Annotated in this window: 60 protein-coding genes (2 of these 60 cut by a window edge); 34 read left to right on the plus strand and 26 right to left on the minus strand. The window is 72.5% G+C overall.

Annotation, left to right across the window (positions count from 1 at the left end; all coding sequences use genetic code 11):
- Together SD460_RS33435 and SD460_RS33440 are read left to right on the plus strand one after the other, a co-directional pair.
- Positions 1 to 815 carry the 3' portion of a CoA-acylating methylmalonate-semialdehyde dehydrogenase gene (locus SD460_RS33435; protein WP_290059382.1) on the plus strand. 670 nt of this gene lie to the left of the window's left edge, so only the last 815 of its 1,485 coding nucleotides appear in the window; its start codon lies off the left edge, out of view; its stop codon occupies positions 813 to 815.
- Positions 816 to 853: 38 nt separating this feature from the next.
- Entirely contained in the window at positions 854 to 1,213 is a 360-nt protein-coding gene (locus SD460_RS33440) for a nitroreductase/quinone reductase family protein (RefSeq protein ID WP_290059383.1), read from the plus strand.
- 37 nt (positions 1,214 to 1,250) lie between these two features.
- Here SD460_RS33440 and SD460_RS33445 read toward each other — a convergent pair whose 3' ends face one another.
- Positions 1,251 to 1,817 (minus strand): TetR/AcrR family transcriptional regulator, encoded by a 567-nt coding sequence (locus SD460_RS33445; protein ID WP_318307243.1) that lies wholly within the window; start codon positions 1,815 to 1,817, stop codon positions 1,251 to 1,253.
- Between the two features lie 204 nt (positions 1,818 to 2,021).
- Here SD460_RS33445 and SD460_RS33450 point away from each other — a divergent pair, with 204 nt between their 5' ends.
- The 6 genes from SD460_RS33450 to SD460_RS33475 all read left to right on the plus strand — a co-directional run bounded on the left by SD460_RS33450 (position 2,022) and on the right by SD460_RS33475 (position 10,466).
- Positions 2,022 to 2,474 (plus strand): (2Fe-2S)-binding protein, encoded by a 453-nt coding sequence (locus SD460_RS33450; RefSeq protein ID WP_290059388.1) that lies wholly within the window; start codon positions 2,022 to 2,024, stop codon positions 2,472 to 2,474.
- Positions 2,461 to 3,423, plus strand: coding sequence for an FAD binding domain-containing protein (locus SD460_RS33455; protein ID WP_318307244.1), 963 nt, complete (start codon positions 2,461 to 2,463; stop codon positions 3,421 to 3,423). The genes SD460_RS33450 and SD460_RS33455 overlap by 14 nt, the downstream gene beginning before the upstream one ends.
- Positions 3,420 to 5,594, plus strand: a complete 2,175-nt coding sequence (locus SD460_RS33460; protein ID WP_318307245.1) for a xanthine dehydrogenase family protein molybdopterin-binding subunit — start codon at positions 3,420 to 3,422, stop codon at positions 5,592 to 5,594. Before SD460_RS33455 ends, SD460_RS33460 begins: the two co-directional genes overlap by 4 nt.
- A gap of 143 nt (positions 5,595 to 5,737) precedes the next feature.
- Positions 5,738 to 7,162 carry a carboxylesterase/lipase family protein gene (locus tag SD460_RS33465; RefSeq protein ID WP_290059396.1) on the plus strand — a complete coding sequence of 475 codons (1,425 nt, stop codon included), beginning with the start codon at positions 5,738 to 5,740 and terminating at the stop codon, positions 7,160 to 7,162.
- A 505-nt stretch (positions 7,163 to 7,667) separates the two neighbouring features.
- Positions 7,668 to 8,945: a sensor histidine kinase gene (locus tag SD460_RS33470; protein WP_290062358.1), complete on the plus strand. Its 1,278-nt coding sequence runs from the start codon at positions 7,668 to 7,670 to the stop codon at positions 8,943 to 8,945.
- 84 nt (positions 8,946 to 9,029) lie between these two features.
- Positions 9,030 to 10,466, plus strand: a complete 1,437-nt coding sequence (locus tag SD460_RS33475; protein ID WP_290062357.1) for an APC family permease — start codon at positions 9,030 to 9,032, stop codon at positions 10,464 to 10,466.
- Between the two features lie 97 nt (positions 10,467 to 10,563).
- Here the strand turns inward: SD460_RS33475 and SD460_RS33480 are convergent, their stop codons facing one another.
- Together SD460_RS33480 and SD460_RS33485 are read right to left on the minus strand one after the other, a co-directional pair.
- The gene (locus tag SD460_RS33480; protein ID WP_290062356.1) at positions 10,564 to 10,920 is read right to left on the minus strand and encodes a hypothetical protein; all 357 of its coding nucleotides are present in this window, start codon (positions 10,918 to 10,920) and stop codon (positions 10,564 to 10,566) included.
- Between the two features lie 74 nt (positions 10,921 to 10,994).
- The gene (locus tag SD460_RS33485; protein WP_290062355.1) at positions 10,995 to 11,672 is read right to left on the minus strand and encodes a GNAT family N-acetyltransferase; all 678 of its coding nucleotides are present in this window, start codon (positions 11,670 to 11,672) and stop codon (positions 10,995 to 10,997) included.
- Positions 11,673 to 11,747: 75 nt separating this feature from the next.
- Here SD460_RS33485 and SD460_RS33490 point away from each other — a divergent pair, with 75 nt between their 5' ends.
- On the plus strand, positions 11,748 to 12,383 hold the full coding sequence (locus tag SD460_RS33490; RefSeq protein WP_290062354.1) for a hypothetical protein: 636 nt from the start codon (positions 11,748 to 11,750) through the stop codon (positions 12,381 to 12,383).
- Here SD460_RS33490 and SD460_RS33495 read toward each other — a convergent pair.
- The 3 genes from SD460_RS33495 to pspAB all read right to left on the minus strand — a co-directional run bounded on the left by SD460_RS33495 (position 12,302) and on the right by pspAB (position 14,161).
- Positions 12,302 to 12,925 (minus strand): hypothetical protein, encoded by a 624-nt coding sequence (locus SD460_RS33495; protein WP_290062353.1) that lies wholly within the window; start codon positions 12,923 to 12,925, stop codon positions 12,302 to 12,304. The two genes, SD460_RS33490 and SD460_RS33495, sit on opposite strands and share 82 nt — an antisense overlap.
- 78 nt (positions 12,926 to 13,003) lie before the next feature.
- Positions 13,004 to 13,414, minus strand: a complete 411-nt coding sequence (locus SD460_RS33500; protein WP_290062352.1) for a VOC family protein — start codon at positions 13,412 to 13,414, stop codon at positions 13,004 to 13,006.
- Between the two features lie 84 nt (positions 13,415 to 13,498).
- Positions 13,499 to 14,161: a PspA-associated protein PspAB gene (gene pspAB, locus SD460_RS33505; protein ID WP_290062350.1), complete on the minus strand. Its 663-nt coding sequence runs from the start codon at positions 14,159 to 14,161 to the stop codon at positions 13,499 to 13,501.
- A gap of 222 nt (positions 14,162 to 14,383) precedes the next feature.
- Between pspAB and SD460_RS33510 the strand changes: the two genes are divergently transcribed.
- From SD460_RS33510 to SD460_RS33525, 4 genes are read left to right on the plus strand one after another with little or no spacing between them, the layout of a single operon-like run.
- Complete coding sequence (locus SD460_RS33510; protein ID WP_318307246.1) at positions 14,384 to 14,824, plus strand: MarR family winged helix-turn-helix transcriptional regulator; 441 nt, start codon at positions 14,384 to 14,386, stop codon at positions 14,822 to 14,824.
- The gene (locus SD460_RS33515; protein WP_290062392.1) at positions 14,821 to 15,624 is read left to right on the plus strand and encodes an ABC transporter ATP-binding protein; all 804 of its coding nucleotides are present in this window, start codon (positions 14,821 to 14,823) and stop codon (positions 15,622 to 15,624) included. The genes SD460_RS33510 and SD460_RS33515 overlap by 4 nt, the downstream gene beginning before the upstream one ends.
- Positions 15,584 to 16,405 carry an ABC transporter permease gene (locus tag SD460_RS33520; protein WP_290062390.1) on the plus strand — a complete coding sequence of 274 codons (822 nt, stop codon included), beginning with the start codon at positions 15,584 to 15,586 and terminating at the stop codon, positions 16,403 to 16,405. The genes SD460_RS33515 and SD460_RS33520 overlap by 41 nt, the downstream gene beginning before the upstream one ends.
- A 36-nt stretch (positions 16,406 to 16,441) precedes the next feature.
- Entirely contained in the window at positions 16,442 to 18,556 is a 2,115-nt protein-coding gene (locus SD460_RS33525; protein WP_318307247.1) for a transglycosylase domain-containing protein, read from the plus strand.
- On the opposite strand, the gene SD460_RS33530 is transcribed toward SD460_RS33525, so the two are convergent.
- Positions 18,553 to 18,978 (minus strand): nitroreductase/quinone reductase family protein, encoded by a 426-nt coding sequence (locus SD460_RS33530; protein ID WP_290062386.1) that lies wholly within the window; start codon positions 18,976 to 18,978, stop codon positions 18,553 to 18,555. The two genes, SD460_RS33525 and SD460_RS33530, sit on opposite strands and share 4 nt — an antisense overlap.
- Positions 18,979 to 19,131: 153 nt before the next feature.
- Here SD460_RS33530 and SD460_RS33535 point away from each other — a divergent pair, with 153 nt between their 5' ends.
- Positions 19,132 to 19,602, plus strand: a complete 471-nt coding sequence (locus tag SD460_RS33535; protein ID WP_290062385.1) for a zinc ribbon domain-containing protein — start codon at positions 19,132 to 19,134, stop codon at positions 19,600 to 19,602.
- A gap of 134 nt (positions 19,603 to 19,736) precedes the next feature.
- Here the strand turns inward: SD460_RS33535 and SD460_RS33540 are convergent, their stop codons facing one another.
- Entirely contained in the window at positions 19,737 to 20,348 is a 612-nt protein-coding gene (locus tag SD460_RS33540; protein WP_290062384.1) for a PhoU domain-containing protein, read from the minus strand.
- 125 nt (positions 20,349 to 20,473) lie between these two features.
- On the opposite strand from SD460_RS33540, the gene SD460_RS33545 reads away from it, so the two are divergent.
- From SD460_RS33545 to SD460_RS33555, 3 genes are all read left to right on the plus strand, one after another.
- Positions 20,474 to 20,908: a single-stranded DNA-binding protein gene (locus SD460_RS33545; RefSeq protein ID WP_290062383.1), complete on the plus strand. Its 435-nt coding sequence runs from the start codon at positions 20,474 to 20,476 to the stop codon at positions 20,906 to 20,908.
- Between the two features lie 183 nt (positions 20,909 to 21,091).
- Positions 21,092 to 21,382 (plus strand): hypothetical protein, encoded by a 291-nt coding sequence (locus SD460_RS33550; RefSeq protein WP_290062382.1) that lies wholly within the window; start codon positions 21,092 to 21,094, stop codon positions 21,380 to 21,382.
- 250 nt (positions 21,383 to 21,632) lie between these two features.
- A complete protein-coding gene (locus SD460_RS33555) occupies positions 21,633 to 22,628 on the plus strand; it encodes a pirin family protein (RefSeq protein ID WP_290054229.1) in 996 nt (331 codons plus the stop codon).
- On the opposite strand, the gene SD460_RS33560 is transcribed toward SD460_RS33555, so the two are convergent.
- Together SD460_RS33560 and SD460_RS33565 are read right to left on the minus strand one after the other, a co-directional pair.
- Positions 22,602 to 23,453, minus strand: a complete 852-nt coding sequence (locus SD460_RS33560; RefSeq protein WP_290054231.1) for an alpha/beta fold hydrolase — start codon at positions 23,451 to 23,453, stop codon at positions 22,602 to 22,604. The genes SD460_RS33555 and SD460_RS33560 overlap by 27 nt on opposite strands.
- A complete protein-coding gene (locus SD460_RS33565) occupies positions 23,453 to 24,115 on the minus strand; it encodes a GntR family transcriptional regulator (protein WP_318307248.1) in 663 nt (220 codons plus the stop codon). The genes SD460_RS33560 and SD460_RS33565 overlap by 1 nt, the downstream gene beginning before the upstream one ends.
- Positions 24,116 to 24,129: 14 nt before the next feature.
- On the opposite strand from SD460_RS33565, the gene SD460_RS33570 reads away from it, so the two are divergent.
- Positions 24,130 to 25,764 (plus strand): thiamine pyrophosphate-dependent enzyme, encoded by a 1,635-nt coding sequence (locus tag SD460_RS33570; RefSeq protein WP_290054235.1) that lies wholly within the window; start codon positions 24,130 to 24,132, stop codon positions 25,762 to 25,764.
- On the opposite strand, the gene SD460_RS33575 is transcribed toward SD460_RS33570, so the two are convergent.
- Positions 25,761 to 27,146, minus strand: coding sequence for a pyridoxal phosphate-dependent decarboxylase family protein (locus SD460_RS33575; RefSeq protein ID WP_290054236.1), 1,386 nt, complete (start codon positions 27,144 to 27,146; stop codon positions 25,761 to 25,763). The genes SD460_RS33570 and SD460_RS33575 overlap by 4 nt on opposite strands.
- Before the next feature lie 89 nt (positions 27,147 to 27,235).
- Positions 27,236 to 28,150 (minus strand): phosphatase PAP2 family protein, encoded by a 915-nt coding sequence (locus SD460_RS33580; protein WP_318307249.1) that lies wholly within the window; start codon positions 28,148 to 28,150, stop codon positions 27,236 to 27,238.
- A 110-nt stretch (positions 28,151 to 28,260) separates the two neighbouring features.
- Between SD460_RS33580 and SD460_RS33585 the strand changes: the two genes are divergently transcribed.
- The 3 genes from SD460_RS33585 to SD460_RS33595 all read left to right on the plus strand — a co-directional run bounded on the left by SD460_RS33585 (position 28,261) and on the right by SD460_RS33595 (position 30,841).
- The gene (locus SD460_RS33585; RefSeq protein ID WP_290054240.1) at positions 28,261 to 28,950 is read left to right on the plus strand and encodes a response regulator; all 690 of its coding nucleotides are present in this window, start codon (positions 28,261 to 28,263) and stop codon (positions 28,948 to 28,950) included.
- Positions 28,951 to 29,012: 62 nt separating this feature from the next.
- Positions 29,013 to 30,356: an ATP-binding protein gene (locus SD460_RS33590; protein ID WP_290054310.1), complete on the plus strand. Its 1,344-nt coding sequence runs from the start codon at positions 29,013 to 29,015 to the stop codon at positions 30,354 to 30,356.
- Entirely contained in the window at positions 30,353 to 30,841 is a 489-nt protein-coding gene (locus tag SD460_RS33595; protein ID WP_318307250.1) for a hypothetical protein, read from the plus strand. Before SD460_RS33590 ends, SD460_RS33595 begins: the two co-directional genes overlap by 4 nt.
- Before the next feature lie 11 nt (positions 30,842 to 30,852).
- Here SD460_RS33595 and SD460_RS33600 read toward each other — a convergent pair whose 3' ends face one another.
- Complete coding sequence (locus tag SD460_RS33600) at positions 30,853 to 31,443, minus strand: NADPH-dependent FMN reductase (protein ID WP_290054243.1); 591 nt, start codon at positions 31,441 to 31,443, stop codon at positions 30,853 to 30,855.
- A gap of 90 nt (positions 31,444 to 31,533) precedes the next feature.
- Between SD460_RS33600 and soxR the strand changes: the two genes are divergently transcribed.
- Entirely contained in the window at positions 31,534 to 32,013 is a 480-nt protein-coding gene (gene soxR / locus SD460_RS33605; protein ID WP_290054245.1) for a redox-sensitive transcriptional activator SoxR, read from the plus strand.
- 7 nt (positions 32,014 to 32,020) lie between these two features.
- Here the strand turns inward: soxR and SD460_RS33610 are convergent, their stop codons facing one another.
- From SD460_RS33610 to SD460_RS33620, 3 genes are all read right to left on the minus strand, one after another.
- Positions 32,021 to 32,530: a mycothiol transferase gene (locus tag SD460_RS33610; RefSeq protein WP_290054247.1), complete on the minus strand. Its 510-nt coding sequence runs from the start codon at positions 32,528 to 32,530 to the stop codon at positions 32,021 to 32,023.
- A 73-nt stretch (positions 32,531 to 32,603) separates the two neighbouring features.
- Positions 32,604 to 33,143, minus strand: coding sequence for a hypothetical protein (locus SD460_RS33615; protein WP_290054249.1), 540 nt, complete (start codon positions 33,141 to 33,143; stop codon positions 32,604 to 32,606).
- A 2-nt stretch (positions 33,144 to 33,145) separates the two neighbouring features.
- Positions 33,146 to 33,805, minus strand: coding sequence for a hypothetical protein (locus SD460_RS33620; protein ID WP_290054250.1), 660 nt, complete (start codon positions 33,803 to 33,805; stop codon positions 33,146 to 33,148).
- A gap of 224 nt (positions 33,806 to 34,029) precedes the next feature.
- Here SD460_RS33620 and SD460_RS33625 point away from each other — a divergent pair, with 224 nt between their 5' ends.
- A complete protein-coding gene (locus tag SD460_RS33625; RefSeq protein WP_290054252.1) occupies positions 34,030 to 34,773 on the plus strand; it encodes an SDR family oxidoreductase in 744 nt (247 codons plus the stop codon).
- A gap of 14 nt (positions 34,774 to 34,787) precedes the next feature.
- Entirely contained in the window at positions 34,788 to 35,675 is an 888-nt protein-coding gene (locus SD460_RS33630) for an SDR family oxidoreductase (RefSeq protein ID WP_290054254.1), read from the plus strand.
- On the opposite strand, the gene SD460_RS33635 is transcribed toward SD460_RS33630, so the two are convergent.
- Positions 35,656 to 36,093 carry a DUF6314 family protein gene (locus SD460_RS33635; protein WP_318307251.1) on the minus strand — a complete coding sequence of 146 codons (438 nt, stop codon included), beginning with the start codon at positions 36,091 to 36,093 and terminating at the stop codon, positions 35,656 to 35,658. The genes SD460_RS33630 and SD460_RS33635 overlap by 20 nt on opposite strands.
- 68 nt (positions 36,094 to 36,161) lie before the next feature.
- On the opposite strand from SD460_RS33635, the gene recQ reads away from it, so the two are divergent.
- Entirely contained in the window at positions 36,162 to 37,997 is a 1,836-nt protein-coding gene (gene recQ, locus SD460_RS33640) for a DNA helicase RecQ (RefSeq protein WP_318307252.1), read from the plus strand.
- 1 nt (position 37,998) lies between these two features.
- Here recQ and SD460_RS33645 read toward each other — a convergent pair whose 3' ends face one another.
- The gene (locus SD460_RS33645) at positions 37,999 to 38,220 is read right to left on the minus strand and encodes an antitoxin (RefSeq protein ID WP_086672874.1); all 222 of its coding nucleotides are present in this window, start codon (positions 38,218 to 38,220) and stop codon (positions 37,999 to 38,001) included.
- Positions 38,221 to 38,348: 128 nt separating this feature from the next.
- On the opposite strand from SD460_RS33645, the gene add reads away from it, so the two are divergent.
- Positions 38,349 to 39,314: an adenosine deaminase gene (gene add / locus SD460_RS33650; protein ID WP_290054262.1), complete on the plus strand. Its 966-nt coding sequence runs from the start codon at positions 38,349 to 38,351 to the stop codon at positions 39,312 to 39,314.
- On the opposite strand, the gene SD460_RS33655 is transcribed toward add, so the two are convergent.
- Together SD460_RS33655 and SD460_RS33660 are read right to left on the minus strand one after the other, a co-directional pair.
- Positions 39,292 to 40,656 (minus strand): vWA domain-containing protein, encoded by a 1,365-nt coding sequence (locus tag SD460_RS33655; RefSeq protein WP_290054263.1) that lies wholly within the window; start codon positions 40,654 to 40,656, stop codon positions 39,292 to 39,294. The genes add and SD460_RS33655 overlap by 23 nt on opposite strands.
- A complete protein-coding gene (locus SD460_RS33660) occupies positions 40,653 to 41,534 on the minus strand; it encodes an AAA family ATPase (protein WP_290054265.1) in 882 nt (293 codons plus the stop codon). Before SD460_RS33660 ends, SD460_RS33655 begins: the two co-directional genes overlap by 4 nt.
- Positions 41,535 to 41,597: 63 nt before the next feature.
- Between SD460_RS33660 and mgrA the strand changes: the two genes are divergently transcribed.
- Genes mgrA through SD460_RS33675 form a run of 3 tightly spaced genes read left to right on the plus strand, consistent with a single transcriptional unit; the run spans position 41,598 to position 44,213 of the window.
- The gene (mgrA, locus tag SD460_RS33665; protein ID WP_290054267.1) at positions 41,598 to 42,626 is read left to right on the plus strand and encodes an L-glyceraldehyde 3-phosphate reductase; all 1,029 of its coding nucleotides are present in this window, start codon (positions 41,598 to 41,600) and stop codon (positions 42,624 to 42,626) included.
- Positions 42,627 to 42,667: 41 nt separating this feature from the next.
- Positions 42,668 to 43,327: a TetR/AcrR family transcriptional regulator gene (locus SD460_RS33670; protein WP_290054269.1), complete on the plus strand. Its 660-nt coding sequence runs from the start codon at positions 42,668 to 42,670 to the stop codon at positions 43,325 to 43,327.
- A gap of 16 nt (positions 43,328 to 43,343) precedes the next feature.
- Positions 43,344 to 44,213 carry a TIGR03564 family F420-dependent LLM class oxidoreductase gene (locus SD460_RS33675; RefSeq protein WP_290054270.1) on the plus strand — a complete coding sequence of 290 codons (870 nt, stop codon included), beginning with the start codon at positions 43,344 to 43,346 and terminating at the stop codon, positions 44,211 to 44,213.
- Positions 44,214 to 44,219: 6 nt separating this feature from the next.
- Here SD460_RS33675 and SD460_RS33680 read toward each other — a convergent pair whose 3' ends face one another.
- The 4 genes from SD460_RS33680 to sigC form a co-directional block, all read right to left on the minus strand.
- Positions 44,220 to 45,443, minus strand: coding sequence for a PucR family transcriptional regulator (locus SD460_RS33680; RefSeq protein ID WP_318307679.1), 1,224 nt, complete (start codon positions 45,441 to 45,443; stop codon positions 44,220 to 44,222).
- Between the two features lie 136 nt (positions 45,444 to 45,579).
- The gene (locus SD460_RS33685; RefSeq protein WP_290054274.1) at positions 45,580 to 46,038 is read right to left on the minus strand and encodes a (2Fe-2S)-binding protein; all 459 of its coding nucleotides are present in this window, start codon (positions 46,036 to 46,038) and stop codon (positions 45,580 to 45,582) included.
- 8 nt (positions 46,039 to 46,046) lie between these two features.
- The gene (locus SD460_RS33690; RefSeq protein ID WP_290054276.1) at positions 46,047 to 48,293 is read right to left on the minus strand and encodes a xanthine dehydrogenase family protein molybdopterin-binding subunit; all 2,247 of its coding nucleotides are present in this window, start codon (positions 48,291 to 48,293) and stop codon (positions 46,047 to 46,049) included.
- A 164-nt stretch (positions 48,294 to 48,457) separates the two neighbouring features.
- Positions 48,458 to 49,003: an RNA polymerase sigma factor SigC gene (gene sigC, locus SD460_RS33695; protein ID WP_318307253.1), complete on the minus strand. Its 546-nt coding sequence runs from the start codon at positions 49,001 to 49,003 to the stop codon at positions 48,458 to 48,460.
- A gap of 58 nt (positions 49,004 to 49,061) precedes the next feature.
- Between sigC and SD460_RS33700 the strand changes: the two genes are divergently transcribed.
- Positions 49,062 to 49,751: a zf-HC2 domain-containing protein gene (locus SD460_RS33700; protein WP_290054280.1), complete on the plus strand. Its 690-nt coding sequence runs from the start codon at positions 49,062 to 49,064 to the stop codon at positions 49,749 to 49,751.
- Between the two features lie 30 nt (positions 49,752 to 49,781).
- Here the strand turns inward: SD460_RS33700 and SD460_RS33705 are convergent, their stop codons facing one another.
- Positions 49,782 to 50,522: a DUF427 domain-containing protein gene (locus SD460_RS33705; protein WP_290054282.1), complete on the minus strand. Its 741-nt coding sequence runs from the start codon at positions 50,520 to 50,522 to the stop codon at positions 49,782 to 49,784.
- A gap of 139 nt (positions 50,523 to 50,661) precedes the next feature.
- On the opposite strand from SD460_RS33705, the gene SD460_RS33710 reads away from it, so the two are divergent.
- Both SD460_RS33710 and SD460_RS33715 read left to right on the plus strand, forming a co-directional pair.
- The gene (locus SD460_RS33710) at positions 50,662 to 51,816 is read left to right on the plus strand and encodes an ROK family protein (RefSeq protein WP_438860589.1); all 1,155 of its coding nucleotides are present in this window, start codon (positions 50,662 to 50,664) and stop codon (positions 51,814 to 51,816) included.
- 54 nt (positions 51,817 to 51,870) lie between these two features.
- Positions 51,871 to 52,188 (plus strand): nuclear transport factor 2 family protein, encoded by a 318-nt coding sequence (locus tag SD460_RS33715; RefSeq protein ID WP_290054285.1) that lies wholly within the window; start codon positions 51,871 to 51,873, stop codon positions 52,186 to 52,188.
- Here SD460_RS33715 and SD460_RS33720 read toward each other — a convergent pair.
- Positions 52,185 to 52,691: a PaaI family thioesterase gene (locus SD460_RS33720; protein ID WP_290054287.1), complete on the minus strand. Its 507-nt coding sequence runs from the start codon at positions 52,689 to 52,691 to the stop codon at positions 52,185 to 52,187. The genes SD460_RS33715 and SD460_RS33720 overlap by 4 nt on opposite strands.
- 124 nt (positions 52,692 to 52,815) lie before the next feature.
- Between SD460_RS33720 and SD460_RS33725 the strand changes: the two genes are divergently transcribed.
- Complete coding sequence (locus SD460_RS33725; protein ID WP_318307254.1) at positions 52,816 to 53,175, plus strand: ArsR/SmtB family transcription factor; 360 nt, start codon at positions 52,816 to 52,818, stop codon at positions 53,173 to 53,175.
- Between the two features lie 9 nt (positions 53,176 to 53,184).
- Positions 53,185 to 53,747, plus strand: the 5' portion of a protein-coding gene (locus SD460_RS33730; RefSeq protein WP_290054291.1) for an HAD family hydrolase. It continues 169 nt past the right edge of the window; only the first 563 of its 732 coding nucleotides appear in the window; it begins with the start codon at positions 53,185 to 53,187; its stop codon lies beyond the right edge, outside the window.

Raw genomic sequence — 53,747 nt, forward strand, 5'->3', positions numbered from 1 at the left:
TCGGCTCCACCCCGATTGCGAAGTACGTGCACGAGCGGGGCACCGCGTCCGGCAAGCGCGTCCAGGCCCTCGGCGGCGCGAAGAACCACGCGGTGGTCCTGCCCGACGCCGATCTGGAGTACGCGGCCAACCACCTCACCGCGGCGGCGTTCGGCTCGGCCGGCCAGCGCTGCATGGCGATCTCGGTCGGGGTGGCGGTCGGCGAGGCCGGCGACAAGCTCGTCGGGATCCTCGAACGCAAGGCGAACGAGGTCAAGGTCGGCCCGGGCAGCGACCCGGCGAGCGACATGGGCCCGGTCGTCACCGAAGCCGCGCGCGAGCGGGTGGTGAACTCCGTCGCCCGCGGCGCCGAGCAGGGCGCCACGGTGGTGGTCGACGGCCGCGGCCTGCGGGTCGAAGGCCACGACGAGGGCTTCTTCGTCGGGCCGTCCCTGCTGGACCACGTGACCACGGAGATGGACGCCTACCGCGAGGAGATCTTCGGCCCGGTGCTGGCGATCGTCCGCACCGGGACGATCGACGAGGCGATCGCGGTCATCAACGCCAACCCGTACGGCAACGGCACCGCGATCTTCACCTCCGGCGGCGAGGCCGCCCGCAAGTTCCAGCGCGAGGTGAAGGTCGGCATGATCGGCGTCAACGTCCCGATCCCGGTGCCGATGTCGTACTACTCCTTCGGCGGCTGGAAGGACTCCCTCATCGGCGACAGCCCCGTCCACGGCCCGGCCGGCGTCCGCTTCTACACCCGCGCCAAGGTCGTCACCACCCGCTGGCCCCGCACGGAGGCACGCTTCGATTTCCCCACCTCGACGTAACCGGAACACCTATCTCCGGTTTCCGGTACGGTGGCTCCATGGGATACCGAGGCCCGCTCCCGAAGAACGCCGTGGCTCGCGTCAACACCTGCGTGGGCTCACTGCGGACGTCCCCGCGCTGGGGACGCCTGGTCCGCCGCCACCTGACCCAGGTCACCTACACCGGCCGCCGGTCAGGCCGCACCTTCACGACCCCGGTCGGCTACCGCCGCAAAGGCGATGTCGTGACGATCGGCGTCCGGCTGCCGGACGCGAAGTCGTGGTGGCGCAACTTCACCGGCGACGGCGCCCCGCTGTCCCTGGAACTGGACGACACCGACCGCACCGGGCACGCCACCGCCCACCGCGACGAGAAAGGCCGCGTCACCGTGACTGTCCACCTGGACAACCCCGCCTAGCGGGCACGCCGTGCCCCAGCAACCCGGCCGAAGGCGCTTAGCTGGCCATCCCGTGCCAGAGCAGCTCGGCGAGGCTCGCCGCCTCGCCGCGCCAGTCGCCACCCGGATCGAGGAGCAGCAAGCCGGCCAGGCCGCGCAGCACCACCACCGGGTTCAGGCCGGGCCGCACGGTCCCCGCCGCCGCGTTCGCTTCGAGCAGCGCCGCCATCGCGCCGATCATGGCCTCGTAGGCGCTGGCCGGCAGCTCGCCGCGCGACGCCGTCGCGCGGCGCAGGGCGTCGGCCAGGCCCTTCTTCGTCATCATGTAGTGCGCCAGGTGGTCGGTGACCCACACCTGGAAGGCCTCGTCCGGCGCGTGCTTCTCCAGCAGCACCGGCACGATGTCCACGATGTGCCGCACTTCGCGCTGGTAGACGGCCAGGATCAGCGCCTCCGGCGTCGGGAAGTGCCGGTACACCGTGCCGACGCCGACCTCGGCCTGCTTCGCGATCGCGTTGAACGAGACCTCGCCCGTCCGGGCCAGCGACTCCCCCGCGGCGACGAGGATGCGCTCGTGGTTGCGCCGGGTGTCCGCGCGCCGGGGGCTGACCGAGCCCGTCGTCATCGTCCCTCCCGTTCCTCGTTGCCATCCGATGTCCGCCCGAATCTAACCCAGACCTGGAGCAACTCCAGCGTGATCCGTTCGTTGCGAAGCGGATTGTAATCCGCTAGCCTCGCGAACGGGTGAAGCGGATGACTATCCGCTCCCCTTGATCGCCGCCACCACCACCGCCTGGAACCGCTCCGGGCGAGCTGCGGAAAGAGACCAGTGGACATCTCACTCGAAGTCAACGGCAGTACCGAACACGTGAACGTCGAACCCGGCGTGACGCTCCTGGACGCGCTGCGCGAGCGCCTCGCCGTCACCGGCCCCAAGAAGGGCTGCGACCGCGGCCAGTGCGGCGCCTGCACGGTGCACGTCGGCGGGCGGCCCGTGCTGTCCTGCCTGACCCTCGCCGCCACCGTCCGGGAGCCGGTCACCACCGTCGAAGGACTGTCCACAGAGGACGAGCTGCACCCGGTGCAGCAGGCGTTCGTGGACCAGGACGCGCTGCAGTGCGGGTTCTGCACCGCCGGGCAGATCATGTCGGCGGTCGCCGCCGTCGACCAGGGCGTCGAGGACGTGCGCGAGTTCATGTCCGGCAACCTCTGCCGGTGCGCCGCCTACCCGAACATCGTCAAGGCCGTCGAGCAGGCGAGGAGCGCCGATGCGTCCCTTTGAGCTGACCGCGCCCACCACCGTCGAAGCGGCGCTCGCGACCCCCGGCACCTTCCTCGCCGGCGGGACGACGCTGGTCGACCTCATGAAGCTCGACGTCCTCACGCCCGAGCACGTCCTCGACATCAACCAGGTCCCGCTGCACGGCATCGACACCAGCGACGGCCTGCGGTTCGGCGCGCTGGAGCGGATGAGCGCCATCGCCGCGCACCCGCAGGTGTACCCGGCGATCTCGCGGGCCCTGCTGCTCAGCGCGTCGCAGCAGCTGCGGAACATGGCCAGCATCGGCGGGAACCTGCTGCAGCGCACGCGCTGCTCGTACTTCCGCGACGTCGCTTCGCCGTGCAACAAGCGCGTGCCCGGCAGCGGCTGCCCCGCGCTCACGGGCGCGAACCGGATGCACGCGATCCTCGGCGCCAGCGACTCCTGCGCGGCGACGCACGCCAGCGACGTCGCGGTCGCCCTGGTCGCACTCGACGCCCGCGTCAAGCTGGCCGACGCCGACGGCACCCGCGAAGTCGCCCTGCGCGACTTCTACCAGCTGCCCGGCGACACCCCGGCGCTGGAGAACGACCTGCGGCCGGGCGAACTGATCACCGAGGTCGTCGTGCCGCGGCTGGACTGGGCGGCGAACTCCACCTACGTCAAGGTGCGCGACAGGCAGTCCTACGAGTTCGCGCTGTGCTCGGCTGCCGTCGCGCTGGACGTCCGGGACGGCGTCGTCGCCGACGCGCGCGTCGCGGTCGGCGGCGTGGGGACCGTGCCGTGGCACCTGCCGTCGGTCGAAGCGGCCCTGCGCGGCGGCCCGGCGACCGAGGCCGCCTTCGAAGCGGCCGCCGCCGTGGCGGCCGAGGGCGCCGAACCGTTGTCCCACAACGGGTACAAGGTGCCGCTGCTCAAGCGGACCATCGTCCGCGCGCTGCTCGAACTGACCGAGGGGAGCTCCCGATGATCACCCGGCTGGACGCGCCGCTGAAGGTCACCGGCCGGGCCAAGTACGGCGCCGACCACCACTTCCCCGGCATGGCCTACGGCTACGTCGTGCTCAGCACGATCGCCCACGGCGAGATCGAAGCCATGGACTTCTCCGCGGCGCGGGAAGCACCCGGCGTCGTCGGCGTGTACTCGCCGTTCGACCCGCTGGAGATGCGCACGGCCACTTCGCCGCTGTTCGGCGAAACGTGGGTTCCGCTGCAGGACAAGGAAGTCACCTACTACGGCCAGCCGATCGGCTTCGTCGTCGCGGAGACGTTCGAGCAGGCCCGCGACGCGGCTTCGCTGGTGAACGTCGCCTACCGCCCGTTGCCGGCCAAGACGTCGCTGGCCGAAGGCCTGGCCACGGCCGAAGACGCGCCGCCGGCCCGTGACGGCGCGCCGCCGTCGCTGGAGGTCCTCGCCGACGGCGTCGAATCCATCGAAGACGCCTTCGCCGCGAGCCCGGTGGTCGTCGAAGCCACCTACACCACCGCGACGCAGAACCACGCCGCGATGGAGCCGCACTCCGCGGTCGCGGTGTGGGACGGCGGCGAGCTGACCGTCTACAGCGGGAACCAGGCCTCGAACCTGCAGGCGATGGAGCTGGCGAGCGCCCTGGAACTCGAGCTGACCGCCGTCCACTGCGTGAACCCCTTCGTGGGCGGCGCGTTCGGCGGCAAGGGCCGGACGTCCGCGCCGGCGTTCCTGGCCGCCGCGGCCTCGCGGGCGCTGAACCGCCCGGTCAAGGCCGCGCTCACCCGTGAGCAGGTCTTCACCGCGACCGCGGGCCGGGCCGCGACGGTCCAGACGATGAAGCTCGGCGCGGAACGCGACGGCACCCTCGTCGCGCTGAGCCACGACTCGTGGTGCAGCACCGACACCGCCCGCTCGTTCGTCGAGCCGACGTCGCACGGCACCTCGCGCGAGTGGTACGCCACGCAGAACCTGGCCATCAGCCAGAAGATCGTGCCGCTCAACATCCCGCCGACGACGTTCATGCGCGCCCCCGGCGAGGCACCCGGCTCGTTCGCGCTGGAAAGCGCGATCGACGAACTCGCCGTCGCGCTGGACATGGACCCGATCGAGCTGCGCATCCGCAACAACTCGACCGCCCCGCCGGGCAACGACCTGCAGTGGTCGAGCAAGCACCTCGACGAGTGCTTCCGCATCGGCGCGCAGCGCTTCGGCTGGGCGCACCGCCCGCCCGGCACGCGCACCGAAGGCGACTGGCTCGTCGGGATGGGCGTCGCCACCGCGATGTTCCCGGCGCTGCGCTTCCCGGCCACGGTCGGCATCACGCTGCGGGCCGACGACACCGCCGACGTCGCCACCAGCGGCGCGGACCCGGGCACCGGCCTGCTGACCGTGCTTTCCCTGGTGGGCGCGGAATCGCTGGACATCCCGGCCGACCGGATCACCCCGCGGCTCGGCGACTCGGCGCTCCCGCCGGGCGGCCTGTCCGGCGGCTCGACGGCGACGGCGAGCGCGGGCACCGCGATCATGATCGCGGCGGGCAAGGCCATCGACGAGCTGGTGGCACTCGCCGCCGACCCCGGCGCGCCGTTCGAAGGCCACGAGGTCACCTACGCCGACGGCCGCGTGTTCGCGGACGGCCGCAGCATGACCTTCGGCGAGCTGCTGCGCGCCGTGGGCCGCGAGTCGCTCGACGTGACCGGTTCGTCGGCACCGGGCGAGGAACTGACAAAGCATTCGTTCAGCTCGTGGGGCGCCCAGTTCTGCGAGGTCCGGGTGCACAAGTGGACGCGCGAAGCGCGCGTCTCGCGACTGCTCGGCGTGTTCGACTCGGGCCGGATCATCAACGACAAGGCGGCCCGCAGCCAGATCATGGGCGGCATGATCTGGGGCGTCTCGGCCGCGCTGCACGAGGGTCTCGAGATCGAGGCGAACGGCCGGCTCGCCAACGGCGACTTCGCGAGCTACCTGCTCCCGGTCAACGCCGACATCCCGGAGGTCGACGTCCACTTCGTCGAGTACCCGGACACGCTGCACAACGCCGTCGGCGCCCGCGGCCTCGGCGAAATCGGCACGGTCGGCATGGCGGCGGCGGTGGCGAACGCCGTCTACAACGCCACCGGCACCCGGGTCCGGCACATCCCCATCACCATCGAGGACCTCCTCGAAGGCTGACCGCGGAGCGGGGCGCCCACCGGCGCCCCGCTCCGCCGTTACCCATCCGCGACACCAGTGGGGACGATCGCCGATGACGGCGACCGGTCCACGGTCCTAGGCTGGCGGGCACTTCTCCGGTGTGCCACGAAGGGATCCCCCGCATGACCGACCCGGTCGTCCCCACCACTTCCGGCGCGGTTCGCGGTCAGGTCACCGCCGACGGCGTCGCGCTCTTCCGAGGCGTGCCGTACGCCGCCGCGCCCGAAGGCGACCTGCGCTTCGCCGAGCCCGTCCCCGCGCCGCCGTGGGAAGAGGTCCGTGACGCGAGAAGACCGGGGCCGACCGCGCCGCAGCGCAGACACGACGTCCCGGGCCTGGACCTGACGCCGCTCGCCGGCACCGGCTGGCGGCCGGGCCCGGAGTACCTGACGGTCGACGTGTGGACGCCGCAGCCGGGTGCCGCCGCGCTGCCGGTGCTGGTGTTCCTCCACGGGGGCACGTTCCTCGGCGGCACCGGCTCGGCCGCGGTCTACGACGGCACGGCGTTCGCCCGCGCGGGCGCGGTGCTGGTGACCGTGCAGTACCGGCTCGGCGTGGACGGTTTCCTGCCGCTGGACGGCGGAGCCACCAACCTCGGCCTGCGCGACCAGCTCGCCGCGCTGCGCTGGGTCCGGGAGAACATCGCCGGGTTCGGCGGCGACCCCGCCAACATCACCCTCTTCGGCGCGGCATCGGGCGCGGTGAGCGTCGCCTGCCTGCTCGGCTCGCCGCTCTCGCCGGGCCTCTTCCGGCGCGCGATCGTCCAAAGCGGACACCCCGACATGGTGCGCGACGGCGTCCAGGCGCGGCGGCTGGCCCGGGTGGTCGCCGACGAGCTGAAGGTCGAGCCGACCGCGGAAGCCTTCCGGAAGGTGTCGACCGAGCAGCTGCTCGACGCCCAGGACGCCGTCCTGCGCCCCGGCGGCGCACCCGACCTGCGCGACGCACTGGGCTTCGACCGCGGCTACGGCCTGAGCCCCTTCCTCCCGGTGATCGGCGACGACGTCCTCCCCCACCACCCGGCCAAGGCGATCAAGGCGGGCGCGGGCCGCGACGTCGACCTGATCGCCGGCAGCTGCAGCGAGGAGATGCGCCTCTACCTGGTCCCGACCGGCGCACTGGAAGCGGTCACCGACGACCAGGCGATCGCATCACTGGCGGTGTCCCACCCGGACCCGGCGGGCGTCCTGCACGCGTACGGCCTCGGCGCCGACGCCCCAGCCGGCGAGGTCCTCGTCGCGGCCCTAACGGACCTGGTCTTCCGCGACGGCGTCCGCAACCTGGCCGACAACCACACGGGCCGCACGTTCCGCTACGAGTTCGAGTGGGGCTCGCCCTTGCTCGGCGGCGCCCTGGGCGCCTGCCACGGCCTCGAGCTGCCCTTCGTGTTCAACGCCCTCGCCGCAGCCCCCGGCGGCCTCCTCGGCGAGAACCCACCCCAGGAGCTGGCCACCGAACTGAACGCCGCCTGGCACCGCTTCGCGACGACGGGTTCGCCCGGCTGGCCGGAGTACGCGGGCGAGGACACGGTGTTCCACACGTACTGAGGTCCCGACCGCCCGGCGCACCACGCGCGCCGGGCAACCGCGGCACCCCGGCTGCCGCCCCTCGCTCCACCACCGGCCCGCTCCCCTGCACCGGCCACTCGCCGGCCGCAACCGCCCCGCTGGCCGCCATCGGCCCGCTCGCCGCCACCCGCTCGCCGGCCAGCCGTCCGCGACCCCGCTCTCCGGGCCCAAGCCGCCCAACCCCGCGCCCCGCCACCGGCCCGCTCCCCCGCGCCGACCGACCACCGCACACCACTCGCCGGCCGCAAACCGCCCGGCCCCCGCGCCCCACCACCCGCCCGCCCCACTCGCGCGCGGCGAAGCCCGGCGCCGCCAAGCCGCCAACCACAAGCGCGGCTCCACTGGCGATCACACCCCCAAGGTCACGAACCCGTCGCGCCCCTTGCTCCACCGGGCTGGACTCCTGGCCGTTTCGGTTGACGGCTCCCCCGCCGCGCTGCCAGGCTCAGGCCCGCCCGGACGGCCGGATGAATGGGGACCACCGATGCCCGAGGCGGGCTCTGCCGCACCGCCGCGCGCGTTCGTCCGCACGTTGCTCCGCAGCGGCACACCCGCGGAGCCTGCCGAGCCCGCGGACGACAACGGCGACCTCACCGCGGTCGGGGACGCGACGCTCGCGCGTGCCTCGCGCTACTGGGTCCTCGTGCCGCTGGCCTACCGGATCGCGGCGTTCGTCAAGGTGTTCATCGGGTTCGCCGCCGCCAACGGCGGCCTCGGCCTCGGCCCGGTGCTGGGCGCGACCGTGTTCGCCGTGCTGGCCAACACCGCCGCCGCGGTCTGGGTGCTGCGGTCCGGTGGGCTGCGGGCCCGCATCACCACCCGCGCGCTCGGGCTGGACCTGGCCGTCGGCGTCCTGCTCAACTTCGTCGTGGCCATGACGGCGCCGCCCGCGGTGCAGCCGTTCGCGGTCGACGTGTCGTGGACCTGGCTGGTCGGCGCGGTCGCCATGTGGGCGGGCACGTCCGGGCTGCCCGCCGCGCTGTGGCTGTTCGCCGCGGCCGTGCCGTTGCGCGCGGCGCTCACTGTGGCCGGCGGCCTCCCGCTGGACCACCAGCTCGCCCTGACGCGGTCGATCGGCTGCCTGGTCGCGCTGGCGGTGGCGATCGTGCTCGCCGTCGCGATCCTCATCCTGCTCGGCGTCGGCACCCGGTTCGCGGTGGACATCGGGCTGCGGCGCGGGCGCGAAGCCGAACGCCGCCGGACCCGGCGCATCATGCACGACAGCGTGCTGCAGACGCTCGAAGCGCTGGCCATTTCGGCGCCCGGCGACCAAGCGCACGCCGTCACGCGGCTGGCGGAACTCCGCTCGGTCGCCAAGGCGGAGGCGGCCGAGCTGCGCCGCAAGATCACCGAGCCGCTGCCGACCGGCCCGACGCGCAGCTTCGCCGTCGAACTCGCCGACGTCGCCACCGAGCTGACCCGTGACGGCCTGCGCACGCAGCTCGTCGCCGCGGACTTCGCCGACGACCACAAGGTTTCCTCCGATCGCCGCACCGCGCTGGTCGAGGCGGTCCGGGAGGCGTTGCGCAACACCGTGAAGCACTCCGGGACCAAGCAGGTCGTTCTCCGCGTGGAGGAACGCGACGGCGGGATCGCGGTGGTCGCCCGCGACCAGGGCCGGGGCTTCGACGTCCACGACCGGCCGCCGGGCTTCGGCATCAGCCAGTCCATCGTGGCCCGGCTGGCCGAGGTCGGCGGGCACGGCACGGTGGACTCGCAGCCGGGCCGCGGCACCCGCGTCACGATGTGGGTGCCGGGCTAGGCAACGGTTCTGCGCTGCGGCACAAGACTCCCGCGACGGCCGGGGCGCACCATGCCCGGACAGTCCCTGCGGGAGGAGAAACCCATGGCCGAGTCGGGCTCCCTGCGCCGCGACGCGCTGGGCACACCGGGCGTCGTCTTCCTCGTCCTCGCCGCCGTCGCGCCGCTCACCGGCATCGTCGTCATCGCCTCGCTGGGCATCGCGCTCGGCAACGGCGGCGGCATGCCCGGCGCGTTCCTGCTCGCCGCGCTGATCCTGGTGCTCTTCGGCGTCGGCTACGCGCAGATGAGCAAAGTGGTCACCGGCGCCGGCGGCTTCTACGTCTACGTCACCAAAGGCCTCGGCCGCCCGCTGGGCCTGGTCGCCGCGCTCATCGCCCTGCTGGGCTACAACTGCTTCGTCGCCGGCGCGGTCGGGACGAGCGGCTTCTTCACGGCGAACGTCGTCGAGCAGGTTTTCGGCTGGCACACGCCGTGGCCGCTCTGGAGCCTCGCCTCCGCCCTCGCGGTGTTCGCGCTCGGCCGCCGCGGCGTCGACGTCAGCGCGAAGGTGCTCGGGGTTTCGCTCGTGCTCGAGGTGTCGATCCTGCTCGTCCTGGACGTCGCGGTGGCCGTCCGGACCGGACTGGACGTCCACGCGTTCTCCCCCGGCGTGGTGTTCTCGGGCTCGATCGGGATCGCGTTCCTCTTCGCCTTCAACGCTTTCGTCGGCTTCGAGGCCACCGGGCTGTTCAGCGAGGAGGCACGCGACCCGCACCGGACGATCTCCCGCGCGACCTACACGGCGATCGTCCTGATCGGCGTGTTCGCCGCGGTCACGACGTGGGCGATCGTCAGCGCGACGAGCGTCGCGCAAGCCGGGCAGACGGCGCAGGACCACCTCGCCACCGGCGACCTCGTCTTCTCGATCAGCCGGACCTACCTGGGTTCGTTCCTCACCGACGTGATGATGCTGCTGCTGGTGGTCAGCCTGTTCGCGGCACTGCTGGCGCTGCACAACTCCGCGACGCGCTACCTGTTCGCGCTCGGCCGCGCCCGCGTGCTGCCCGCCGTCCTCGGCCGCACGAACGCGGCGAACGGGGCACCGTACGTCGCCAGCGGGACGCAGATCGGGCTGGCGACGCTGATCGCCGCGGCGTACGCGCTGGCCGGCCTCGATCCCCTCGCCGACCTCACCGCCAGCATGACCGGCATCGGCACCCTCGGCGTGATCGCCTTGCAGGCGCTGGCGGGGATCGCCGTCGTCGCGTTCTTCCGCAGGCGGCGCGACCCCCGCCTCTGGCGCACGGCGATCGCGCCCGGGCTCGGCGGCCTCGGCCTGATCGCCGTGACGGCGCTGGCGATCGTCAACTTCCCCACGCTCGCCGGCTCCGAGGCCCCCGCGATCGCCCTGCTGCCGTGGCTGCTCGCGGTGGCGGTGGCCGCCGGCCTCGCCCTCGCGGCGTGGCTGCGCAGCCGCCGTCCGGACGTCTACGCGGGCCTGGACGAACTCGGCCTGGACACCGAACCCGCCCCGCGCTGACCCGGCCCCGACCACCCCAATGTGGCGTTGGTTGCGTTCAACGCACCGAACGCCACATTGGGTGCGTCAGACGCACCGAACGCCACATTGGGGCGCTTCAGGCCGCGCGGCGGATGTCACGCTCGGCGGCCAGGCTGGCCCGGCAGGCGGCGGTCAGCCGGGTGGTGGCGGCGCTGCCGCCGTGCCCGCAGTGCGGGCAGGACATCACGACGGCCAGGGACAGCTCGTCCACCGCGACGCACAGTTCGGTCCGGCAGCCGCGGCACCAGCGGTGCCGGGTGACCGGGCTGACGTGGGCCGGCGAAGCGACGCACTGGTGGATCCACCGGCCGTGCACGTGGCAGGTCAGGCGGTCGTCGGGCGCCAGCAGGCCCATGTCCTCGGCGTCGTCTTCGGTGGCGAGCAGGACCGGCAGGCTGCGGACCCGGGTGGTGGGGCAGGTCGTGGTGGTCATCGTGGTCCCCTTTCGCTACCTGTGCGTCGAAGGGGACCGGCCGGATTCGACATCCGGCGAGCGCGGTCCGGCTGCTAACCGGGCACGCGGACCGCGACGAAGTCCGGCCGCTTCCGCAGGGCGAACCCGAGCGAAAGGTACAACCGGATCGCGGAGGTGTTGCTCGCGGCGGCGTGCATCATCGGCGTCTCGCCGCGTTCGCGGATCCCCGCCGCGACGGCGAGCACGAGCCGCGTCGCCAGGCCCTCCCCGCGGTGCGCCGGATCCGTGCAGACCGCGCTGATCTCGGTGTAGCCGGGCGGGTGCAGCCGCTCCCCGGCCATCGCGACCAGCGCGCCGCCCCGCCGGATCCCGAGGTACGTGCCGAGTTCGACGGTCCGCTTCCGGAACGGCCCCGGCTTCGTCCGCTCGACGAGGTCGAGCATCTCCGGCACGTCGGCGAGCCCCAGCCGCACAGCCTCCGGCTCCGGCGCGGCCGCGACCCCCTCGTCCACGAGCTGGACACCCGAGGTCAGGCCGATCACCTCCCAGCCGGACGGCGGCCGCTCGGCGGTCGCGGCGACCACGACGGTCTCCCCCGGTCCGGCGAGCTCGGCGACGTCCCGCCAGTCCTGCTCGCCGGGATCGTCGGGCAGCGCGAGGAAGGGAGCGACGTCCTCGGGGTAGCGCAGCACGCGGCCACGCCGTTCCGCGAAGTGGGCGTGCGGACCGGTCAGCGACGCCCAAGCCGGGTTGTCGAGCGGAGAAGCCATGCCGCCAGGATCCCTGGACCGGCGCGCTCGACGGCACCGGTCCCACATCCTGAGCGCCGCCGGTAGGGTGCGCTCGTGGGTTCCCAGGTCCCGGTGTGGATACCGATCGTCGTCGCGCTGCTCGGCCTCGCCGGGGTGATCGCCACCCAGGTGCTCTCGGGCCGCCGCGAGACCAAGCGGATGACCGAGGAAGCCGCCCGCGAAGAACGCCGGTGGCAACGCGAGCGCGAAGCCCGCACCCACGAGGCCCGCGCCGGTGCCTACGCCGAGCTCCTCGGCGTCCTCGAAGCGTTCGACATGGTCCTGTACCGGTCGCTCCGGTCCCGTGAGCTGGGCAAACCCGTCGACGAGCACCAGGTCACCGAGCTGCGCGAGGTCCGGAGCGAAACCCAGCACGCGCTCGGCGCGGTCGCCCTGCACGCGCCGGAACCGATCCGGGAGCTCGTCAGCGAGGCGGTGCTGCCGCGGATGCGGCTGGCTTCCCGGCTGATGGACAGCGTGAACTCCGGCGAGGACGATCGCGCGCTCTGGACGGCGGGCCAGCGCGGGTACCGCCTGCTGCGCGCCAAGATGCGTCTCGACCTGGGGTTCGACGCGGAATCGATGGCCGCGATCGAGGCGATCGGCGCTCAGCCGACCGGGGTCAGCGGCTCGTCGGACAGCACCTCGGACCCGGCCGACACCACCAACCGGCCGCCACCCACCTCGTAGCGGTAGGCGCCGTTGACCGCGACGAAGCCGTCGCCGGAGGCCTCGGCGGGCAGGACGATGTGGGTGTCGTCCGACGCCGTCTGCCCGCGGGCCTGGCCGTCGTAGAAGATCTTGCCGTCGGGCGTCCGGCAGATCGTGACCTGCGACTTCACCGTCTGCCCGACGAGCAGCGCCGTCCCCTCGCCGCCGGGCAGGTACCGCGCGGCGTCACCGGGGCACGGCTTCCCCGCCGGCGTGGCCGAGGTGGTGGGTGTGGACGGCGTGACCGGCGGCGTGAGCGAGCCGGCGGTCGTGACCACGGTCTTGGTCGTGGGCAGCGCGGGCGTCGTGTACGCCGGGAACGGCCCGGACGCGGCCGGTTCGGGGTCCGGACGCCCGGTGAACAGCAGGACCCCGCCCACCGCGACGCCGGCGACGAGCATCAGGGTCAGCAGCACCCACAGCGCCCGCGCGCGGGCCCGGCCCGCGCACGTGCCGCACCGCCCGGCGGCGGGGTCGTTGACCGCACCGCACTGCGGGCACATCCACGGGGAACCGGCCATCGGGCCTCCTTCGGCCCGGCGCTTCGCAAGCGCCGTCACCTCATCGTCACCGACGAGGGCGCCCGCTGCAACGGTCCGCTACGCCCCCTGGACGATGTTGACCATCCAGGGAATGCCGAACTTGTCGACGAGCGCGCCGAATTCGTCGCCCCACATCTGCTTTTCGAACGGAACCGTCACGGTCGCGCCGTCGCTCAGCTGGTCCCAGTAGCCGCGCAGGTCGTCGGCGTCGTCGCCGCTGAGGCTGACCGTGATGTTCGTGCCCGGGTTGTACTCCATCCCGGCGGGGGTGTCGGACGCCATCAGCGTGAAGCCGTTGTCGGTCTCCAGCTGGGAGTGCATGATCTTGTCCGAGTCCGCCCCCTCGGGTGAACCGAATTCCCCGAACGTGTTCACCGTCAGGGTGCCGCCGAAGACGCTCTTGTAGAACTCCATCGCCTGCCGCGCGTCATCGCGGAAGCTCAGGTACGGGTTGAGACGAGAAGCCACGGCCATCTCCTTCTGGTCGGCAGAGAGCAGCATCCTCGCAGAAGGCCGGGGCCGCGCCAATCAGCGGATTTTCAGCGTCACCCGTCAGAGCACGAACCGGCGCTGGGCATCGGGTTCCAGCGGCAGCGCGCCGTGCAACGCGGCCCGCGCACGCAGCTCCAGCGCGCGGTCGAGGGGCCGGGTGCCCGGCACCGGCGCGGTGTGGAAAGTGCCGCGGTCGAACAGGTACACGAGCGCGAGCTTCCGGTCGAGGCGGCCGGTCTGCTCGCCGAACTCGACGGTCGCGAACCGCAGGCAGCCGCCGTATCCAGCGCGGGACAGCCGATCCGCGACGTCGACCAGGTCCGCGGTCAGCACGCGCAGGTCGCGGTTGCGGCGCCAGCACCGGACCGTCGACCGGCCGTTCAGGTCCTGGGTCACCAGCGGGTGCACCGGCAGCCGGGCCGACGTCGCGGCGAGCAGCTCCGCTTCGGTGCGGGCCAGCGCGTCCCCGTCCACTTTGAAGCCGACCGTGCCACCACCGGTGGGCGCGAGCCCGAGCGCGGCACGCATCCGCGGCGCCGCGGCGGCGAGGGTGTAGAGGGACTGCAGGTGCGGGCGGGAAGTCCAGCAGCGGACGAGCTTGCTGTCCAGCAGGGTCACGACGATGTGTCCTATCTCCGGTCGAGAAGACGCCGGACCGGGCGCACTGGCAATGTCCACAGTGGACGTCAGGCGCGGGGACACCGGGGTCGGAAAGGACAGCATGCGCCCCCTCCGCGTGGTTCCGGTCCGGAACCACGCGGTCACGCGGCGAACGGCAGCACTTCGCCGCCGAACGGTCACTCCGGGTCAGGTTCAGCCGATCAGCGGTACCCCTTTCACCTCACGCGACCGAAGGGACGACGTTTTTCCGCCGACCCGGGAGCATCCACCCCAACCAGACATTTAGCGTTGCTAATAGATCTGAGTCAGAGCTACTTTGGCGGCATGACCGAACTCGCCGACCGCCTGCTGGGCGCCGTCCAGGGGATCCGCCGCGTGGTGCGCCGCCGGGTGCGCGCCGAAGTACCCGGCTCCCCGCTGCCCGGCGCCCAGGTCGAGGTCCTGCGCGTGGTGGCCGACCACCCCGGCATCGGCGTCGCCGCGGCCGCGCGCGCGCTGCACCTGGCGAACAACTCGGTCAGCACGCTGGTCAACCAGCTCGCCGACGCCGGGCTGCTGCGCCGCGAGCCCGACCCCGCCGACCGGCGCGCGGCCCGGCTGGAGATCACCGGCGCCGCGCGCGACCGGATGGCGTCGTGGCGGCGCGCCCGGACCGGCCTCGTCGCCGAAGCACTCGCCGCACTGTCCGAAGAGGACCGAGATGCCATCGAAAACGCTTTGCCGGCCTTGGAAAAACTCATGGGCGTCCTGAAGGAGCAACCATGACCGAACCCGCGGTGCGCTGCACCGGTGTGCGCCATTCGTTCGGCCCGACCCGCGCGGTGGACGGCGTCGACCTGGAGATCCGCGCGGGCGAGGTGTTCGGCCTGCTCGGCCCGAACGGCGCGGGCAAGACCACCACCCTCCGGATGATCACCACCCTGCTGCCGTCGGCGCCGGACCGGATCACGGTCTTCGGCGTCGACGTCGCCCGCCGCCGGATGGCCGTCCGGCGGCTGATCGGCTACGTCCCGCAGCAGCTGTCCGCCGACGGCGCGCTCACCGGCCGCGAGAACGTCGCTCTGTTCGCCCGCCTCTTCGACGTCCCCCGAGCGCGGCGCGCGCACCAGGCGCGGAGCGCGTTGGAGCTGGTCGGGCTGCAGGACGACGCCGACCGCACGGCCAAGACGTACTCCGGCGGCATGATCCGCCGGCTCGAGCTGGCCCAGGCCCTGGTCAGCTCGCCACGGCTGCTGATCCTCGACGAGCCGACGATCGGCCTCGACCCGGTCGCCCGCTCGTCGGTGTGGGACCGGATCGCCGAGATCCGCGAAGCGACCGGCATGACCGTGCTCGTCACGACCCACTACATGGACGAAGCCGAGCAGTACTGCGACCGCGTGGCGCTGATGCACGCCGGCCGGATCCGCGCGCTGGGCACGCCCGCCGAGCTGGAGGCGAGCCTCGGTCCGGAGTCCACTTTGGACGACGTGTTCCGCGCGGCGACCGGCAACCGCCTCGACAGCGACGAAGGAGGGATCCGCAGTGTCCGTGCCACTCGCCGCACCGCCCGCCGTCTCGGCTGACCCGGGCCCGCTCGGCCGGCTGCGCGTGCTGGCCGCCCGCGTCGGCGCGATGTGCCTGGTGGAGCTGCAGAAGCTGCGCCGAGACCAGACCGAGCTGCTCACCCGCGCGATCCAGCCCGCGCTGTGGCTGCTCATCTTCGGGGAGACGTTCACGCGGCTGAAGGCGATCCCGACCGGCTCGACGCCGTACCTGGACTACCTCGCGCCGGGCATCCTCGCGCAGTCGGCGCTGTTCATCGCGATCTTCTACGGCATCCAGATAATCTGGGAGCGGGACGCGGGCGTGCTCGCCAAGCTCCTGGTGACCCCGACCCCGCGCGCCGCGCTGGTCGCCGGGAAGGCGTTCGCGGCCGGGGTCCGCGCGCTCGTCCAGGCGCTGATGGTCCTGGTACTGGCCGCGATCCTGGGCGTCGGGCTGACCGCGAACCCGCTGAAGCTGCTCGCGATGGCCGTCGTCCTCGTGCTCGGGTCGGCGTTCTTCTGCTGCCTGTCCATCGTGATCGCCGGGATCGTGCTGTCCCGCGAACGGCTGATGGGGATCGGGCAGGCGATCACGATGCCGCTGTTCTTCGGCTCCAACGCGCTGTACCCGGTGGACCTGATGCCGCCGTGGCTGAAGGTGCTCAGCCACGTCAACCCGCTGAGCTACCAGGTCGACGCGCTGCGCGGCCTGCTGATCGGCACGCCGGCGCACCTCGGCCTCGACTTCGGCGTGCTGGCCGGGGCGACGGCGGTGGCGATTTCGGTCGCTTCGGCACTGCTCGGCAGGTTGGCCCGGTGAGGCCCATCTCTCACCGAACGGAAGCTTCATTCCCGGATGGCTAATCTCGATTCCGTGAATGGTCGCCCTGGCGTGTTCTCTTTGGTCGGATTGTGCGTTCTCGCCGGAATCCTGGTGGCGGGCACGGTGGCGCCCGCCGCCATCGGCGCCGGCCTGCTCTCGAATCAGGTGAGCGATTCGGTGGACGCCATTTCCGCCCAGCTCGCGGCGGCCGATCCCCCGCTCACCACGACCGTGACCGATCGCGACGGCACGCCGATCGCGACGCTCTACGCCCAGTACCGCCTCCCGGTCACCTCGGCCGGGATCGCGACGACCATGAAGGCCGCGATCATCGGGGTCGAGGACCGCCGCTTCTACACCGAAGGCGGCGTCGACCTGCAAGGAATGCTGCGCGCGGCGGTCAACGACAGCACCGGCGGCGCGCTGCAGGGCGCGTCGACGATCTCCCAGCAGTACGTCAAGAACTACCTGATCAACGTCGTCGACCGGACCGATCCGGTGGCCCAGCAGGCCGACCGCGAGGATTCGCTCGCCCGCAAGCTGCGGGAGGCGAAAATGGCCGTCCAGCTCAACGCCACGACGAGCAAGGACGACATTCTGGCCGATTACCTCAACGTGGTCGAATTCAGCGGAACCGTGTACGGGGTGGGTGCGGCGGCGAAAGCGTACTTCGGGACGACCGCGGACAAACTGACCGTGCCGCAGGCCGCGCTACTCGCCGGAATGGTGAACAACCCCAGCCTCTACAACCCGTACACGCACGCGGACAAGGCGCTCCAGCGCCGCAACCTCGTCATCGACGACATGGTCACCAACGGCTCCATCCCGGCGTCCTACGCGGCGACGGCGAAAGCGGCCCCGCTCGGGCTGCTGCCGGACGGGCCCGTGACGCCGTCCGGCACCTGCATGGGCGCGGCGCCGGACGCGGGGTTCTTCTGCGCCTACGCCGAAAGCTACCTGGCGCACGCGGGGTTCACCGCGGACCGGCTGGCCACCGGCGGGTACACGGTCAAGACCACCTTGGACCCGCGCGTCTCGCAGGTGACGAAGGACGCCGTCGACGCGAACGTGCCGACCACCCAGGACGGCGTGGCGAACACCTTCGCTGTCGTGCAGCCGGGTGCGGCCGGGCACCAGGTGCTCGCCATGGTCGCCAACCGGAACTACGGCACGGATCCGGCGCGCGGCGAGACGTCGACCGACATCGTGGCCGACGCGAGCAACGAGTTCGGCGCCGGTTCGTCGTTCAAGATCTTCACCTCGGCCGCGGCGCTCGTCACCGGCAAGGCGGGCCTGGACACGCCGCTGCCGAACCCGGACAGCCAGTGCTTCCCCGTGCCGGACGCGCATTCGTCGTGCTACACCGTCCACAACGACGGCCACTACGCCGATCCGATCAGCCTCGCCGACGGGCTGGCGACGTCGCCGAACGTCGCGTTCGTCGGGCTGGAGAGCCAGGTCGGGATGCCGTCCGTGCTCGACATGGCGTACAAGCTGGGGCTGCGGAACACCCTCGCGACCAACGACGCCGGTGCGGCGCCGGACCCCTCGTCGAGCAATCCGCAGTACAGCGAGCCGCAGTCGAAGTACTTCCAGAACCTGCTGTCGTTCACCTTGGGCAACAGCCCGGTGAGTCCGCTGGAGATGGCGAACGTGTCAGCGACCCTGATGAGTGGCGGCGTCTGGTGCCCACCGGACCCGATCCTGTCGGTGACCGACCGGAACGGCAACGCCGTGCCCGTGCCGCAGCAGGCGTGCGAGCAGGTCATCCCGACCGGTGTCGCGAACACGCTCGAAGCGGGACTGAGCCGGGACACGACGGACGGCACGTCGGCCCAGGCCGCCCACGCGGCCGGCTGGACCCGTCCCGACATCGGCAAGACGGGCACGACGCAGCAGAGCGAATCGGTCGCGTTCGTCGGCGGCGTCGACGGCTACGCGGTGTCGTCCATGGTCTTCGCCGACGGCTCGCACCCGCGCGAGATCTGCCCGGGCACCCCGGTGCACCTGGGCGACTGCGGCCACGGCGCGTTCGGCGGCACGGTCGCCGCCCCGCCGTACTTCCACGCGATGAGCCAATTGCTGGCCGGGGTCCCGGACCAGCCGATCCCCGGCCCGGACCCGGCGTACCTGCAGGCGCGGGACTAACGCGGTTCGAGGAAGACGAGCGGGATCTCGCGCTCGGTCTTCGTCTGGTACTGCGCGTAGTTCTTGAACTGCCCGGCGATCTTCGGCCACAGCTTGGCGCGCTCGTCGGCGTCGGCGACGCGGGCGTGCATCGGCCGCTTCGGCGCGCCCTTGACCGACACCTCGACCTCGGGATGGTCGCGCAGGTTGAGGAACCACGCCGGGTGCGTGTCGTCCCCACCGCGCGACGCGACGACGACGAACGTGTCCCCGTCCTGGTGCGGCGAGGTCAGCAGCACCGACCGCGGCTGCCCGCTCTTGCGGCCGACGGTGGTCAGCTCCAGCACCGGCATGCCGGCCTGCCAGCCCACGCGGCCGCCGGTGATCTTGATCAGGCCGCGGTGCACGGCGTTCATCGTTTTCAGGACGCGGTCGCTCGGCATGAGCCCAATCTAGCCCCGCGCCCCCGCCGTCACCGTTCGGCCCCGATGTCCACTTTGCCCGGTCCTGGTCCGGACCAGTTCCCGAAAACCGCCACGCCACGCGACACCGGTGTGCGAGGCTGCGGCGAACACGGAGTGAAAGAGAGAAGACCGATGCTGATCTGGGGCTGGCGAACACGGATCTACGTGCTGGCGATGACGACGTTCCTCTGCGGCCGCTGCGGCAACCCCGCCTCCCACGCGGTCCGCAAGGCGGTCACGAAGTTCACGCTGTTCTTCATCCCGCTCTTCCCGATCGGCGTCAAGTACACCGCGCAGTGCACCTTCTGCGGCATCGAGAACCGCATCCCGAAGGAGGACGCGGTCCGCCTTCAGGCGCAGGAGGAGCAGGGTCAGGCGCAGGCGCAGGCCGCGCCGGGCTACCCGCCGCACCCTTCCCAGCCGCAGCACCCCTCGCAGGGCTTCCCGGCGCCGGACGGCGGGCAGCAGGGCTTCCAGTCCCCGCACCCGTCCCAGCCCCAGGGTTTCCCGGCGCAGCAGGGCTTCCAGCCGCCGCACCCGTCCCAGCCGCAGGGCTTCCCGCAGCCGGGTCAGCCGGGCCAGTTCCCCCAGCAGGGCCAGTAAACCCCGCGGGCGCTGACCCGAGCGCACTTCCCGCACCCGGGTCAGCGCATCCGACTCGATCGGGCGAGCCGGCGCCCAGCTCCGCAGCCGTCTGATTCCCAACCGGGCCCACCAAGCCATCCCGGCGCCCACGCTTAAGCCCCAACCGGCGCAAACCCGGCAGCCCGCCGCGCAACCCGGGCCGCCATCGCCGCGAACCGCGCGTGAACCGCCCCGAGCAGCACCACATCCACCGCCGCCCGGCCCCCGTACGACCACTCCGGACCACCGGCCCACTCCCGCAACTCCCGCTCGCCCGCCGCAGCCGACGCGACGACGTCACCGAGCCCGCCACCATCCCCACCCCGGAGCGCCTCCCCCACCGCGCGAGCGGCCGCCACGGCCTGCGCCCCCAACCGGGCCACCGCGGGCCGGACCGGCGCCGGCACGACTCCCCGCGCGTCCGCGACCTCCCGCGCAAGTCCACCCATCCGAGTGAGATCCCCGGCGACGCGGACGGCGGCGAGCACCGCCTTCACCTCCTCCTCCCGCGGCGCGTGCAGGGCCAGCAGCGCCCCCGCTTGGTCCTCGCACGCAGCCCCGAGCGCGGCCACCGCGGCGACCTCTTCGCGGGCACGTCCGCCCAGCGTGTGGTCACTTTCGAGCACCGAGCGCGTGGCCTCCTCGAGCGCGATCGCAACGAGCGCGCACAGGTCCGCCAGCCGGTGCGAGAGGGTGACCAGCTCCTTCTGAAACGCCGTCGGCATGGCGGCAGGAAACCAGCCCGGCCGGGTTACGGCATCTCGTCGCCCGGCCCGGAATTGTCGGTCCCCCGTGCTCTCCTCGTCGGCGAGAGCGGTGCACCCCGCACCCGGAGCGGAAGGAGAACCCGATGGCGGGCGAAACGATGGTCACGGTGATCGGCAACCTGACGGCGGACCCGGAACTGCGGTTCACCCCGGCCGGCGCGGCGGTCGCGAACTTCACGATCGCGTCCACCCCACGTCAGCTCGACCGCGAGTCCGGCGAATGGCGCGACGGCGACCCGATGTTCCTGCGCTGCAGCGTGTGGCGCCAGTACGCGGAAAACGCGGCCGAGTCGCTCCTGCGCGGATCCCGCGTGATCGCCCACGGCCGCCTGAGACAGCGGTCGTACGACACCCCGGAAGGCGAGAAGCGGACGGTGACCGAGCTGGACGTCGACGAGCTCGGCCCGGCCCTGCGCTACGCCACGGCCAAGATCACCAAGCTCAGCCGCCCGACCGGCACCGAAGGGAGCAGCACCTGGACCCCGGAACGGGTGGGCGCGGAGGGGCCGCCGTTCTGACCCCATCCGTTCCCGCCCGGCGTCCGAACGCCCGTTGACGGAGTTTCGACCCGAACTGGATCAGCGGCAGTGACGATGAAGGGGCGCTCAGGCCGGACCGAACCCGGGTGTGCTGTCGAAATCCGTTCCACCGGTTCGACGCACAGGCAGGACGAGGCCGAACCACGAGCGGGAGGGACCGAGATGAACGGGAACGAGACCACCGGATCACCGGAAGCACGCCCCGAGCTCAACCACCGGATGCGGGCGATGCTCAGAGCGATAGCCGCAGGACGGGCCCTGGTGTCCTGCAGCAGCGAACCGGACCTGTTCATCGACGGCCTCTCGTGCGGCGACCAGTTTTCCGCCCACGCACTGGCCCACCAAGGCCTGCTCCGCCCCTCCCGCCCCGGTCGCCCCGGCGAGCTGGTCCCGGCAATCCTGACGACGGCGGGCCAAGCCGTCCTTACCGAGCAGCACCGCCCGGCCGCCTGAGCGCGAACGGGCCGATGTTTGACAACTCCAGAAAGCAATCCCCGAGCGGCGCCTCCACCCCGACGCGGCTGGCTCCGGCGGGCCCAACCACCACGCCCCGGCCTCGCCCAGCCACCCGGCGGCCGGCGCTCACCCGGGCCCGGCCACCACGCCCCGGCCTCAGCCCCGAAGCCGGCCCGCCACCCACCCGGCCGACCAGCGCCCCGGTCCCCAGGCCCCACCACCCCCCATCGCGACTACCGTGGCGGCCATGAGCAACACCGAGGCCACCCCGGCCGAGCTCGCCTGCGCCGACCGGCCGACGGCCACCGATCCCGACCGCCCCGCCGTCGAGATCCTCACCCCGCGCGAAGTCCCCCTCGGCGGCCCCCGCGCCATCCGCGTCCGGCGCACCCTCCCCCAGCGCTCCCGCTCCCTCATCGGAGCCTGGTGCTTCGCCGACCACTACGGCCCCGACGAAGTCAGCAAGATGGACGTCGCCCCGCACCCGCACACCGGCCTCCAGACGGTGAGCTGGCTCTTCGAAGGCGAAATCGAGCACCGCGACAGCCTCGGCACGCACGCGATGGTCCGCCCCGGCGAGCTCAACCTGATGACGAGCGGCCACGGCATCTGCCACTCGGAAGTCTCGACAGAGGCCACGAAAACCCTCCACGGCGTCCAGCTCTGGGTGGCGCTGCCCGAGCGCCACCGCCACACCGCCCGCGCCTTCGACCACTACGTGCCCTCGGTGAACCGGATCGAAGGCGCCGAGATCCGGGTGTTCCTCGGTTCGCTGGCCGGGCGCACGTCCCCGATCCCGACGTTCACCCCGCTGCTCGGCGCGGAGCTCGTCCTGGGCCCGGACGCCCACATGTCCCTCGGCGTCGACCCCCGCTTCGAGCACGGCGTCCTCGTCGACACCGGCGACGTCGACGTGGCCGGCACCCGCGTCCGCGCGGCCGAGCTGGGGTACGTGGGCACCGGCGTGCACACCTTGACCCTGAGCAACCGCGGCACCGCCCCCGCCCGGTTCCTCCTGCTCGGCGGCACGCCGTTCGAGGAAGAAATCCTCATGTGGTGGAACTTCGTCGGCCGCACCCACGAAGAGATCGCGGCCTTCCGCGAGGCGTGGGAGGCCGGGTCCGACCAGTTCGGCAGCGTCACGGGCTACCCGGGCGAGCGGCTGCCCGCACCGGCACTGCCCGCGGTCCGCATCAAGCCGCGCCGCAACCCGGCGTCAGGCCAGGAAACCGCCCACGGCTGAGCCGAACGCGGCCGCGTCGTCCAGCCACGGGTAGTGCCCGGCACCGGGCACCACCACGACCCGGCCACGCGGAAACAACGCGGCGAAATCGGCGGCGACAGCCGGGCTGACGATCCAGTCCAGTTCGCCGGCCAGCACCAGCACCTCGGCGGAGACCTCGCCGAGCGCGGCCCGGGTCAGCGGCGGCTCGAAGGCGCCGGGCGCGTTGTAGAGCCGCGCGGCCGAACCGTTGCGCTGCCCGGCTTCGGTGGCCTGGTGCCGCTGGGCCGCGTCGTCCCAGCGGCCGTAGTACATCGGGGCGAAGCTGGCCCAGTCGGCGCGGGTCGCCGTCCGGGCGGCGATGGACTCGTAGGCGGCGGCCGCGGCCTCGAACCACGGCGCGCCGGCCCGCCGTGCCATGATCCGCCGCCGTTCGGCGACCGGCAGCTCGAGGCCGACGGCCCGCGGGCTCGGCGTGATCAGCGCGAGCCGGCGCAGGCGCTCCGGGTACCGCTCGGCGTACCGCACGGCCAGGCTCGCCCCGGCCGAGTGCCCGAGCAGGTCGAACCGGTCGAGGCCGAGGTGCTTGCGCAGTGCCTCGACGTCCTCGACCTGGCGGTCGCACCGGTAGGTACCCGGGTCCACCGGCTCCGCGGAGTCACCGGTGCCCCGCAGGTCCAGCACCGCGATACGCCGGTATGCGGTCAGCCCGCCGAGGTCCCCGAGGTAGGCGCCGGCCCGCATCGGCCCGCCGGGCAGGCACACCACCGGCGGCTCGGCACCGGAGCCGGAAAGGTGGACGACGAGCCCGGTCCCGTCCGGCGCGGAGAAATCCCGCGAAGCCATCACCGGGTCCGGGCGAGGTAGGCCTCGAGCGTCGCCAGCCGGTGGTCGCGCGCGAACCGCTCGACCTCGTCCGGCCCGGCCCCGCTCTCGATCAGCGCGAGCAGCCGGTCGTGCTCCTCGACGGACTCCGGCGCCCGTCCCGGCACGGAGGCGAACGTGCTGTCGCGGACGGCGGCGAGCCGGGTCCAGCAGCGCCGCACCAGGTCGACCAGGTTGGGGTTGGGGCAGGCGCCGAACAGCACCTCGTGGAACTCGGCGTTCAGCGCGGTGAACGCCAGCGGGTCGAACTCGGCCAGGCTGCGGCGCATCCGGTCGTTGAGCGCGCGGGCCCGCGCCAGCGCGTCCGGGGTGAGCAGCGGTGCGGCGAGGCCGGTGGCGGCGCCCTCGACGATCGCGACCGTCTGCATCGCGTGCTGGTAGGCGACGGGGTCGATGGCGGTCACGCGGGCGCCGACGTTCCGCTCGAACTGGATCAGCTCCTCGGCCTCGAGGCGGCGCAGGGCCTCGCGGACGGGGACCGCGCTGACGTCGAGTTCCCGGCCGATCTGGTCGAGCACCAGCCGGTAGCCCGGGCCGTAGCTCCCGTCCAGGATCCTGGCTTTGATCGCCTCGTAGGCCAGCTGGGACTTCGTGACCGGTCTTCCCGAGGACGCGCTGATCATGTAGGAAACAATATATGGTCTCCCCTGCGTCCCCGGCCCCGACCGCGGCCGACCTGATCGTCGACGGGCTGCGGGCCCACGGCGTGGACACCGTCTTCGGGCTGCCCGGCGTGCAGACCTACGACCTGTTCGACAGCCTCGCCCGCACGCGCGGCGAGATCCGGGTGATCGGTGCCCGGCACGAGCAGACCGTGGCCTACATGGCCTTCGGGTACGCCCAGGCGGCCGGCCGGACGGGTGTCTGCACCGTGGTGCCGGGCCCGGGTGTCCTCAACGCGTCGGCCGCGCTGCTCTCGGCGCACGGGGCGAGTGCGCCGGTGCTGTGCCTGACGAGCGAGATCCCGCGCGCGTACCTCGGCCGCGGGCTCGGGCACCTGCACGAGATGCCCGACCAGCTGGCGACCCTGCGCACGCTGACGAAGTGGTCGGCGCTGGTCGAGCACCCGTCCGGGATCCCGGACGCGCTGGCGACCGCGTTCCGGGAAGCGGCGGGCGGGCGGCCGCGGCCGGTTTCGCTGGCGGTGCCGTGGGACGTGCTGGGCATGCGCGCCCCGGCGGAGGCTGCCGGCCCGCTGCCGCTCCCCCGCCCGGCGGTCGACCCGGTCGCCGTGGAGCAGGCCGCCAAGCTGCTGGCCGGGGCGAAGCACCCGATGATCATGGTGGGCAGTGGCGCCCGGCACGCGGCCCCCGAAGTCCGGGCGCTGGCCGAGCGGCTGCAGGCACCGGTGGTCGCGTTCCGCGGCGGGCGCGGGATCGTGGGCGACGACCACCCGCTCGGCTTCACCTGCGCCGCCGGCTTCGAACGGTGGGCCGAGACGGACGTCGTGGTCGGCATCGGGTCGAGGATGGAGCTGTCCTGGTTCCGCTGGCCGGACAAGCCCGCGGGCCTGAAGACGATCCTGCTCGACATCGACCCGAGGCAGGCGACCCGGCTCGAAGCGGACGTCGCGATCGTCGCCGACGCGGCCGACGCCACGGCCGCCCTCACCGCGACCGCCGGTCCACAACGGACAGACCGGACGGCGGAGTTCACCGCGCTGAAGGCCGCCGCGGCGGAGCGCTTCACCGACGTCGGGCCGGAACTGGAGTACCTGCGGGCGATCCGCGACGTCCTCCCCCGCGACGGCTTCTTCGTCGAGGAGATCTGCCAGGCCGGCTTCGCGTCCTACTTCGGGTTCGAGGTCTACGCGCCCCGCACCTTCATCACCTGCGGCCACCAGGGCACGCTCGGGTTCGGCTACCCGACGGCGCTGGGCGTGCAGGCGGCGTTCCCCGGCCGCCCGGTGGTCTCGGTGGCCGGCGACGGCGGCTTCATGTTCGCGGCTCAGGAACTCGCCACCGCCGTCCAATATGGACTCAACGTGGTCGCGGTGGTGTTCGACAACGGCTACTACGGCAACGTCCACCTCGACCAGGAGCGCCTGTTCGAGGGCCGCGCCCTGGGCGGCCGGCTGCGCAACCCGGACTTCGCCCGGCTCGCCGAGACCTTCGGCGCGCTCGGCCTGACCGCGCGCACCCCGGACGACCTGCGCGGCGCGCTGGACAAGGCGTTCGCCTCGGGACGGCCGGCGCTGGTGCACGTGCCGTGCGAACTGGGCACCGGCGCGTCGCCGTGGAAGTACCTGATGCCGAAGTCGGACCGCAGCTAGCCGGCGGCCACGCGCTCCAGCGCGGCGAAGACCCGCTCGACGTCGGCCGGTGTGGTCCGCCAGTTGCTGAACGCGGCGCGCAGTGCCGGGTGGCCGTCGTGGACGGTCGGGGTGAGGAAGGTGGTCCCGTCCTCGGCGATGGCGCGGACGAGGGCGTCGACGCGGTCTTGGGTGCCGTCCCCTGCCGGGGCGAAGCAGACGACGTTGAGCCGCACCGGCGCGAGCAGCTGCCAGCGCGGCGAACCGTCGATCCGCGCGCCGAGGTCGCGCGCCAGCGAGACGCAGCGCTCGACGATCTCGCGGTGCCCGTCGCGGCCGTAGGCGGTGAGCGAGAACCACGCCGGGAGCGCGCGCAGCCGCCGCGAGTTCTCCGGTGTCAGGTGCAGGAAGTCCGGCGTCTCGCCGATTTCGCCGAGGTAGGCGGCGTTGTTGGCGAACACCCGCAGCTGCAGGTCGCGTCGGCGGGTGAACTGGACGGCCGAGTCGTAGGGCACGTTGAGCCACTTGTGCAGGTCGACGACGACCGAGTCGGCCTGCTCGAGGCCCGCGGTCAGCGCCGCGTGGTCCGGCGCCAGCGCGGCGAACCCGCCGAACGCGGCATCGACGTGCAGCCAGAAGTCGTACCGCCCCTTGAGCGCGGCGATCGCGCGCAGTTCGTCGAAGTCGACGGTGTTGACGGTCCCCGCGTTGGCGACGACGACGGCCGGCCCGTCGAGCGTCTCTAGCGCGTCGGCGAGCTTCCCGACGTCGACGGCTTCCCGCCCGGGCAGCACGGGCACCTTCCGCAACGCCGAGCGTCCCATCCCGAGGACCGACAACGCCTTGAGCACACTCGAGTGCGGCGCCCCGGACAGCACGGTCACCGGCCCGAGCGCGGCGGCGCCGTCCTCCGAAACGGTGACCCCCGCCCGCTCGCCGAGCCACTCACGGGCGATGGCGAGCCCGGTGACCGTCGACATGGTGGCCCCGGTGACGAACGCCCCGGAGAACTCCGGCCCCAGCCCGAAGAGCTCGGCCAGCCAGCCGACGGTCTCGCGTTCGAGGTCCTGCGCCGAGGAGTCTATCCCGCTGGCGGGGTTCTGGTCGTGTGCCGAGGTGAGCCAGTCCCCGGCGAGCGCCGCGGGCGTCGCCCCACCGGTGACGAACCCGAGGTACCGCGGCCCGGCGCTGGCCGCGAACCCGGGTTCCCACCGCCGCGAGAACTCCTCGAACGCACCCCGCGCCCCCACCCCACCCACCGGCAGCGGCGCGGGCGCGGCGGCCACCGGCGGCACGGCGGCCGCCCGCTCCCCCACCCCGGCCAGCGCACCGGCGGCGAGCTTGCTCGCGGCGTCGAGCAGATCGGGCAGCGCGTCCAGGTCTTCGGCCAGCCTCGGGTACATGCGCCCGACGCTAGGCCGCAGCCCCACGGCTGTCGCGGGCCAATCCCCCGAAACTGGCCCGCTCGACGGCCGAAACGACTCAGCGCCCGCTACGACGCCTGACGTCCCCTAACCCGCCGGACGCGGCTCTCGGCCGGGTCGAACGTCACCCGGCGCAGGGGGCCCGTCAGCAGCAGGACCACCGCCATCGCCGACAGCGCGGCCAGCACCATCGCGGCGACGAACTGCGCCGCGCCCGACGTCGCCGTCGCCAGCACCGCGTACCCGACCAGCACCAGGGCCACCGGCGCGAACAGGCCCGACAGCACCGGCAGCAGCGGGACCCGGTCACCGTCGGGGCGGCGGGCGGACGCCACCGCCGCCCCGGCGCAGGTGACCGCGGCGACCAGGAGGCAGGCGCCGACGGTGTCGCTCAGGCGGTGCCAGCCCAGTGCCACGGCCGCGGCCGAGACCCAGGCGACGCCGATGCCGCCGACTGCCAATGTCGGCAAGCGGAAGCGGCGGGGCAGGACGATCGCGAGCGCCACCAGCATGGCCATCGCCGCGCTGGCGTGCCCGCTCGGGAAGCTGTTGTGGCTCGCGACGCCGAACCGGTCGCCGGTGGTGGGGCGGTCGAGGACGTACAGCTTGAGCAGCTGCGCCACCACCAGCGGCGCCGCCAGCAGGGCCAGGGCCGTCACGCCCAGTGCCAGCCGGCGGCGCAGGAGGGCGATCACCACGATCAGCAGCGCGATGCCGCCGAGGACGACCACCTGGTCCGTCTGCCGGAGCGGCTGGGCCCACTCGACGACGTGGGCCGCGGACTGGGCGCTGCGGACGACGCCGTTCTCGACGCCGCGGCCGGCCTCGGTGCGGACGAACAGCAGGTAGGCCGCGACGAAGGCGAAGGCGAACCCGGCCGCGCTCGCGGCGAGCACGGTGGTGCGGGACACGGCCCGCGTCACGAGCGCGTGGCGGCCGGCCGGCCGGTTGACGGGGCGTACCTCGGAACTGATCACTGCCATGTCCCCGAGTCTGGATCCGGCGTTTCGAGATCCCGTCAGCGTGATGTCATGGTTTTGCTACAAGATCGGCCCGGGTCGCCACGACGTGCGGTTTTCCGAATAATGGCGCCGTGGCCGAGGTACTGGTGGTGGAAGACGACGCGGCGGTGCGGGAAGGACTGCAACTCGCCCTGCGCCGGCAGGGACACGGGGTGCGCACCGCGGAATCGGGCGAACTCGGGATCGAGGCGCTCGTGCAGCACCGGCCCGACATCGTGGTGCTCGACCTGATGCTGCCGGGCATGGACGGCTTCGAAACGTGCCGCCGGATGCGGGCGTCCGGCCCGGTCCCGATCATCATGCTCACCGCGCGCAGCGACGACTTCGACATCGTGGCCGGGCTCGAAGCGGGCGCCGACGACTACGTGGCCAAGCCGGTCGAGCCGCGCGTGCTGGACGCGCGGATCCGCGCGGTGCTGCGGCGGGCGGTCGCCGAACGGCCGGGCGAGGCGCCGCAGCCGGACGAGCGCCACGGGGACCTCGTGATCGACCGGGCCGCGCTCGAAGTCACCAAGCGCGGTGCGGCGGTGTCGCTGACCCCGACCGAGCTGAAGCTGCTGCTGGAGCTCTCGCGCACGCCGGGTCAGGTGTACAGCCGCCGTCAGATCCTCTCCGCGGTGTGGGACCACGACTACCTCGGGGACTCCCGGCTCGTCGACGCCTGCGTGCAGCGGCTGCGCGCCAAGATCGAGGACGTGCCGGCGAAGCCGGAGTACGTGCAGACCGTCCGGGGGTTCGGCTACCGGTTCGGCCGCTCGTGAGCCGGGTCCGCTCGTGGCTCACCGGGCTGCGGTTCCGGCTGGTCGCCGCGTTCGCGGTGATCATGATCCTCGGCGCCACCGCCGCGGCCGGGGCGAGCTACGTCTCCGCGCGCACCGCCATCCTCGGCGGCATCCAGGACCAGACGATGCTGAAGCTGCGCGACCAGATCACGGCCTACCTGCCGACCGTGTCGCTGCCGCCGACGCAGGGCACCCTCGACGCCTTCGCCACGGCGCTGAAGTCCAGCGGCGCCGTCGTCGTCTACCACGACATGCGCGCGACGTCGGGAATCGACTACGACAGCGTGCCCGCCGAGCTGCGCCAGGCGGTGGCGCACAGCACGAACATCCAGTTCCAGCGGGTCGACATGCAGGGCTACCCGATGTTCTTCGTCGGGATCCCGGTGCAGACCGGGCGCAACGGCGGCCAGCCGAGCGGGCTCGAGGTGTACGCGGCGGTCTCGCTCACCCAGCAGCAGGAGGCGATCGACGACCTGGCCACCAAGGCGTGGACCTACTCCGTGCTGATCTTGCCGGTCGCGGTGGCGGTGGCCCTGCTCGCGGCGCGCCAGGTGCTGCGGCCGGTGCGCGCGCTCAACACCGCGGCCAGCCAGCTCGGCCGGGGGCGGCTGGACGTGCGGCTGCGCGCCACCGGTTCCGACGAGCTGGCCCAGCTGGTCACGACGTTCAACAACACGGCGGCGGAGCTCCAGCGCACGGTCGGCACGCTGCAGACGATGGAAGCGGACGCACGCCGGTTCGTCGCCGACGTCTCACACGAGCTGCGCACGCCGCTGGCCGCGATGAACGCGGTCACCGACGTCCTCGACGAGGACGCCGGCCAGCTGCCGGCCGACACCGCGGTCGCGGCGCGGCTGGTGTCGGCGGAGACCAAGCGGCTGACGCGGCTGGTGCAGGACCTGATCGAGATCTCGCGGTTCGACGCCGGGCGCGCGGAACTGCGGCGCGAACAGCTGGACGTCGCTTCGGCGATCGCCGACAGCCTCGCCGCGCGCGGCTGGGAAGCCGGCGACGACCTGGTCACCGAACTCCCGGCCGGCCTCGTCGCCTCGCTCGACCGGCGGCGGCTCGACATCGTCGTGGCGAACCTGGTCGGCAACGCGATGCGGCACGGCGCGCCGCCGGTGGAAGTGGTCCTGCGGGCCGAGGACGGTGACGTCGTGCTGACCGTCACCGACCACGGCCCTGGCATCCCGGAGCAGGTCCTGCCCGCCGTGTTCGACCGGTTCACCAAGGCCGACACGGCCCGTGCGCGGTCCGAGGGCAGCGGGCTCGGGCTGTCCATCGCCCGCGAAAACGCGCGGCTGCACGGCGGCGACATCACCGCGGCCAACACCGGTTCCGGCGCCCGGTTCGAGCTGCGGCTGCCCCGGGAGGCGTGGTGAAGAAGGTCCTCGTCCTGGCGGTCCTGCTGCTGGTGAGCGCGTGCGGGGTGAAGCCGACGTCGGTGGTCGGCGCCGGGCCGGCGCCGACCCTGCGGAACCCGGAGGGCAGCGCGCGCGGCGCCGAGGTGATCCTCTACTTCGTCCTCGACGGGCGGCTCACCCCGGTGACGCGTCCGATCACCAGCTCGGTGGGCGTCAACACGACGCTGTCGCTGCTGCTGAACGGACCGTCCTACGCCGAGGCGGCCGACGGCTACACGACGATGCTGCCGCCGGCCGGCGGGGAGATCGGGCTGGCCCCCGACCCGCCGCCGACGATCACGCTGCCGCTCCCGGTCGGGCAGCTCACCCCGATCGCGATCAACCAGCTGGTCTGCACGACCTTCGCGGCGCTGGCCGCGCAGAACCGGTACATCATCGAGAACACGATCACGATCGCCGGCACCGACACGAAGCTGCCCTCGCAGACCTGCCAGGCGTTCTGACCGCCGGCGCGTCAGCCGGGGTACGGCCGGGCCGCCCTGGCTTCGGTCAGCGAGCGGGCCCACCACCCCAGCTGGTGCAGCATCGCCTTCGCCGCGACGCCCGCCGCTTCGTCGGTCGGCACGCCGTCCGGGCCGAAGCGGGTGTGGGCGCCGTGGAAGCTGACCGTCTCGCGGATCGTCACGGCGTGGAGCTCGGCGAAGACCGCGCGCAGGTGCTCGACCGCGCGCAGCCCGCCCGAAATCCCGCCGTAGGACACGAACGCGACCGGCTTCGCCCGCCACTCGTCGCGGTGCCAGTCGATCGCGTTCTTGAGCGCAGCCGGGTAGCTGTGGTTGTACTCCGGGGTCACCACCACGAACGCGTCCGCCGCCTCGAGCCGCGGGGTCACCTTCCTGATCTCGGCCACCACCGTCGGCGACGGCGCCGCCCCGAACGCGGGCATCGCCAGCGGCAGGTCGGGCTCGGCCAGGTCGACGACGTCGACTTCGAAACCGCCGGTCTCCCCCGCGACGCCGGCCAGCCAGGCGGCCACCACCGGGCCGAACCGTCCTTCCCGGACACTTCCCACGATCACCGCGACCCGCACGGGTGCTTCGGACACGCTTTCCTCCTTGCCACTGCGGCGTTGTCGCCGTCCGGGCCAGGATGGGACTTCAAGCTCGCTTGAAGTCAAGCGCTCGGCTGTGGTTGCATGGCCGGCATGGTGAACGCGACGCTGCCCGACTTGACGGTCGGCGAACTTTCCCGGCGCAGCGGGGTACCCGCGTCGGCGCTGCGGTTCTACGAAGACGAAGGACTGATCCGCAGCCGCCGCACCGCCGGGAACCAGCGGCGGTACTGCCGGGACGCCCTGCGGCGGGTGACGTTCATCCGGATGTCGCAGCGGGTCGGCATGCCGCTGTCCACGATCCGCGAGGTGCTGGCCCTGCTGCCCGACGACCGCACGCCCACGCGGGCCGACTGGGCGCGGATTTCGCAGTGCTGGCGCGAAGACCTGAACGCGCGGATCCGCCAGATGGAACAGCTGCGCGACGACCTGACCGACTGCATCGGCTGCGGCTGCATGTCACTGGCCAAGTGCCGGCTGGCCAACCCGGGCGACCGGCTCGGCGCCGACGGCCCGGGGCCGCAGCGCCTCGCCGATCACCGCGCGGAGGGTTACGAGGACTGACCTTCGTTCACCGGCGTTCCAGCAGGCCGCGCAGGAACATGGCCTGGCCGGCGTGCTGGATGTCGTCGTCGAGGACGCTGATCAGGCGCACGCCCAGCGTCACCGGCGGGTCCCAGGCCTCGTCGACGACCCGGTCGAGGTCGCTGCCTTCGAGCCCCTGGACGTACCGGACGGTCTGCTCGTGCACGGCGTCGTAGTAGCCGGTGAGCAGGTCCGGCTTGTCGACGCGGACCGCCTCGACGTCCTCGGGGCGGTGGCCGTAGCCGGTGTCGCCCGCCGGGAACGGGAGGCCGAAGCGCGTCAGCCAGTCCTGGCCGATCCACACCTGCTCCGTGCCCGCCACGTCCGCGACGTGGTCGTCCTGGACCCGGGTCAGGTGCCACACCAGCCAGGCGATCGAGTTGGCCTCGTCGTCCAGCCGGGCCCGGAGCTGCTCGGCGGTGAGTCCTTCCACCGCGGCGTGCACCGTGCCCTGGACCCGGCTGAACCCGTCGACGAGCAGATCGGCCACGTTCATTCGGCTGCCTCCCGTTGCTGACGCCGTTCCCCGGCGTGCGTACCCGATCATGCCCGCCGGGAAACGGTTCCCGCTAGCGCGGCAGCAGCTGGTCGAAGAACGAGCGGTAGCGCCGCAGCGCGATCCGGAGCTCCTCGGTGGCCGGTTCGCCCTGCTGCCACTGGCCTTCCAGGTCGCTCTTGTGCTCGGCGAACGTGGTGGCCAGCGCGCTGATCACGGCGGCCACCAGTTCGTCGGCCTCCCGCACGGCCTGCTTCGGGTCGTCGACGAAGCCGGTCTGGACGTTCTGCCAGCGGTCGCGGAAGCCGGTGACCTTCTCCTCGTCGATCAACGGCGGCGTTTCGACGTCGCCGCCCGAGCCGGCGGACGCGGTCTGCTCGGCCGGAGCGGCGGTGCCGGAGCCCGCGGACGCCAGGTCGGCGGTGCTCAGGCCGTGGTCCGGCCCGGTGCCCGGCTCGCGGAATTCGGCGTGCTCGCGATCGGCGGCCCCGGTGTCCTCACGGGACGAGTCCTCACGGGACAGGTCGTCGCGGGACAGCTCATCCCGGGACAGGTCGTCGCGGCCGAGGTCGTCGTCCCGGTCGGCGTCGTGTCGCGTCAGGTGCTCGGTCATGGTCAGCGTCCTCCGTTCCACTCGGTCCGCGGCTGCGCGGACGCCCGGTGCTCGTGCTGGTCGGCGTCACGACGGTCGTCGTGCTCGTGACCGTTGCGGCGGTCGTGGTGCTCGCCGTCGTGGTGGTCTTCGTCGGCGCCGTCGGTCAGCAGGTCCTCGAACACGGTCCGGTAGCGGACCATCGCGTCGCGCAGGTCCTCAGTGGACGCTCCGTCACGCTTCTGCTGCGTGGTGTGCGCGGCGCGGTAGTGCTCCAGGGTCTTGGCGTGGCGCACCGAAAGGTCGGACAGCTGCTGCTCGTACCCCTCGGTCGGGTAGCCGCGTTCGGCCATCAGCGCGACGAGGAGCCGGTCCGCCTCGGCAACCGCGGCGGGCGGCTGGTCGACGAACTTTTCCTGTACCTGCGCCCATTCCCGGGCATAGCGCTCCCGGGCCGAGGCCGACAGCGGGCGGATGTCGAGCTCCTTGTGCCGGCGCTCGCGCTCGGCGAGTTCTCGTTGCGCGGCACGCGGGTTGTCGCTTTCCTCCACGGCCCGGTCGTATTCCGGGCCGAACCGCTGCTGTAGCCGTTTTCGCTGCATCTCTTGCGTCACAAGCCAGATCACGGCGCCGAGCACCGCGAGGGCCACGACGACGATCACGACGATCAGCCAGGTGGGCATCACACAACTCCTTCATGGATGTCGCCCCCGATGGGCCCTGTGTGCCCGAAACCCGGTTGCCGAAAACCACTGCGGCGCCGGATTCGGCCGACCGGCCGCGCCGGTGCCGCCGGATGCCACTGTAACGACGATAACAACCTGGGACTAGCGCCGTTAACGCAGCGGTGCTATCGTCGATAACAGAACGACGGAAGCAGCGTTACCCACCCAGGAGGAACGTCCCGATGAGCACCACCACCGAACCCCGCGTCGCGATCGTCACCGGCGGCTCCCGCGGCATCGGCCGCCAGGTCGCCGAGCGGCTGGCCGCCGACGGCATGGCCGTCGTCGTCAACTACGCCGGCAACGAGAAGGAGGCCGCGGCCGCCGTCGACGCCATCACCGAGCGCGGCGGGCAGGCCATCGCCGTCCGGGCCGACGTCGCCGAACCCGCCCAGGTCGCGGAGCTGTTCGACACCGCGGAGCGCACCTACGGCGGCGTGGACGTCGTCGCGCACCTGGCCGGCGTCATGAACCCGCCGACGCCGATCGCGGACATCGACTTCGACGTCCTCGACCGGGTGCACCGCACCAACATCCGCGGCACGTTCGCGGTGGCGCAGCAGGCCGCGAAGCGGGTGCGTGACGGCGGCGCCGTGATCACCACCTCGACGTCCGTGCTCGGCCTGAACCTGCCCGGCTACGGCGTCTACAACGCGACCAAGGGCGCGGTCGAGGCGATCACCATGATCCTGGCCCGCGAGCTGCGCGGCCGCGACATCACCGTCAACACGGTGGCCCCCGGCCCGACCGCGACCGCGCTGTTCCTCGACGGCAAGGACGAGGAGACGGTCGAGCGGATGGCCAAGCAGCCGCCGCTGGAGCGGCTCGGCCGGCCCGAAGACATCGCGGAGGTCGTCGCGTTCCTGGCCGGCCCGGCCCGCTGGGTCAACGGCCAGGTGCTGCGCGCCAACGGCGGAATCGTCTGAGGAGGAGGACAACCGTGATCATCGTCGTCACCGGCGCCTCCAGCGGGATCGGCGCCCTCTCCGCCCGGGCGCTGGCCCGCGCCGGGCACACCGTCTACGCGGGCATGCGCGACCCCGGCGGCCGCAACGCGCCGCAGGTCGAAGCCGCCGCCGCGGCCGCCCGCGAACACGGCGTCGACCTGCGCACCGTCGAACTGGACGTGGCGAGCCAGGAATCGGCCGACGCGGCCATCGCGGCGATCGTCGCCGAGCACGGCCGGCTGGACGTCGTCGTGCACAACGCCGGGCACATGGCGCTCGGCCCGGCCGAGGCCTTCACGCCGGAGCAGCTCGCCGAGCTCTACGACACCAACGCGATCGGCACCCAGCGCGTCAACCGCGCGGCCCTGCCGCACCTGCGCGCCCAGCGGGACGGGCTGCTGGTGTGGGTGTCGAGCAGCAGCGTCCGCGGCGGCACCCCGCCCTACCTCGCGCCGTACTTCGCGGCGAAGGCGGCGATGGACAGCCTCGCGGTCAGCTACGCCGCGGAGGTCGCCCGCTTCGGCATCGACACCACCATCGTGGTGCCGGGCGCCTTCACCGCGGGCACGAACCACTTCCCGCACGCGGGCCACCCGGCCGACGAAGCCGTCGAAGCGGCTTACGAAGAGCGCTACGCCGGTCTGAACGAGCACGTCGGGCGGAAGCTCGCCGAGATCACCCCGCCCGGCGCGGACGTCGCGAAGGTGGCCGAAGAGCTGGCACGCGTGGTGGACCTGCCCAAGGGGCGGCGGCCGTTCCGGGTGCACGTCGACCCGGCCGACGACGGCGGCCGGCTGGTCGCCGAGGTCGGCGACCGGATCCGGCGGGAGTTCCTGAGGCGGATCGGCCTCGCCGACCTGCTCAGCCCGTCGACCGCGTGAACCGGGTGACGATCAGGTGGTCCTTCGCCGGGCCGCGGACCGCCCACTCCTGCCGCCAGCGCCGCGCGTCGAGCACCTGGTAGCTCCCGCGGTAGAGGTCGGCGCGGCAGGGGTGGTCGGTGGCCCAGTGCCCGGCGCGCAGGTCGAGCTCGTGGAAGAAGCCGCCGTGGTCGAAGTGGACGTCGGCCCGGCCGGGCGCGGTGGGCCGGTAGCGCAGGGTGCGCGTGACCGGGCCGGTGTAAGTGCCGAGGCGCATCTCGCCTGCCTCGCGGTAGACGAGGTCGCCGTCCTCTTCGGTGAACGTCGCGGTGCCGGTCACCTCCCCCGCGACCTCGCCGCCGGCGGTGAGGATTTCGCGGTCGAGCCGCCACGCCCCGGCGAAATGCGCGGCGAGATCGGGAACCGGCCAGTACTCCACGCGCCCAGTCTGCCACCCCGCGGTGGGGCGGACCGGAACTGTCGGACCCCCGCTCTATAGTCGGCCGGGTGGCAGAGACCGACCTCGCACCCGCGTCCGACGCGCTGGAGACCCTCCGGCGCGTGTTCGGCTACGACAGCTTCCGCGGCGACCAGGCGGCGATCGTCGAGCACGTGATCGCCGGCGGCGACGCGCTCGTGCTGATGCCCACCGGCGGCGGGAAATCCCTGTGCTACCAGATTCCCGCGCTCGTGCGCCCGGGCGTCGGCGTGGTGATCTCCCCGCTGATCGCGCTGATGCAGGACCAGGTCGACGCGCTGCGCAACGCCGGCGTCCGCGCCGGGTTCCTCAACTCCACCCAGGACTACGCGGCCCGCCAAGAGGTCGAGTCGGCGTTCGTGAGCGGCGAGCTCGACCTGCTCTACCTGGCGCCGGAACGGCTTTCGGTCGAATCCACCGTGCGGCTGCTCGACCGCGGCAAGATTTCGCTGTTCGCGATCGACGAAGCGCACTGCGTCGCCCAGTGGGGCCACGACTTCCGGCCCGACTACCTCCAGCTCTCCGCGCTGCACGAACGCTGGCCGGAGGTGCCGCGGATCGCGCTGACGGCGACCGCTACCGAGGCCACGCACCAGGAGATCGCGACCCGGCTGAACCTGGACGAGGCCCGCCACTTCGTCGCGAGCTTCGACCGGCCGAACATCCAGTACCGGATCGTCGGGAAGAACTCGCCGCAGCGGCAGCTGCTCGAACTGCTGCGCACCGAACACCAGGGCGACGCCGGGATCGTCTACTGCCTGTCCCGGAACTCGGTCGAGAAGACCGCGGAATTCCTGGTGCAGAACGGGATTCCGGCGGTGCCGTACCACGCGGGCCTCGACGCGCGCACGAGGGCGAAGCACCAGTCGCGGTTCCTGCGCGAGGACGGGCTGATCGTGGTCGCGACGATCGCGTTCGGCATGGGCATCGACAAACCGGACGTCCGGTTCGTCGCGCACCTCGACCTGCCGAAGTCGGTCGAGGGCTACTACCAGGAAACTGGGCGCGCGGGCCGCGACGGCCTGCCCTCGACCGCGTGGCTCGCCTACGGGCTGCAGGACGTCGTGCAGCAGCGCAAGATGATCGACACGTCCGAGGGCGACGAGGCGCACCGCCGCCGGCTGGGCGCGCACCTGAACGCGATGCTCGCGCTGTGCGAGACGGTGGAGTGCCGCCGGGTGCAGGTCCTCAACTACTTCGGGCAGCAGGCCGCGCCGTGCGGCAACTGCGACACGTGCCTGAACCCGCCGGAGAAGTGGGACGGGACGATCGCGGCGCAGAAACTGCTGTCGACGGTCGTGCGGCTGCGCAACGAGCGGCGGCAGAAGTTCGGCGCCGGTCAGGTCATCGACATCCTGCTCGGCAAGTCCACGCCGAAGGTCACGCAGTTCCAGCACGACACGCTCAAGACGTTCGGCATCGGCACCGAGCTGCGCGAGCCGGACTGGCGGGCGGTCGTGCGCCAGCTGCTGGCCCAGGGCCTGCTCGCGGTCGAAGGCGACTACGGCTCGCTCGTGCTCACCGAAGCCAGTGCCGAAGTGCTGGGCGGCGACCGCCAGGTCATGCTCCGCCGCGAGCCCGAGCGCGCGGCGGCGGCGAAGGCCCGCGGCACGCGGAAAGCCACCCCCGCGGCGGACATGCCCGCGGAGGCGGCTCCGGTGTTCGAGCGCCTGCGTGCCTGGCGGGCCGGCGTCGCGAAAGAGCAGGGCGTGCCCGCGTACGTCGTCTTCCACGACGCGACCCTGCGCCAGATCGCCACGCAGCGGCCGTCTTCGCTGGCCGAGCTGGGCACGGTCAGCGGGGTCGGCGAGAACAAGCTCGCCAAGTACGGCGCCGGCGTCCTCGAGGCACTCGTGGCGGACTGACCTAGCGGGCGGCCGGCCCCGGCCGCCCGTCCGGCCCGGTCACGGAGTTGACCTTGCGGACCGCGCCGGCGATCTGCTCGTGGTACTTGCCCTTGGTCTTGTCGTCGACGAACTTGGCCGCCTTGCCGACAGCCCCGTTCACCTTTTCGGGGTTCTTCTTGGCGTAAGCGCGGGCGGCGCCGGCCGCGCCGGCCAGCACGGTGAGCTTGCGCAGGAAAGCCATGGTCGTCTCCCTCGTCGGTGTGCGGTCATCCTGACAACGCGGACGAACCACCCACAGGTTCCCCGTGTGACGATGGCCAAACAAAATTGCCGCGCGAGCGGCACCCGGCGGCCTCTAAGGTCGGGCTCATGCGCGACCTGGCGGCCCTGCCGAAGGCCCACCTGCACGTCCACCTGGAAAGCACGATCCGGCCGGGCACGCTCCGCGAGCTCGGCGAGGCCAACGGCATCGCCGTCCCGGCCGAACCACCGGAGTTCGACGGTTTTCGCGCGTTCGCCGACTACAACGCACTCATCCGGGCCTGTCTCCAGCGGCCAGGGGACTTCGAGCGCATCGCCCGCGAGTACTGCGAAGACGAGCTCGCCCAAGGCACCCGCTACGCCGAAGTCACGTTCACCGCGGCCTCGCACGGGGAACGGCTGGGCGACCTCGAAATGCCCCTGGAATCCGTCCTCAGAGGACTGTCCGGACTCGAAACCCGGCTCGTGCTCGACCACTCCCGGCGCCGCTCGGTCGAACGCGCCGAACGCACCCTCGACCTCGCACTGAAGTACGACGAAGTCTTCGCGATCGGCATGGCGGGCGAAGAAAAACACTCGCTGCAACCGTTCGCCACGCTCTTCGAGAAGGCACAGGCGGCCGGGATCCGCCTGCTGCACCACACCGGCGAGGACGCCGGGCCGGACAGCATCCGCGAAGCACTCGAAGTGGGCCGGACCGAACGGCTCGGGCACGGCATCCGCGTCCTCGACGACCCGTCGCTCGTCGCCGAGGTGCGCGAGCGGGGCCTGGCGCTGGAGGTGTGCCCGTCGTCGAACGTGACGCTGGGACTGGTGCCGTCACTGCCCGAGCACCCGCTCCCCCGGCTCCTCGACGCCGGGCTGACGGTCACGCTCAACACGGACGTCCCGTCGGTGACCGGCGCGGAGCTCGCGGCGGAGTACGCCCGCGTCCGCGACGCCTTCGGCTACGACGACGCGACGATGGCGGACTTCGCGCGGGCGAGTGTCACGGCGTCCTTCGCCCCCGAAGCGACGAAGCAGCGGCTCCTCGCGGACATCGACGACTGGCTCACACCGGCAGCAGGCGCGTGACCAGCGTGCCGAGCTGCTGCACCGTGCGGCACTCGTGCATCTCGACGACGTCGGCGTACTCCAGCGCCGCCGAGTCGCCGGTCGACCACAGCGACCGGCGTTCCGGGTTCAGCCAGTGGACGTGGCGGGCGCGGGACTTGATCGCGCGCACCGCGTCGAGGTTGGGGTCGCCGCCGTTGGTGCGGGCGTCGCCGAGGATCAGCACCGACGTGCGCGGGCCGACGGCGTCCAGCCAGTTCTCGGTGAACTGGCGCAGGGAGCCGCCGTAGTCGCTGTGGCCGTCCCATCGGACCAGCGCCGCTTCGGCCAGCATGCGCGCGCCGAGGTGCTCGGGGTCGGCGGTGCCGGTGGTGACCAGGTGGGTGACCTCGTCGGCGCTGTCGACGAAGGCGAACACGCGGATCTTGCTGAACTGGTCGCGCAGCGCCTGCACCAGCAGCATGGTGAAGTTCGCGAACCCGGCCACCGACCCGGACAGGTCGCACAGCAGCACGATTTCCGGCCGCCCGGGCCGCCGGTGGCGGTAGGCCGGGCGCAGCGGGACGCCGCCGGTGGACAGCGACCGCCGCAGCGTGCGGCGCAGGTCGATCTGCCCGCGCGTGGTGCGCTTGCGGCGGGCGGCCAGGCGCGTCGCCAGCTTGCGGGACAGCGGCTGGATCGTCCGGCGCAGCTCGGCGAGCTGGTTCCGGCTCGCGATGAGGAAGTCGACGCGGTCGGGTGCCGGGGCGATGGCGTGCTTGGCGACGCGTTCGCGGCCGCGGACCTCGGCCGCGCGGCGGCGCGCTTCGGTGCGGACCCGCCCGCGGAACCCCTCGACGCGGCGGCGGATCTCGTCGCGGTCGAGCCGGTCGGTGAACTCGCCGCGCGCGCCCCCGCCGCGGACCGCGGCCAGCACGCGGGCGATCAGCGTCTGCGGCTGGAGCCGCTCCAGGGTCTGGTGCGCCGAAAAGCCGCCGCCGGGGCCGGAGGACGAGCCGTACTGGCCGAGCATGTCGACGGCGAGCCCGGCCAGCTGGGCCAGCGCCTGCTCGTCGCCGTCGGCGAGGGCGGCGGCCAGTTCCTCCCGCAGCTCTTCGAGCGTGGACGGCTCTTCGCGGGCCCGTTCCGGCGCGCCGATCCCGGCCGGGAAGTACAGGTCGAAGGCGGCGTCGAAGACCGCGCGCTGGCCGCCGCGGCGGACGAGCGCGGCAGCCAGGCCTTCGCGGACGAGCGAGCGGTCGTCGAAGCCGAGCACCTCCAGCGCGGCCGCGGCGTCGACCGTCTCGGCGGGACCCGCCGGGATGCCCTGGGCCCGCAGTGCCTTGACGAACGACGCGAGCCGCTCCGGCACGCCGCCGGTCACGACGCGTCCAGGACCTGTTCGAGCTGCAGCCCGGCGCCGGCCTTGGCGATGTCGTCCTGGTGCTTGAGCACGACGCCGAGGCTCTCCCGCACGACCCGCTCGTCCAGCGTCGACGCACCGAGGGCGAGCAGCGTGCGCGCCCAGTCGATGGTCTCCGCGACCGACGGCAGCTTCCGCAGGTCCATCGCGCGCAGGGCGGCGATCACCCGGACGACGGAATCCGCGAGCGCGGCGTCGATGCCCGGGACCTTGAGCCGGACGATCTCGCGTTCCAGCTCCTCGTCGGGGAAGTCGATGTGCAGGAACAGGCACCGTCGGCGCAGCGCTTCGGACAGCTCACGCGTCGCGTTCGAGGTCAGGACGGCGAACGGCGGACGCGTCGCGGTGATCGTGCCGAGCTCCGGGACGGTGACCTGGAAGTCGCCGAGCACCTCCAGCAGCAGGCCCTCGACCTCCATGTCGGCCTTGTCGGTCTCGTCGATGAGCAGCACGGTCGGCTCGTCGGACGAGATCGCGGTGAGCAGCGGGCGCCGGAGCAGGAACTCCTCGCCGAAGATGTCGGTGCGGGCGTCTTCCCACGTTTCGTCGCGGCCGGCGGTGATCCGGAGCAGCTGCTTCGCGTGGTTCCACTCGTACAGCGCGCGAGCCTCGTCGATGCCCTCGTAGCACTGCAGGCGCACGAGCCGCGACCCGCTGACCTGCGCGACGGCCTTGGCGAGCTCGGTCTTGCCGACCCCGGCCGGGCCTTCGACCAGCAGCGGCTTGCCGAGCCGGTCGGCGAGGAACACCGTCGTCGCGACCGCCGTGGAGGCCAGGTAGCCGGCCTCGGCCAGCTTGGCCGACACGTCGTCGACGGAGGTGAAGAATCCGGTGCCCACCACGTGCCTCCTAAGCGGTCGCTCACCCGGAGGGTACCCGATCGACGGGCTAGCATCGGCCGCGTGACCTACCTTGCGGCATCCGGCCGATACGACTCGATCCCTTACCGGCGCTGCGGGCGTTCCGGGCTGAAGCTGCCGGCGATCTCGCTCGGGCTGTGGCACAACTTCGGGCACGACCGCCCGCTGCAGACCCAGCGCGACATCACCCGCCGCGCCTTCGACCTCGGCATCACCCACTTCGACCTGGCGAACAACTACGGCCCGCCCTACGGCTCGGCGGAGGAGAACTTCGGGCGGCTGCTGGCCACCGACTTCAAGCCCTACCGCGACGAGCTGGTGATCTCGACCAAGGCCGGCTACGACATGTGGCCCGGCCCGTACGGCGAGTGGGGCTCCCGCAAGTACCTGCTGTCCTCCTTGGACCAGTCGCTCGGGCGGCTGGGCCTGGACTACGTCGACATCTTCTACTCCCACCGCTTCGACCCCGAGACGCCGCTGGAAGAGACGGTCGGGGCGCTCGACCGCGCCGTCCGCGCCGGGAAAGCGCTCTACGTCGGGATCTCGTCGTACAACTCGGAGCGGACCGCCGAAGCGGCGCGCCTGCTGCGGGAGCTGGGCACGCCGCTGCTGATCCACCAGCCGTCGTACTCGATGCTCAACCGCTGGATCGAGGAGGACGGGCTGCTCGACACCCTGGAGGAGGTGGGCGCGGGCTGCATCGCGTTCTCGCCGCTCGCGCAGGGCCTGCTGACCGACAAGTACCTCAAGGGCGTCCCGGCGGACTCGCGGGCCGCGCAGGGCAAGTCGCTCAACCCGGACACCCTGGACGAGAACCGGCTGAACCGCGTCCGCGCGCTGAACGACATCGCGGAACGGCGCGGCCAGTCGCTGGCGCAGCTGGCGCTGGCGTGGACGCTGCGCGACCACCGGGTGACCTCGGCGCTCATCGGCGCGAGCAGCGTCAAGCAGCTCGAGGACAACGTCGGCGCGCTCGGCAACCTCGACTTCTCGCCGGAAGAACTGACCGAAATCGACGGCCACGCGACCGACGCGGACATCAACCTGTGGAAGCGGTCCTCGGACGACTAATTCGTTTGACCGGATTTCGTATTTGGTCATACGATGGCGGCGTGCCTCCTGCCGAAGACCGGACCGAACGCGCCGAGCGGATCCTCGACGCGGCCGCCGAGCTGCTCCTGCGCGCCGGGTACCGGCGCACGACCGTCGAAGACGTCGCCGAGCGCGCCGGTGTCGGCAAGGGGACCGTCTACCTGCACTGGAAGAACCGCGAGGACCTGTTCCTCGCGGTTCTCCTCCGCGAGTCCGTCCGGAGCCTGGAAGACCTCGTGACGGCGCTCGAAGCCGACCCGCTCGCGGTCGGGCTCTCGCGGCTCACCGAGGTCCAGTACGCCCATGTCATGGGCCGGCCGCTGCTGCGCGCCGGGTACGCCGACGACGCCGGCACGCTCGGGAAGCTGCTCCCGAAGCTGCACGCCAAGCTCGACCCGCGGCACGACGAGGCGTTCGTCGACTACCTCGAGCTGCTGGCCGCGAACGACCTGCTGCGCACGGACCGGCCGGCGCGCGAGCTCGCCGTCGCCTACCAGGCCGTGCTGCACGGCTTCCTGCTCGCCGGGCACCCGCCGGCGCTGATCGCCGACACCGTCGCGCACGCCTTCGAACCGGCCGCGCTCTCGACGAGGCAGCTGCGCGCGGTCGCGCCGCGGGTGCTCGAGCTGTTCACCGAATCCGTCGCGCTCGACCGCAAGCAGCTCGAGCGCGCGTACTGAACCCCTGGGAGGACTCGTGCGCACCGGAATCCTGATCGACGAGCTCGGCGTCGGCTTCGACGCCATGGCCGCTCAAGCCCGCGAAGCGGCGAAGCTGGGCTACACCACGCTCTGGCTGGCGCAACGCGGCGGCTGGGACGCGCTCACGGCACTGCCCGCACTCGGCGCGGCGGCCCCCGGGATCGAACTGGGCACCTGCGTCGTGCCGACCTACCCCCGCCACCCGATCACCATGGCCGCGCAGGCGCTGACCGCGCAGGCGGCCACCGGGGTGCCGGTCCACCTCGGGGTCGGGCTGAGCCACAAGTTCATCGTCGAAGGCGAGTTCGGGTACTCCTACGACCGCCCGCTGCGGCACCTGCGCGAATACCTGGAAGCGCTGAACCCGTTGCTGCGCGGCGAAAAGGCGGACGTCCACGGCAAAACGCTGACGGCCGCCGGCGGCTTGACCACCCCGGGCGCCTCCCGGCCCGCCGTCCTGGTGGGCTCGGTGAGCCCGAAGTCGACGCGCCTGGCCGGCGAACTCGCCGACGGCGTGATCACGACCTGGGCCGGCCCGCGGGCGACCGGCGAGTTCGTGGTGCCTGCCCTCGGGAAACCCTCCCGCGTGGTGTCCGGCCAGCTGATCTGCGTGACGTCCGAAGTGGACGAACGCCGGAAGTGGGTCGAAGAGACCTACGGCGCCGCGGCGGGCGTCCCGGCGTACCGCGCCGTCCTGGACCGCGGCGGCTACGCCCGGGTGTCGGACACCGCGCTCGTCGGCGACGAGGAAACCGTGCGCCGCCAGGTGGACTCCCTCGAAGCCGCGGGCGCGACGGAACTGCTGGTGATGCCGTTCGGCTCACCGGCGGAGCAGGCCCGCACCCGCGAACTGCTGGCGGCGTGAACCGGCTCAGCGCGGCGCCGGCAGGTGGGTCGCCTCCGGGAACAGGTTCAGCGCCCGCAGGGCCGCGCCCAGCTCCGCGATGTCCGCGGGGTTCGTCAGCGAGCGGCCGAGTTCCTCCGTGATCCGCTTCAAGCGGTGCCGGATCGTGTTGGGGTGGCAGAACATCCGCTCCGACGTCAGTTTCGTCGAGCCCTGGCAGTCGAACCACGCGCGCAGCGTCAGCAGCAGCACGTTCCGGTCGTCGCCCGGGAGGTCCAGCACCGGCTGGAGGACGTGGTGGGCCAGCTGCACCGACGCCTCCGGGGAGCTGGCCACCAGCCCGGCCAGCGGCGACTCGGTGAACTGGACCAGGCCCGGCGTGCCCGGCGTCATGCTGGACAGCGCGACGCGGGCCAGGTGCAGCGCGCGGGCGGTGTTGCCGAGGCCGGTGAACACCGGGCTGATGCCCACCCGGCCGACCGGGTGGGCGTGCACCAGGTCCACGACCGCCTTGGACGCGGCCGGGTCGCGGAGGGACACGACGCCCACCTGCAGGTCCGGCGTCAGCCGCCAGGCCGACGCGTGGTGCAGCGCGCGCAGCCGGGCCTCGATCTGGGGCAGCGGTTCCTGGCCGAGGCGCGGGGTTTCCGCCGCGACGACGACGAACGTGCCGTCCAGCGACAGCTCGAGCACGCGGGCGATGTCCCACAGCGTGCCCTCGGTCGCGCTGCCGCCCGCGAACAGCGCCTCGACCAGCGCCGAGCGCCGGTTCTGGTGCGCCACCAGCACTTCCGCCGTCGTGTCGCGGTAGGACGTCGTGAGGGCTTCGGCGAGGTCGTCGATGAGCGCCCAGATCGCCGTCGTCGCGGCGACCAGCCCGGCCAGGTCCTGTTCGCCCGCGGTCAGTTCCACGAACCGGTGCCACACCTCGGTCAGCCCGATCCGGTAGGCCCGCAGCAGTTCCGGCAGCGGCGCGCCCTGCAGCGCCCGGGCCCGGGCGGTCGCGTGGGCCTGGGCCAGGTCCGGGCCGTCCGAGCCGCGCAGCGTGCGCATCACGTGTTCGAGGTTGGCGCGCACCGACGCGCGCAGCTCGGCGTGCGTGACGAACCGGGCGTCGGCGTAGACCGGCATCTCGGTGCGGATCTGCCGCACGGTGGTCTCGATGAGCTCGGGCAGCTTCCGCTCGACGTCGGCGGCGAGGACGGCGACCCGCGGGGCCAGCCCGTCGGACAGCAAGGCCTGGTAGTGCATGGTGCCCTCCGGTCCCCCGACCTCCTCGTCGAGGCCTGAGAACCGCATCTAACCCGAAAGCACCACCCACGACCGGGTGAACTTTCTACAGGACCCGCGAATGCGGAGGTTCTTCTGTAGAACCTCCGCATCCGCGTCAGGCCATTTTGGCGGCCGCGCTCTTGATCGCCTCCCGGATCCGGAAGTAGGTGCCGCACCGGCACACGTTCTGGATGGCGTCGATGTCGGCGTCCGTCGGGTTCTTCGTCTTCTTCAGCAGCGCCACGGCCGCCATGATCTGACCCGGCTGGCAGTACCCGCACTGGGCGACGTCCTGCTCCAGCCAGGCTTCCTGGACCGGGTGCAGCTCTTCGCCGTCGGCCAGGCCCTCGATCGTCGTGACCTCCTTGCCGGCGCAGTCCGAGACCGGCGTGACGCAGGGGTTGAACGCCTCGCCGTCGAGGTGGCTGGTGCAGGCCTTGCAGACGTTGATGCCGCAGCCGTACTTCGGCCCGCGGACCTTGAGCTTGTCGCGCAGCGCCCACAGCATCGGCAGGTCGGCCGGCGCGTCGACGGTGACGGTCTTCCCGTTCACCACGAAGGTGTAGTTGGGCATGGTTCTCCTCAGCGCGGGAACGGGTCGAAGTCGACGGGGAAGGTGATGGGGAAGCTGCGGGGCTTGATCCCGGTCGCCCGGGCGTAGGCGTTGGCGATCGCGCCGACCGGGGCGGGCAGGCCGAGTTCGCCGGCGCCACCGATGTCGTCGCCGGTCGCCGGCATGACGTGCACCTGGACGTCCATCGGCGAGTTCTTCTGGCGCGCGTAGTGGAACTGCGAGTAGCTGCCCTCCAGCGGCAGGCCCTTGTCGATGTGCAGGCCGGCGGTGAGCGTCGTCGAGATCGCGTCGGTCAGGCCGCCGAGCATCTGCGCCTGGATCCCCCGCGGGTTCACCGGCTTGCCGACGTCGACCGCGATGGTCGCCTTGGTGACGCGCGGGTGCTTCGGGTCGCGCGCGTCCAGCTCGACCAGGCAAGCGGTGAAGGACTTGTACTCGCCGTGCACCGCGATGCCCTGCGCGAACCCGGCGGGCATCTTCTTGCCCCACTCGCCGAGCTCCGCGACCTTGTCCAGCACCGCGCGCTGGCGCTCTTCCTTGATGAACTCGCGGCGGAAGGCCACCGGGTCCTTGCCGAGCTTCTTCGCGATCTCGTCGACCATGATCTCTTCGGCGCCGCGGGTGTTCGCCGAGTAGACCGACCGCCACGCCGAGGTGTGGAACTTCAGCGGAACCTCGTTGAGCAGCTGCGTGGTGACGCCGAAGTTGTACGGCGACTTGATCGTCAGCAGGAACACCGTCTGCGCGAAGCTCAGGTTCCCGCCGACGGGCAGCTTCGCCGCGAACGCGGTGAGGATCTCGCCGAGGCCGTGGCTCCAGTCGGTCTCGACGCTGGCGACGCGGTGCTCGAACGTCAGCACCTGCCCGAGCGCGAAGGTGGCGCGGATCCGGTGGTAACTCGCCGCGCGCGCCCGGCCGTGGCGCATGTCGTCGATCCGGCTCCACATCAGGCGCACGGGCTTCTTCATCGCCTTCGAGATGTGCGCGGCTTCGAGGGCGGCGTCGAAGAAGAGCCGCCGCCCGAACGACCCGCCGCCCTGCTGGACGTGCACGGTGACCTTGTTCTCCGGCAGCCCCAGCTCCTGGGCGATGGTCTGCTTGGCCACGATCGGCGACTTCAGCCCGGCCCAGATGGTCGCGCTGTCCTCGCGGACGTCGGCGACCGCGGAGTTCGACTCCATCGGCGCGTGGCTGGCGAAGGCGAAGTCGAATTCGCCGTCGACGTACTGGGTCAGCAGCGGCGGCACCACGAACGGCAGCGCGGCCCCGCGCAGCTTCTTCTTGATGCTCTCGTTGTCCTCACCGTCCACCGTGCCCGGACCCCAGGTGACGTCGAGGGCGTTCTTGCCGTCGAGGGCCTGGCCGAACGTCTCGGCCATCACCGCGACACCGGTGGGCACGACGGCGATGTCGATGATCCCCGGCATCGCCCGGACGGCGGCCTCGTTGTTGACCTTCTCCACGGTGCCGTTGATCGACGGCGGGCGCCGCACCATCACCGGGTTCGCGCCGGGGACGTCGAGGTCGAGCGTGTAGACCTGCCGGCCGGTGACCATCGCGCGGGCGTCCTTGCGCGAGGTCGGCGTCCCGACGAGCGTGTGCGCCGATTCCGCCTTCGGCGCGATGGCGCCGGTGGCGAGGTCCGTGCGCGACGCCGGTCCGGCGAGGACGCCGTAGCCGGCGCTGCGGCCGTCGGGCGCCCACACCGCACCGTCGCGAGTGGACAGCCGGGACGCGCCGGTCCCCCACTTCGCCGCGGCCGCGGCCACCATCCGGGCGCGCGCGGTCGCCGCGGTGGCGCGGACCGGGTCGTAGAGCGAGCGCATCGTGTTGGAGCCGCCGGTGAGCTGGTTGAACAGCAGCTCGGTGCGGGCGTCGGACAGCACGACGTCGACGCGGTCGAGCGGCAGGTCCAGCTCCTCGGCGACGAGCATCGCGGTCGCCGTCGTGATGCCCTGCCCGACTTCGGCGCGGGGCAGCTGCAGCCGCGCCCGCCCGTCGGAGGTCATCTCGAGCACGAGCATGCCGGCGGTCGGCACGCACGACAGCGTCAGCACGTCACCGAGGTCGAGGATCTCCGCGGGCTGCGGCAAGGTCGGGACGACGGCTTCCGCGGTCGCCGGGGCCACCGCGTCCGCGGTCAGCTTGGTGGCGATGGTGAGCGTCGGCGCGGCGACCAGGTAGGTCAGGAAGCGGCGGCGGCCGACCCGCCCTGGGTCGGCGCGGTCAGCGGGTTCGGTGGTGGGACTGGCCATCGGGAATCCCTTGCAGCGTGGTGGCGGGGTGCGCGTCACGCTAAGCAGGCGTTGTCAGGCCGTCAACGCGGAGTAGTCGGGTTCGCCCATTCCTGTGACGAGATGACAGTGGAAGCCGCCGAATGTGTGCGCCGCCACAGTGCCGGACGGCCCAGCGGACTGGTTCAGCCGGCGTCCGAGCCGCGTTCGCGGCGGGCTTCCAGCAGGTCGTCGCGGGCGCGCGCGACGCGCGAGCGGACGGTGCCGACCGGCACGCCGCAGACGTCGGCGGCCTCGGCGTAGGACAGCCCGAGCACCTGGGTCAGCACGAGCACCTCGCGCCGGTCCGGGTCGAGCCCGTCGAGCAGCACGCCGAGCTCGACGAGGTCCTCGAACCCGGCCGCGGCGCGCCCCTGGTCGACCGGGGCGTCCCAGTCGATCTTCGGCCGGGCGGAGGCGGCCCGGATCTGGTCGACGACCACCCGGCGCGCGATGGCCAGCAGCCAGGTCCGCGACGACGAGCGGCCGGCGAAGCGGCGGAGGCTGCCGAAGGCGCGGAGGTAGGTTTCCTGCGTCAGGTCGTCGGCGGCGGCCGCGTCGGTGAGGTGCGCGAGGAAGCGCCAGACGTCGGCCTGGGTCGCGCGGACCCACTCCTCCAGCGCGCGCCGGTCACCCCGGCCGGCGACCATCGCCAGAGCCGTGACGCGTTCGTCGTCCTCACCGCGGGTCATGGTGCGGAACGTAGCAGTAACCGGGAACTTTGTGACCCCGCCGCCCGACTAGTGGACCATGAGGTGCGAGGACTGCCGAAAAGCGCTGTCGGCCCGGCTGGACGGCGAGGCCGAGCCGGTGTCGCCGGACGAGCACCTGGCGACCTGCGCGGCCTGCCAGGAGTGGTTCGCCGGCGCGGAACGGCTGCGGCGCGCGCTGCTGCTGCGCCCCGCTCCCCCGGTCCCGGACCTCACCGCGGCGATCCTCGAGCGCACGCCGGCGCCGTCCGGCGAGGGCTGGGGGCTGCGGATCGCGCTGGCCGTGGTCGCGATCGCCCAGCTCGGCCTGGCGTTCGCCCAGCTGCTCGGCACGGCGGGCGGGCACGGCGGCATCCACTTCGACCACGAAAGCGGCGCGTGGAACCTGGCGGTGGGCATCGGCCTGCTGGCGGCGGTCCTGCGCCCGAAGACCGCGGCCGGCCAGCTGCCGCTGCTGACCGGCTTCGTCGGGGTGCTGCTGGTGCTCTCGGCGGGCGACTTGGCGGCGGGCACGGTGACGCTGTCCCGGCTGGCGACGCACGTGCTGGTGGTGCTGGGCCTGGCGCTGCTGTACGCGGTCCACCGCGGTCACCGCGACCGCGGCACCCCGATCCCGGCCGCGACCGGCGGGGACCGGACGACCGCCGGGTCCACTGTGGACGCCCCGGTGGCGAAGCGGCCGCGTCCCCGCGGGTTCCGGCGCCAGGCCCACGGCCGCCACGCGGCCTGACGCCAGGCGGTATAGGTCGTTATACGCGGGTCAGGCGAACTTCGTCTTCGGGCGCTCCTGCCGCACCCCGTCGACGTAGACGTCCACCTTCTCGTCGAGGAACGCCACGAGGCCGGCGGTCCGGATGCTCTCCGGCAGCGGCGTCGGGTAGCTCCACGCGAGGTCGGCGTGCCCGGCGACGTCGAAGTGGTCCGCCGCGCCCTTGTACGGGCAGTGCGTCACCGTGTCGATCTTCTCGAGCAGGTCCATCCGGACGTCGACGCGGGGCAGGTAGTAGCGGACCGGCAGCCCGGTCTCGAACAGCAGGTGCGGCCGGACGCTGTCGGCGACCGTGACGCCGTCCACCTCGATCCGGACGTGGCGCGAGCTCGGCAGGACGTCGACGCGCACGCCGGGGTCGCGCGGGTGCGTGAAGATCTGCTCGTCCTCTTCGAACCAGTCGAAGGAGGCGAAGTCGAAGCGGACGTGGTCCCGGAGCTCCTCGATGGGCGAATCCGGGTGTTCCAGCGCGCCGTCCACCGCCTCGGCCCGGCCGACCTTTATCGTCGACAGAACACCATCTCCCCGGCTCGGCGAGTGCGTCGTCCGGCCGGAAGGGGTGAGAACGCCGCTCACGACGTCCGCGCGCGGGAAATAGTACGTGGGGTAGTACGGGACTTCCCACACCAGAAGGGGGTGCACGGTGTCCGCGACGAGTTCCCCGCCGAGGAACACCCGTACCCGCTTCGCGCCTTGTGCCACGCGGACCCGGCCGCGTACCGGAGTGCTCATGCCCCGGTCAACGGGTCCCGGATCGGACGTATTCCGGAAAAACCGGGTTGCGGGCGGCTAGCGTGGCGGGGAATACGAAGACGAAAGGCGGGCACGGGTGACCGGCGTAGGAGCTCCAACGGTCGGGACCCCCGCCGGGATGCGCAAGATCAACCAGCGGGCGGTGCTCGACCTGCTGCGCCGCAGCGGGCCGGCGACCCGGCCGCAGGTCGCGAAGGACACCGGGCTGTCGAAGCCGACGGTCAGCCAGGCGCTGCTGGCGCTCGAGGCCGCGGGGCTGGCGCGCCCGACGGGGCAGACGTCGACCGGGACCGGCCGCTCGGCCGTGCTGTACGAGGCCGACCCCACGGCGGGGTACGTCCTGGGCGTCGACATCGGCCGCGAGCACCTCCGGGTCGCGGTGTCCGACCTCGGGCGCGTGCTGGTGGCGCGCCGCGACGAGCGCAACACGGCACGGTCCGGGGCGGCGCTGGTGACCGCGGTCGGGAAGATCGCCGCCGACGCCGTCGCCGAGGCGGGCCTGACGGCGGCCGACATCGTTGTCCGCGTGGTCGGCTCCCCCGGTGTCGCCGATCCGGAAAAGCGCTGCTTCCGGCACGCGCCGAACCTGCCGGGCTGGGGCCGGGCCGGGCTGATCGACGACCTCGAGGCCGTGCTGGGCCCGGACCTGATGGTCGAAAACGACGCGAACCTGACCGCGGTCGGCGAGTGGGAAAGCGGCGCCGCACGCGGCGCGTCGGTGTTCGGCTGCATCACGATCGGCACCGGCGTCGGCATGGGCATGATGGTCGACGGCCGCGTCTTCCGCGGCGCGACCGGCGCGGCGGGCGAGATCGGCTACCTCCCGTACGGCCGCACGCGCGCGGCGGAGGAGCCGACGAGCCCGCCCGCGCGTGGCCACCTCGAAGAGGCGACGGCGGCGCAGTCGGTGGTCCGCGGCGCCCGCGAACTCGGCCTCGGCACGGCGAAATCGGCCCGCGAGGTCTTCCGCCTGGCCCGCGAAGGCGACGAACTCGCCCGCCGCGCGGTGGAAACGGAGGCCGACCGCCTGGCCTACACGGTCGCCTCGGTGGCCGCGGTGATCGACCCGGAACTGATCGTCCTGGGCGGCGGCATGGGCACGGCGGCGGACCTGCTGCTGGAACCGATCGACCGCGCCCTGCGCGCGTTCACGCCGCTGGTCCCGAAGGTGGTCCAGGGCGAACTGGGCGAGGACGCGGTCCTGACCGGCGCGATCAGCGTGGGCCTGCGGGCGGCGGAAGGCCTGGTCTTCGACCGCCGAGTGGGCGCCTGAGTTTTACCCGCGACGTAATCGACGGGCGCTCCGCCGGTGAGCAGGATCGGCGGCATGACCCGAACGAACCGCGAGATCGTCGCCGACTGCTTCGAGAACCTGTTCCTGCGCAAGGACTTCGACGCCGCGAAGGCCGTGCTGCACCCCGGCTTCGTCACCCACAGCCCCGGGCTGCCCTCCGGCCGCGACGCCTTCGCGGACGCCGTGAAGAACTCCCCGCTCGCGGACGCGGCCGCGGAGATCCGGCACGTGGTCGCCGAGGACGACCTCGTCGTCGTGCACCTGCACGTGGCGGGCACCGCCGTCGTCGACATCCTGCGCGTCGAGGACGGCCTGCTCGTCGAGCACTGGGACGTGAAGCAGCCGCTCTAGCGGGTGATCACGCAGGTTCCCGACGCCGTCGCCAGCAGCTTGCCGGCGGCGTCGCGGATCTCCCCCTCGGCGAACGCGATCCGCGAGCCCTCCTTCACCACCCGGCCGGTCGCCCGGATCTCGCCGCGGCCCGCGTGGATCGCGCGCAGGTAGTTCACCTTCAGCTCCACCGACGCGTAGCCGACGCCCGCCGGCAACGTCGTGTGCACCGCGCAGCCGACCACCGAGTCGAGCATCGTGGCCGCCACGCCGCCGTGGACCATGCCGATCGGGTTGTACATCGACTCGTCCGGTTCGGCGACCGCTTCGACGTCGCCGTGCTCGATGCGCTCCCAGCGGAGCCCGAAGTGGGCGGCGATCGGCGGGCCCGGGATGCGGCCGTCCTTGATGGCCGTCAGGTACTCCAGGCCGGACATCGTGGCGCCGAGCCGGGCGGTCGGCAGCGGGTCCTGCCAGGTGATGGTCTTCGAGCGGGTCTCCGCTTCGGCGGCCACGTCGGTCATCTCGGGCTCCTCGATTATGACAAGTGTCTTAATCGCAGCTTCGCCCGGCGCCGGGACGACGTCAAGCGCGGCGTGACCCAGGCCACCGGTGGTCCGCCCGGGGCGCGGGTGGAATCATCCGGGGGTGAGCACCGACCGCAAGCCGATCGACCCGGAACGCGTCTCCGCGGCGGTCGACGGGCTCGGCGACCGCGCCGTCATCGACGAATGGGCCCGGCGCTTCTCCGTGGTCGCCGACCCGTCGCGGCTGGCGCTGCTGGTCTCCATCCACTACGCCCGCGAGATCAGCGTCACCGACCTCGCCGCCGCCACCGGCATGACCGACACGGCTGTGTCGCAGGCCCTGCGGCTGCTGCGGGCCCACGGCCTCGTCACGCCGCAGCGCACCGGGCGGGTCGTGCGCTACCGGCTCGCCGACGCGACCGTGCACGAACTCATCCACCACGTGCGGCCACACCCCGCACCCGAGGGCGAGGACCGGTAGCGTGCGGGCATGACGGGATTGCCGGAAGCCATCACCGCCTGCCTGTTCGACCTCGACGGAGTGCTGACCGGGACGGCGATTCTCCACCGCGAAGCGTGGAAGCGAACATTCGACGAATTCCTCCGCGCCCGCGACGGCGCCGGCTTCGCCGAGTTCACCGACCACGACTACGCGGCCTTTGTGGACGGCCGCCCGCGCGCCGACGGCGTGCGGGAGTTCCTGCGGTCGCGCCACATCGAGCTGCCCGAGGGCACGCCGGACGACCCGCCGGACGCCCCCACCGTGAACGGCATCGGCAACCGCAAGAACGAGCTGGTCCTGAAGATCATCGAGGAGCGCGGCGTCAGCCCCTACCCCGGCTCGGTGCGCTACCTCGAAGCGGTCAAGGCCGCCGGGCTGCGGATCGCCGTCGTGACGTCCTCGGCCAACGGCGCCAAGGTTCTCGACGCCGCCGGCCTGAGCAAGTACGTCGAGGCCCGCATCGACGGCATCGTCCTGCGCGAGCGGAACCTCAAGGGCAAGCCCGCGCCCGATTCGTTCCTGGCCGGCGCCGAGGCGCTCGGCGTCGAGCC

The organism is Amycolatopsis solani (genome assembly GCF_033441515.1).
Lineage (GTDB): Bacteria > Actinomycetota > Actinomycetes > Mycobacteriales > Pseudonocardiaceae > Amycolatopsis > Amycolatopsis solani.

What these genes read in the sequence shown, in the direction of transcription:
- SD460_RS33440 (WP_290059383.1), top strand. Translation starts at nt 854, where the DNA reads ATGGGATACCGAGGCCCGCTCCCGAAGAACGCCGTGGCTCGCGTCAAC.
- SD460_RS33445 (WP_318307243.1), bottom strand. Translation starts at nt 1,817, where the DNA reads ATGACGACGGGCTCGGTCAGCCCCCGGCGCGCGGACACCCGGCGCAAC.
- SD460_RS33455 (WP_318307244.1), top strand. Translation starts at nt 2,461, where the DNA reads ATGCGTCCCTTTGAGCTGACCGCGCCCACCACCGTCGAAGCGGCGCTC.
- SD460_RS33460 (WP_318307245.1), top strand. Translation starts at nt 3,420, where the DNA reads ATGATCACCCGGCTGGACGCGCCGCTGAAGGTCACCGGCCGGGCCAAG.
- SD460_RS33465 (WP_290059396.1), top strand. Translation starts at nt 5,738, where the DNA reads ATGACCGACCCGGTCGTCCCCACCACTTCCGGCGCGGTTCGCGGTCAG.
- SD460_RS33470 (WP_290062358.1), top strand. Translation starts at nt 7,668, where the DNA reads ATGCCCGAGGCGGGCTCTGCCGCACCGCCGCGCGCGTTCGTCCGCACG.
- SD460_RS33475 (WP_290062357.1), top strand. Translation starts at nt 9,030, where the DNA reads ATGGCCGAGTCGGGCTCCCTGCGCCGCGACGCGCTGGGCACACCGGGC.
- SD460_RS33480 (WP_290062356.1), bottom strand. Translation starts at nt 10,920, where the DNA reads ATGACCACCACGACCTGCCCCACCACCCGGGTCCGCAGCCTGCCGGTC.
- SD460_RS33485 (WP_290062355.1), bottom strand. Translation starts at nt 11,672, where the DNA reads ATGGCTTCTCCGCTCGACAACCCGGCTTGGGCGTCGCTGACCGGTCCG.
- SD460_RS33495 (WP_290062353.1), bottom strand. Translation starts at nt 12,925, where the DNA reads ATGGCCGGTTCCCCGTGGATGTGCCCGCAGTGCGGTGCGGTCAACGAC.
- pspAB (WP_290062350.1), bottom strand. Translation starts at nt 14,161, where the DNA reads ATGCTGTCCTTTCCGACCCCGGTGTCCCCGCGCCTGACGTCCACTGTG.
- SD460_RS33510 (WP_318307246.1), top strand. Translation starts at nt 14,384, where the DNA reads ATGACCGAACTCGCCGACCGCCTGCTGGGCGCCGTCCAGGGGATCCGC.
- SD460_RS33515 (WP_290062392.1), top strand. Translation starts at nt 14,821, where the DNA reads ATGACCGAACCCGCGGTGCGCTGCACCGGTGTGCGCCATTCGTTCGGC.
- SD460_RS33525 (WP_318307247.1), top strand. Translation starts at nt 16,442, where the DNA reads ATGGCTAATCTCGATTCCGTGAATGGTCGCCCTGGCGTGTTCTCTTTG.
- SD460_RS33530 (WP_290062386.1), bottom strand. Translation starts at nt 18,978, where the DNA reads ATGCCGAGCGACCGCGTCCTGAAAACGATGAACGCCGTGCACCGCGGC.
- SD460_RS33535 (WP_290062385.1), top strand. Translation starts at nt 19,132, where the DNA reads ATGCTGATCTGGGGCTGGCGAACACGGATCTACGTGCTGGCGATGACG.
- SD460_RS33540 (WP_290062384.1), bottom strand. Translation starts at nt 20,348, where the DNA reads ATGCCGACGGCGTTTCAGAAGGAGCTGGTCACCCTCTCGCACCGGCTG.
- SD460_RS33545 (WP_290062383.1), top strand. Translation starts at nt 20,474, where the DNA reads ATGGCGGGCGAAACGATGGTCACGGTGATCGGCAACCTGACGGCGGAC.
- SD460_RS33550 (WP_290062382.1), top strand. Translation starts at nt 21,092, where the DNA reads ATGAACGGGAACGAGACCACCGGATCACCGGAAGCACGCCCCGAGCTC.
- SD460_RS33555 (WP_290054229.1), top strand. Translation starts at nt 21,633, where the DNA reads ATGAGCAACACCGAGGCCACCCCGGCCGAGCTCGCCTGCGCCGACCGG.
- SD460_RS33560 (WP_290054231.1), bottom strand. Translation starts at nt 23,453, where the DNA reads ATGGCTTCGCGGGATTTCTCCGCGCCGGACGGGACCGGGCTCGTCGTC.
- SD460_RS33565 (WP_318307248.1), bottom strand. Translation starts at nt 24,115, where the DNA reads ATGATCAGCGCGTCCTCGGGAAGACCGGTCACGAAGTCCCAGCTGGCC.
- SD460_RS33570 (WP_290054235.1), top strand. Translation starts at nt 24,130, where the DNA reads ATGGTCTCCCCTGCGTCCCCGGCCCCGACCGCGGCCGACCTGATCGTC.
- SD460_RS33575 (WP_290054236.1), bottom strand. Translation starts at nt 27,146, where the DNA reads ATGTACCCGAGGCTGGCCGAAGACCTGGACGCGCTGCCCGATCTGCTC.
- SD460_RS33580 (WP_318307249.1), bottom strand. Translation starts at nt 28,150, where the DNA reads ATGGCAGTGATCAGTTCCGAGGTACGCCCCGTCAACCGGCCGGCCGGC.
- SD460_RS33590 (WP_290054310.1), top strand. Translation starts at nt 29,013, where the DNA reads ATGATCCTCGGCGCCACCGCCGCGGCCGGGGCGAGCTACGTCTCCGCG.
- soxR (WP_290054245.1), top strand. Translation starts at nt 31,534, where the DNA reads ATGGCCGGCATGGTGAACGCGACGCTGCCCGACTTGACGGTCGGCGAA.
- SD460_RS33610 (WP_290054247.1), bottom strand. Translation starts at nt 32,530, where the DNA reads ATGAACGTGGCCGATCTGCTCGTCGACGGGTTCAGCCGGGTCCAGGGC.
- SD460_RS33615 (WP_290054249.1), bottom strand. Translation starts at nt 33,143, where the DNA reads ATGACCGAGCACCTGACGCGACACGACGCCGACCGGGACGACGACCTC.
- SD460_RS33620 (WP_290054250.1), bottom strand. Translation starts at nt 33,805, where the DNA reads ATGCCCACCTGGCTGATCGTCGTGATCGTCGTCGTGGCCCTCGCGGTG.
- SD460_RS33625 (WP_290054252.1), top strand. Translation starts at nt 34,030, where the DNA reads ATGAGCACCACCACCGAACCCCGCGTCGCGATCGTCACCGGCGGCTCC.
- SD460_RS33645 (WP_086672874.1), bottom strand. Translation starts at nt 38,220, where the DNA reads ATGGCTTTCCTGCGCAAGCTCACCGTGCTGGCCGGCGCGGCCGGCGCC.
- add (WP_290054262.1), top strand. Translation starts at nt 38,349, where the DNA reads ATGCGCGACCTGGCGGCCCTGCCGAAGGCCCACCTGCACGTCCACCTG.
- SD460_RS33680 (WP_318307679.1), bottom strand. Translation starts at nt 45,443, where the DNA reads ATGCACTACCAGGCCTTGCTGTCCGACGGGCTGGCCCCGCGGGTCGCC.
- SD460_RS33685 (WP_290054274.1), bottom strand. Translation starts at nt 46,038, where the DNA reads ATGCCCAACTACACCTTCGTGGTGAACGGGAAGACCGTCACCGTCGAC.
- SD460_RS33690 (WP_290054276.1), bottom strand. Translation starts at nt 48,293, where the DNA reads ATGGCCAGTCCCACCACCGAACCCGCTGACCGCGCCGACCCAGGGCGG.
- sigC (WP_318307253.1), bottom strand. Translation starts at nt 49,003, where the DNA reads ATGACCCGCGGTGAGGACGACGAACGCGTCACGGCTCTGGCGATGGTC.
- SD460_RS33700 (WP_290054280.1), top strand. Translation starts at nt 49,062, where the DNA reads ATGAGGTGCGAGGACTGCCGAAAAGCGCTGTCGGCCCGGCTGGACGGC.
- SD460_RS33705 (WP_290054282.1), bottom strand. Translation starts at nt 50,522, where the DNA reads ATGAGCACTCCGGTACGCGGCCGGGTCCGCGTGGCACAAGGCGCGAAG.
- SD460_RS33710 (WP_438860589.1), top strand. Translation starts at nt 50,662, where the DNA reads ATGCGCAAGATCAACCAGCGGGCGGTGCTCGACCTGCTGCGCCGCAGC.
- SD460_RS33715 (WP_290054285.1), top strand. Translation starts at nt 51,871, where the DNA reads ATGACCCGAACGAACCGCGAGATCGTCGCCGACTGCTTCGAGAACCTG.
- SD460_RS33720 (WP_290054287.1), bottom strand. Translation starts at nt 52,691, where the DNA reads ATGACCGACGTGGCCGCCGAAGCGGAGACCCGCTCGAAGACCATCACC.